This window comes from Sinosporangium siamense (genome assembly GCF_016863435.1).
GTDB lineage: Bacteria > Actinomycetota > Actinomycetes > Streptosporangiales > Streptosporangiaceae > Sinosporangium > Sinosporangium siamense.
Genome location: NZ_BOOW01000004.1, coordinates 57,672 through 115,342, shown reverse-complemented (window position 1 = coordinate 115,342; position 57,671 = coordinate 57,672). Strand labels below are relative to the sequence as shown.

Here is a 57,671-nt window from a genome sequence, read left to right as displayed (position 1 = left end):
GCTGGAGCGCCTGGCCGGCGAGTCCGACCCGGTGCGGATGACACGCGTGATTCAGGGACTCGGACCGGCCGCCGTCGTCGCCACCGCGGGCGCGCAAGGAGCGTTCGGCCTCGACGGCGACGGCGAGGTTTTCCATATGGCGAGCCATCGTTGTGCCGTCAGGGACACCACCGGCGCGGGAGACGCCTTCCACGCCGCCTATGTCATGGCGATGCTGAACGGGCACGACTTCAGATCCCGGCTCCGCTTCGCGGCACGGGTCGCCGCGGCCAAGTGCGGAGTGGACGGCCCCAGACTCACCCCCGACGCCGCGGCCCTCCTGTGACCACCACACCTGTAGCAGGCACCGAGCGTTGGCGTTCGGCATGTTGTTCGGCATGTTGTTCGCCCTGCTGGCGTTCAGCCCCGACAGGCGCATGCCGGCCGGCAGTGGCACCGACCGCACGGTCCGGCTGTGGAACATGGCCAAGGGCAAGGCTCTCGCCGTACGGATCGACCGTGCGGACTGCCGTGTCGATCGCGCGTGTTCAGCCCCGGCGGCCGCACGCCGACCGGCGGCAGCACGGTCGCCGAGCGGGCCATGAGGACGTGGAGCTACTAGCCGGAAGCACCGAAATGACCTTGTACTGGTACGGCATTTGCCATCTTGATCCACGACCGCGGTCAGGCGCCGATCGTCACCAGCTCCCGGACCCGGGGAGAGGCCAGATAGTTCCTGGCCTTGTGAAACTCGAACCGGGCGATCCTCAGCGGATCGGCCTGTTCCACATCGTCGAAGCGCATCCGCAGGTCAGCCGGAACCGCGATGAGATCCCCCACGTCCGCCAGATTGATCCACCGCCGCACCCCCGGCGGCCTGGCGCATCGGCTCCCCGCGGGTCCCGGCCGCAACCGCTGGAAGACGACCTGGTTCATTCCCAGCGGACTCCCTAATGTGACTAAAAGGTCGACCTTAAGCTCCGGATGTGCCCACAGGGCCTCATAGGTGACGACGCTTCCCAGCGAATGCGCCACCACGACGCCCCCTTCGCCGGACCGGATGCTCTCGGCCACCATGTCCCGGGCGGCGTCCCGGAAGCACTCGTCGGTCAGATGCAGATATGTGTTGACCTCGCGCACGAACATGACGGCAAGGCGCTTGGCGGCCCGCCCGTGGTTCTCGGTCAGCCACTCCCCCGCCTGCCGTACCCTCGCCGTGGCCCGCCCCTGGGCGGTCTGCGGCACCCCGGCGAGCAGATCGACCATCGCGACGAGAAGCTCCTGCTCCCCGGGCTCCAGCAGGGTCACGTCGTCGCTTCCCTGCGCGGTCCCCCGGTGCAGCAGGTGGGCGTAGTAGGCCACGTCCACGCTCGGAGCGGTGTCCCCGCGCGACAGCCATCCGCTCCAATCGGCGCTGATCGCCGCCGCCGCGGCAGCGGGGGTGCCGTGCTCGGACATGTAGGAGTAGTTGCCTATCCCGTGTACACCGATGATTCGCGTCACGTGAACTCCCCGGTTATCCACCAGTTTTCCGGACACCGATGCGAAGAGCCGGCCATCACTCCCTAATGGCACCCCACCGCCGCGCCCGCATATCTGTGTATTCAAACGTAGCGCGACCTCACGGTCCCAATGCGCGGAAACTGTTGTGGATCCTTCTTCGCAGATGAATCCTTATCACCATATGGGAAGCCCGCCGAGAGGATCCGCCTATGGCCCGCGACTTCTATGCCACCGCCGCACAAGTCCTGCCCGTGTTCTTACTCGCCCTCGTCTGGGACTCCGGCTACCTCGCCGGCCTCCGCGGCCAGCGCCGGATGCTCCGCAGACGCACCCCCACCGGCAACGTGCGCTTCTGGACCAAACCCCGCGTCCGCGTCTACGTCCTGACCGTGACCACCGCCATCGCCGTCGGCCTCACCTTGTGCATGCTGGTCCTCGCCCACGCGATCCCCGACGGCCCGGCCCTGCGCATCGCCGTGTCCGCCGTCCTCCTTCTGGCCCTCTTCACCCTGCTGACCAGGATCTGGATCGACATCCTGCACGCGACGAAGAGCACCCCCGACCCGCCGTCCGACTGAGGGATCCGGCTCAGGCCTCCACGCCGACCAGGCGCAGCGCGAACGTCGCGTAGGTGTCCGCGATGGTCTCCGGGTCGTAGTGCGAGGCCGCGCCGTACCAGTGGGCCACGCGCATTCCCATCCCCGCGATGGCCGTGAGGGCCAGATAGGGGTCGGGTACGTCGAAGGCCCCGTTGTCCATGCCCAGGTTGACGGTGTCGAGGATCATCTGCTGGGCGTCGGCCCGCAGCAGGAGTGACGGTGCGGCGAGCTCCCGTGACACGGCGTGCAGCTCGTTGTTGGCCACCATCGCCAGCAGCGGATAGCGGGCGAAGACCAGGACATGGGCGCGGACCAGGGCGGCGAGGCGGGCGGCGGAGCCGGGCGGGGTGCCGGGGAGGGCTGCCGACAGTGCGGAGTGGTGAACCTCGTGGCCAATACGCACTAGTTCCGCGAGAACGTGTTCTTTAGCGGGGTAATGCGCGTAAAGCGTGGCGGATCGGATGCCGCACGCTTCGGCGAGGTCTCTGATCGACGTGCCGTGGAACCCGTATTCCGCAAAGAGACGTATGGCTTCGTGGAGGATTCTGCCCGATCTGCCGTCGGGCAGGGCGTGAGGGGGGAGCCGGACCTCGTCGGCCGCGATCCTGCGGTGTTCGGCGGGAATTGACACGTATCTACCGATCGATCGTTACTAGAAGCCCTATATTGATGGACATATCCCCTAAAGGTCAATGAACCATCCACATAGTGGGCATGGTGATTTTCTAGGCCCTACCCCAATGCGATCACGAGGATCCCGCCGGGATAACGTGGCTTTGACGCCCAGACCATGGAAACCTCTCCGACGCCCCGGACGACAGCACGACGACGTGGGTCCCGGCTGATCAAGAGAGGTGGGAAAGGTTCAGCAGTGTGTCACGAGGGTCCTCAAGCTGACAGGATGAGGGGCGACGTGCGAACCATGGAGCGCCACCCTGGCGAGGGGGAGGTGAGCGGCGTGCCTCGCATGCAGTCGACCGCCGGCCGGCTTGCCCGCTTGGGATTCGCCGACGGGGCCCGCGCCGAGCGCCTGCTCGACGGGCTCGGGGCGGAGGCGGAGGCCGATGCCGGATTGCTTGACGCGCTGGTGGCGACGGCCGACCCGGACCTGGCGCTGACGTCGCTGAGCCGGCTCGCCGACCGCGACCCGGACATTCTGCCCGCCCTACGCGACGCCCCCGAGGCCAGGCAGCGGCTGCTGTCGGTGTTCGGGGTGAGTGCGGCGCTGGCCGAGCATGTGGTGAGGCATCCAGATCATTGGCGGATCCTGAGCGGCCCCGCCGTCCGCCCGATGTCGAGGGAGCTGCGGGCCGCCCTGTTGTCCGCGGTGGGAGCGCCGCCGGAGGTGGCCGAGCCGGTGGCGGCCTCGCGCGGGCAGGCCGCGCTGACGGCCCTGCGGGTGGCCTACCGCGACCGGCTGCTCCACCTGGCGGCACGCGATCTGTCGGGCGCTTCGTCGCTCAGCGAGGTGACGGCGGAGTTGTCCGATCTCGCCGGGGCCGCGCTTGAGGCGGGGCTGGCGCTCGCGCGGGCCGACGTGCCCGAGGCCGCCAAGGTGAGCCTCTCGGTGATCGGCATGGGCAAGTGCGGGGCGCGAGAGCTCAACTACATCAGCGACGTCGACGTGATCTTCGTGGCCGAGCCCCGCGACGGACTCGACGAGACCGAGGCGCTGCGCATCGCGACGAAGCTGGCGCAGGGCATGATGCGGGCGTGCAGCGCGAGCACCCCTGAGGGGGCGCTCTGGGAGGTCGACGCGGCGCTGCGCCCGGAGGGCAAGAACGGCCCGCTGGTGCGCACGCTCACCAGCCACCTCGCCTATTACCGGCGCTGGGCGAAGACGTGGGAGTTCCAGGCGCTGCTCAAGGCGAGACCCGTGGCGGGCGACCTGGAGCTCGGCGGACGCTACACCGAGGCGGTCAACGAGCTCGTGTGGCAGGCCGCCACCCGGGACAACTTCGTGGACGACGTGCAGGCGATGCGGCGAAGAGTCGAGTCGCACGTGCGCGGCGACGAGGCGGAGCGGCAGATCAAGCTGGGGCCCGGCGGGCTCCGCGACATCGAGTTCGCCGTGCAGCTTCTGCAGCTCGTGCACGGGCGGCACGATCCGCTGCTGCGCCGCCGGGCGACCCTCGCCGCCCTGGCGGCGTTGTCGCGAGGCGGCTATGTCGGACGGGACGACGCGAAAGCCCTGGCGGAGGCCTATTCCTTCCTCCGGGGCATCGAGCACCTCGTGCAACTTCACCGGCTCCGCCGTACTCATGTCGTGCCCGAGGACCCTCCCGATCTGCGGCGGATCGGACGGGCGCTCGGCATGGGCGTCGATCCGGTCGGGGAGTTCACGACACGGTGGAAGCGGCACGCGCGTGAGGCGCGCAGGCTACACGAGAAGCTCTTTTACCGGCCTTTGCTACAGGCGGTGGCACGTTTGCCCGAGCAGGAGGAGCGTCTTTCCCCGACGGCTGCGAAGGCGCGGCTGGAGGCGCTTGGCTATGCCGACCCGGAGGGGGCGTTGCGGCACATCGCGGCGCTGACCAGCGGGGTGTCGAGACGGGCCGCGATCCAGCGCACGCTGCTGCCGGTGATGCTGGGGTGGTTCGCCGACGCGCCCGACCCGGACGCGGGCCTGCTGGGATTCCGCCAGGTGAGCGACAAACTCGGCGCCACCCCCTGGTATCTCCGGCTGCTGCGCGACGAGACCGCGGCTGCCGAGCGCATGGCGAAGCTGCTCGGCACGAGCCGTTACGCGACGGGGCTGCTGCTCAACGCCCCCGAGGCGGTCACGATGCTCGGCAGCGGCGCCGAGCTCGCCACACGCCCCAAGGAGACGCTGCTCGCAGAGGTGACCGCGGGCGTGCAGCGCCACGGTGAGAACGGCGAAGCCGCCGTGGCCGGGGTGCGGGGGCTCCGGCGGCGCGAGTTGTTCCGTACGGCTGTCGCCGACCTCATGGGCGTGATCGACATCGAGCAGGTGGGCCTGGCGTTGTCGGAGCTGAACGACGTCACGATCCAGGCGGCGCTGGACGTGGCCGTCGGCAAAGTGTCGATGGAGCGGCGCGAGGACTTCCCGACCCGGTTCGCGGTGATCGCGATGGGGCGGCTGGGCGGCCTGGAGTGCTCCTACGGCAGCGACGCCGACGTGATGTTCGTGCACGATCCGCATCCGGGGGTGCCCGACCGGGCGGCGTCGGAGGCGGCGCACGCGGTGGCCAACGAGCTGCGCCGGCTGCTGGCGCTGCCGGCGCCCGACCCGCCGCTGCTCATCGACCCGGATCTGCGTCCCGAGGGGCGGCAGGGGCCGCTGGTGCGGTCGCTGGCGTCCTATGCGGCCTACTATCGGCGCTGGTCGGCGCCTTGGGAGTCGCAGGCGCTGCTGCGGGCGCGCTTCTCCGCGGGTGACGCGCAGCTGGGCAAGGAGTTCACCGAGCTGATCGCGCCGCTGCGTTATCCCGCGGGCGGTGTCAACGGTGACGCGCTGCGCGAGATCCGTAGGTTGAAGGCGCGCATGGAGGCCGAGCGGCTTCCGCGCGGAGCCGATCCCAGCCTGCACACCAAGCTCGGCCGGGGCGGTTTGTCGGATGTGGAGTGGGTGGCGCAGCTTCTCCAGTTGCGTCACGCGGCCACCGTGCCCGATCTGCGCACCCCCCGCACGCTCGCGGCGCTGCGGGCGGCGGCCGCGGCCGGGCTGATCGAGCAGGCGGACGTCGAGGTGCTGGCGGACGCCTGGTTGTTCGCCTCGCGGGTGCGGGACGCGATCATGCTGGTCCGGGGCCGGGCCGCCGACAGCATCCCGACCCTGGTGCGCGACCGGGCGCTCATCGCCCGCGCGCTCGGATATCCGCCCGGCGGGTCCGAGGACTTTGTGGACGACTACCGCCGGGCGACCCGCAGGGCCCGGCGGGTCATGGAGCGCGTCTTCTATCAGTGATCCGTGACCGTTGAGTGGATTGCGTCACTCGTGCCGGAGGTGTATCAACGGTGCGGGTGATCAATTTTGCTCTCTACTTACGTTGACTTGGCTGTCGGGCTAGTCCTCGCTTTCCTGTTCTTATCCCTGCTCGTCAGCGGGATCAACGAGGGACTCGTGCGGTTGTTGTCCATCCGCAGCAAGTTCCTCTGGGCGTTTCTGCGTGACACTCTGGACGGCCCCGACCGGCAGGGCCGCTCGTTCCTCCCCGCCGGCATGCGCGACGTCTTCACGGCTCTGCCGTTCTCCCGTGACGCGCGCCCTCGGCACAACTCCATGCCCTCCCCGGCGGTGCTCTCCCCCATCCCCGAGGGCGAGGCGGTCGCCGAGGGCGAGTTGACCGAGCGGCTCTACGAGCGTGTCCGCGAGATCGACCATCCCAAGGCCAAGCGCACCAGCATCGCGACGCTGCCGCCGGAACGGTTCGCCCTGGCGCTCATGGAGTTCGCGTCCGCCGAGCCGAACGGCGTGCAGGGGCTGCTCGACAAGCTCAAGGCCATGCGGAGCCCGTTGCACGGCCATCTGCAGGGCATCTGGGAGAGCTCGGCGGCCGACGTCAACCGGTTCAGGCAGCAGGTGGAGGTGTGGTTCGACGCCGAGATGCGCCGGCTCACGCTGCTCTACCGGCGTTATGTGCGGTGGGTGGTGGCCGTGCTGGGTCTCGTGCTGACCTTGGTGTTCAGCATGGACGCCCTGGAATACGGCAAGACCCTGCTGCGCGACCAGGCCTTCCGGGAGGGGGTGGCGGCCATCGCGGGCGGCGGCGACCAGGGGTTGACCGCGCTCAAGGACCGCTGCACGGCCACGGGTGACTCGGCCGACCCCTATCGCTGCGTCACTGAGGCGCTCAGCTCACCGGCGCTCGTCAAGATCTTCGACCACGCGCTCGTCGGCGTCGCCGTACCGCAGAACGGGGATCCGCAGGTGAAGTGGAACCTCGGGGCCTGGTGGGAGAGGCTGATCTCGCCGGGGCACTGGCCGGGGTTCGTGCTGACGTTCGCGGCATTGTTGTTCGGGGCGTCGTTCTGGTGGGACATTCTGCGCAGGCTCACCGGTATCCGGTCGAGGGCCGGTCGGTAGATAAGTCTTTGCGCTTGATATACGCGGGACCTGGGTAGCTAGATCGCGTCCCCCCATCAAGATCAAAGGGGGACTCATGAGAACGATCATCACCAGCACCGGACTCATCGTCCTGGCCGGCTGCGCCGCCTTCGGCACGGCGCTCACCGGGGGTGCCGCCGCACGCGCGCACACCCCGGTGCCGGGGGACTCACCCGCATACGCCGTCGTGCCGGCCAACCCGGCACCGCGGACCGCGCTGATCGCCAAGCCCGCGCAAACCCGTAAGAAGGTACGGCGGGTGCACACCCCGGATGACGGCACGCGCGAGCTGGCCTCGCAGCTGGGCAAGGAGCTCGGCACGGCGCGGAGCGGCCTGCGGAAGGCGGGATTCGTCAAGATCAAGGCGCACGACGCGCTCGGCCGGGGACGCGTCATCTTCAACCAGCGCCAATGGCGTGTCTGCGGGCAGAACCCGATGCCTGGGCGTGTCTCCCGGGACTCCACGGTCGACCTGGCCGTGGCCAAGCTCGACGAAAGCTGCCCCGTCGGCGGCGACACGCCCGCCCCCGCGGCGGCGGCGCCCGGCACCATGCCGAACCTCATCGGCACCAGCCTGCGCGTCGCCCGGGGCACCCTGCCGCGCGGCACCGAGATCAAGATCAAGGACGCGACGGGCGCGAACCGCATCGCGTTCCGCGACACCGGCTGGCAGGTCTGCAGCCAGACGCCCGCCGCGGGCGCCTCCCTCGCCGACCAGAGCGTCTCCTTCGCCGCGGTCAAGTACGGCGAGCGCTGCCCCGGAGCCTAGGCCGATCGCGTACGGCACAAGCCCCGGCCGGGCTTGTGCCGTACGCATGTCGTCACCGGGGCCGGCGTGTGTCCCTCGGACGCCACGCCGTGCGCGGCCGCATCACCTCGACGGCCACCGCCCTCGCCGCGGCGCGGCGGGCGCGGCGGCGGTCGGCGATGCTGGGGCCGCGCCTGCGCTCGCTCGGGTGGATCTGGTGCTCGGTGTGGAACAGGTCGAGCAGCCGGTCCAGGTGCACGAGCACCTCGGCGTGCAGCCGCCAGCGGGCCGACAGCGGTGAGGCGTCGGGGGTGAGCAGGTGGGCGAAGCCGTCACGCTGGTGCCTGCCCGAGGAGAGGTGGCGGCGCAGGGAGTTGCGCAGCGTCTCGTTGCCCTGATCCTGGACCAGCTTGCCGTATGCCCGCATCGCTCCGGCTATCTCCCGCAGCGCGGCGGCCAGGTGTTTGCGGCTGTCCTCGTCGTAGGTGAGGCTTTCGTCAGGTGGTTGGGCCGCCCGATCAGCCATCGAACGCGCCAATCCCCGCAACGTCAACGCCGAATATTCCAGCGCCTCCAGGCCGCCGCGCAACCCGAGGGTGGTCAGCTCGTAGACGGGCGCACGGGGGTTCAGGCGCAGGCTCTCCTCGGCGTGGTCGAGTTCGCGGCCGACACGCTGGATGTCCTTGGTCACCTCGCGGGTGTCCGCCGTCCAGCGTGACATCGACTCCCGGCCCGACTCGCCGGTCATCCCGCCCGCCATGCGGTCCACCATCTCGCTCATCCGGTCGGCCAGATCACCGACCGCCTCCCGCGCGGGCCGCATGTGCACGGGTGAGGCGATCACTCCGGCCAGCAGGCCCGTAGCGGCGCCGATGAGCGTCTCGAACGCGCGTCCCGTCGCTCCCGTCGTCGTGTGCGCCCCGAGAGCGAGGATCAGCATGGCGCTGATCGGCACCTCCAGGATCTGGTCTCCGAGCCGGAACACGTAGCCCACCACCAGGGCCGCCGCGATCGTCGCCCCCAGGCTCCACCACGTGAACCCGAGGACGGAGGCCACCCACACGGCGATCATCACCCCCGCCACCACACTCGCGATGCGCTGGAACGCCGCCCGGATCGTCTTGTAGAGCGTCACCTGCACGACGAGCAGCGCCGTCAGCGGCGCCAGCAGCGGCACCTCCGCGCCGGGGAGCCATGTCGCGATCAGGTAGGCGGCGGTCGCGGTGAGCGTCAGCCGCAGAATGAAGACCACCGTCGGCTGCGCGCGGCGGGTCGCCAGGCGCACCGGGGGCGCCAGGGCAGCCATGGTGCGTGCATGTGCTTTGAGCAGGTCGTTTGTCATGGACATGTGAGGTATGCACTGGATTCGTGGGTGGTCCGCCGGCGGTGGGGGCCGAGGGGCTTCCACCTGGCGGAAACCTCGACGATGGACCTACCGGACAAGCACTTGAATGCCCCCACCTAGCCGCCCATTCCCACCTTTGCTCACTCTTAGCACCCTATTTCGCACTATCGGCGTGATCCACCGCTCTCCCCGCATCCCGGCCCCTCTCCCCCACCCCACAGACCAGTGCCCCCACCATGGCCCCCAACGCCACCAACGCCCCCTCCGCCGCCCCGACCCCCATAAAAAGCCACGCTCCCACAGCACGCATGAGCAACAGCGTCCCGAAAACCAAAAACACCGCCCGCAGATAAGGCATTCCCCCACCCCGCACAAAGCGCCGCCGCACCGGCGAAACCCCAAAGACCAGCACCATGAAAACAATCGACGTCAGAACAAAAAACCCACTGTCCCCCAACGAGTGAATATAAACATATTCAACCGGCCGCTGAATATACTTCTCCACGATCTCCAGCATGTCCATGCCCAGGAGAATAACCACACCTCACCCCCCGCACCCTCGAAACCACACCTCCCGCCCCCCATCCACACGGACCGTGAGCCCAAACCGCCCAACCTCCGGGCGCCCTCGCTCCATCCACCACCGGAAAGCCCCCTCAACCTCATCCCACACCCGCCGCTTCCCACCCTGCAGCACCCGCTGCCGTCCCTCCTCCTGGAAAAAGACCACCGCCCAGGAACGGCATCGAAGCGAATAGAAGTAGACCACCCGCATCCCCTCACCCTCCGCGGTGGCCGAATGCACTACCTCAGGGACTCGCAGCCCCACGACGAACGCCGCCGTGCCGTACGGATCATCCAGGAGCTCGTCGTGACGAACCTCTGTCACCGACTCCACCGTGTCATCCGGCCACTCCACATCCGAGGGGAAGTATTCCCGGTGCACCGGCACACCCCCGCGCTGCGGCCGCGACATCATAAAACCCACAGTGCCGACGAAAGCCCCGCGCGCCAGACCATCCTCTTCCACCGTCAACCGCACCAATGCCTGCACATCGGTAAACCCCGTATCCCATGGCACAAGCAGCACACCCCCCACCCGCGTCTGCTCCACCCACGCTCCTGGCACCCGCCTTACCGCGAAGGTCACCTGCACCCTGTCGTACGGCGCTCCAGCCGCCCAGCCGCCATCCCCCGTGACCACCGGCGTCCCAAAGCCCGCCCGGCGCAACCTCCCCCGAGCCGCCTCCGCGACCTCGGGATCGATTTCCACCCCGACCACGTTCGCCGCCCCCACCCGAGCCGACAACAACGCCGTCGTCCACCCCGTCCCGACCCCGACGTCCAGCACTCGATGCCCCGGCCGCACATCGAGCTCCTGCAACATACGCACCACGAGCGACGGCTTCGAGCCGGACGACGTCGGCACCTCCCCCGGCTCACGCCCCTCATGCCGACCGTCATCCCACTGCGTCACCATCGCCGCATTGCGCCCCGCCTGCCGCTCCCACTCCACCGGATCCTCGGCCCGGTTCACCACCGAGTAACCCCCCGACCGCTCATCGAACGGCCACATGAGATCCGGCAGAAACTCCGCCCGCGGCACCCGCGCGAAGATCTCCTCCCACTCTGCGCCCACCCCCTCCACTCCCCACAAGCCCGTCACTTCGCCGGCCTCGGTAGCGGCCGGTCCCCATCCGGACTCGGCTTCGGCAACGGCACAGGCTTCGGCGGAGGCGGCGGCTTGGGATCGCGGTGCTTGTCCATCGTGAACTCCCTCGGTTGAGACCGTGCCGCGACGCTACGAGCGGGTGCATCACCCACTCAAGGAGATTGCTCCTCATTGCCGGTGACGAGCGCGCTCAGATCGTCGATCACACGAAGCAACACCTTCCGGGCCGCCTTGCCGTACACCGCGGACTCCCGCATCAAATCGAAGATTCTTCCGTACAGGCGGATCTCCTCCGGCTGTGTCAACGACAACTCCGCGGCGAAGGTCTCAACGGACACAAGCGCTTCATCCCTGATAACGAACCCATGTACAGGACTCTTGGCAAGCCGAGCACCGAAAGGGATCACGCCCAATGCGACGCTTGGCATCCCAGCCGACGCTATGAGGCCTTCAACTTGACTTTTCAGCACCTCCGGCGGACAGACCAAGTTCCTCAACGCCGCCTCTGTGACAAGGAAATGAAATCGTTGGCCGGGTTGCCGGAGAACACGCTGCCTGTCCATACGAGCGGTGACACCAGCCTCAAGATCGTCAGGCAACCCGTGCACCGCGATGACTTGAGCGAAGATCGCACGTGCGTACTGAGCTGTCTGCAGCAGTCCCGGCACCGTCGACGGCTCGAACCATCGCACCAGGCCGACCTTCGCCTCGATCTCTGAGAGCCGGCGCTGGCGAGCCGCCGTCCCCGCGCGTAGCTGCCGACGCCACGTGGCATAGGCCAACTCCAAGTTGCGGAGTTGAGCGCAAAGCGAGACGACCTCATCGTCGGCGCCGCAAACCCCCGCCCAGATACGCAGGTCCGCCTCGCTTGGCGTCTGCTTGCCATGCTCGATCTTGGAGACTTTTGTGGCCAGCCACCCCGCTCTCCGCGCGAACTCCCTGCCGTTCAGCCCGCTGCTCTGCCGCAACTCGCGTAGGCGGACGCCCAGGGCCTCACGCGCCTGACGAATGTTCGGCACCGACAGGCCATCTCCTGACATATTCCTCGTACGGCACTGCTCGCGACCACACAGCGTGTCGGCCGGCGACATAGTGCGCGACGATGTCCGGGTCATCGACCAACCCGATCGCCTTTAAGACGTCGTCACCGCCGAACCTCATGATCGCCACCTGCCGCGAATCGAACATCCAGTAGTCATCGGCCGGCAGATCCAATCCGGCCGCCAAGTCGCGGGCAAGGTAGCGGATGTCCTCTCCCGCCTCAGCGTTTCCAGAGTTCGACCGGAGTTCGAAGCGGACGTAGTCGGTCGGCGGTTCGGTGACGACCCGGACACGCTCGACGCTTCGACCCGCCGCCGCAACCGACCGCATGAGCTCCATCCAAGCTGCGCGCTGCACCCGATTGAGTGCGTCCAGGCGCGCCCAGTCAGCCTCCTGAAAGGCTTCCCACCGTTCACGCTCAGCGGGCACGTTGTAGTGGTCGCGCAGCTCGAGCCGAAAGGCTCCATGCCGCATTCGCCGGAAAAGGTCGAGGAACTCCTCTCTCGTGATATTCCGCATTAACTGCTCTCCCAGGCCAGGTGAAGCACATCTGCCGGGACCTCGACAAGCGCCTCGTTTGACGCGAGGTCCCGAGCGTCGGCGATCGCCTGCGGGTCGGTCACCTTCCACCCTTGCACGACGTAGGTGCCGCGATCGGTTTTGTAGAGCGCGGGACAGTCTCCCTCGTTGCTACCGGCGGTCTTGCCGACGAACGTCATCCGCATGCCGTCTCCTTGGAATCGGGGAGGGATTGCCGAACTACACTCGCAGCGATATTCAGTCGAAATCGTAGAGCAGTCAAGAGGGTGAGACATTCACTTCTCCCTGGAGGCATCGGGCCTTTTTTACCGCTCTCCGACCTCGGAGCAATCTTCGGCAATCAACTTGCGGCTCGCCGATAAATGGATCCACACTTGCACGCCGCGTGAAATCAGGGCTGATTTGCTGGAAAGGCGTCGATTCACACCTCACCTTGATTGCCGCGGGACGGCAGCGGGTGGCCTGTGCCGGGAGGCGCGGGTGTCGGCCGGGGATCATGGAACCGCGTCGACCGGGCAATGTGTGCGGTGCCGGAGTCCGTCAAAGCAGGTCGTTGAGGGAAACCGTGGCGTACCCCAGGGGGCACTTGACCGTCCACCGGTCGTAGCGCAACGTGTTTGGGAAGCGACGCCGTGCGCCGCCCTCGGCCCGGCGGGAGGGCGTAGGGAGGTTGTTGATTGTGAGGCCGGAGTTCCTCGGCAAGGAGTCGACCGGTGGCAAGTCCCCGACGTTGTACGCCACCGACCGGAATTCCTACGTCATTCAAGGCTGGATCGTGACCGATTTCCAAATTCTCGCGTCGGTCGACGTGCCCGACGACGAGACGTTGGTGGAGATCACGGCGAAGCTGATGACACACCTGGCAAAGGACGGGCTCCTCGGCAGGATCACACGGTTCACCCATCCGATCGTGCATGTGAAGCCGAACGGGAATCTCATCGTCCAGGGCGCCCGGGTGACGGACGCCGAGGCACTGGCGCAGATGGACATTCCCGATCACGAGACGTGCGTCGAGGTGTCGAAGGCGTCGATGGTGTCGCTGCTGTCGGAGGGGAGCGCATGGAACTGAGAGAGTTCCGGCCATCCCACCGCTGATCCGGCTCACGTTGGTCTGGCACATGTTGATCCGGCAGGGCGACCGGGTAGGTGGGGTCAGGGGCACAGCGTCCATTCCGGGGCCCAAGTTCGAAGCCCGGGGTTCAAGGCACCAGGACGACCTTGCCGACGGTGGCGCGGCCGATGAGGGCGCGGTGGGCCTCGGCTGCCTTCTCCAAGGGGAAGCGGGTCGTGAGCGGGGTGAGTTCGCCGGTGGCGGCTTTGGCGAGGGCGCGGGTTTCGAGTTCGCGCATGGCGCCGGGGCGGCGCAGGAGGGTGGGGCGCAGGGCCCAGGTGGCGGTGAGGCCGCGTTCGGCGAGGTCGGCGGAGGTGACGTCGGTGAGACGGCCGGAGGAATAGCCGAAGAGGATCAACCGGCCGCCGACGTCGAGTTGTTCCATGGCGGTGCGCCCGGCGCCGCCGCCGACGCTGTCCAGGACCACGGTGATGCCGCGGCCGTCGAGCGCCTCGGTGATGCGGCCGGGCCAGTCGGCGGCGAGGTAGTCGGCCGCGACGTCGGCGCCGAGGCGCAGGACACGTTCGGCCTTGTCGGCTCCGCCCGCGACACCGGCGACGGTGGCGCCGGCGGCTTTGGCTGCCTGGACGAGGAGCGCGCCGAGGCCGCCCGCGGCGGCGGTGACGAGCACGACGTCGGCCGGGGTGACGGCGGCGATGTCGAGCACGGCGACGGCGGTGCGGCCGGTGCCGATCATGGCCACGGCGGTGGCGGCGTCGAGGTGGTCGGGGATGACGTGGAGGGAGGTGGCGGCGGCGATGGCCTGTTCGGCGTAGCCGCCGCTGGCGGCGCCGAGGTGGGCGACGACGCGGCGGCCGCGCAGGGTCTCGTCGACGCCTTGGCCGACGGCGTCGACGACGCCGGCGACTTCGCGGCCGGGGGTCATCGGCAGGTCGGGCACCGGGAGGGGCCCGCCGGCGTTGCCCTCTCTGAGGTGCACGTCGATGAGATGCACGCCACTGGCCTCCACCCGGATGCGCACCTGGCCTCGTCGCGGCGCCGGGTCGGCGATCTCCTCGTAGAGGAGGTTCTCGGCCGGGCCGAAGGCGTGCAGGCGGATCGCGCGCATCGTGTGGACCTCCACGAGCTTGAGGAAAAAGGAGGGTGAGCCGGCCGATGGGAGCCGGCTCACCTGGAACCCTAAAAGCTCAAGTTAAGTTGAGGTCAAGTGCCGGCGTATCAGCTCTTGGGAACGATCCAAGTGGCGCGGGCCGCGGCCACCAGTGTGCCGTCCACCTCGTAGACGGCGCTCTCGCCGTACATCTTGCGGCCCTCGCGGCCGGTGGCACGGGCGACGACCGAATAGGTGCCGCCGGGGAAGACGCGGCGGTGCACCTGGGCGGTGAGGCGCCCGAGCAGGGCGGACTCGCCGGGCTGGAGGTGGGCCCAGCCGGTGACGCAGTCGAGTGCGGCCCACACGATCGGGGTCGGCACGCTGCCGCCCTCATCGGAGACGGTGAACGGCACGCGCCAGCCCGCCGCGAACAACGCGCCGTCGTCGTCGACCCGGCCGGGGAAGATGCGCAGGCCGTCGCCGGGCTCGCGCAGGCCGCAGGCGAAGCAGTCGGCGATGGCGTGGTCGATCAGGCCGGGGAACCGGGACTCGGCTTTGGCCGCCTCGTTGAAGGGCACGAAGCCGGGGCCGGTGAGTTCCTCGGCGACGGGGATGGCCTCGACGAGGAGGCGGTCACCCTCGGACAGGGTGACGGTGTTGACCATATGTTCTAGGCGGAGCTCGGTTTGGAGAGGCGTGGGGGCGTGCAACGTGACCTCGACGGCGGATTCACATCCGGCCTCTGTCAGTGTGTCTGCGAGAGTGCCCGCGATCCAGCCGCCGTTCGCCGATCCCTCGGGTCCGCGGAAGCGCGCCGGAACGGTCACTACGGTCTGCAGCCCTGCAGCCGTCGTCATACTCGACCTCCTGATTAACGCCGCACATGGCGATATGTCCTGAATCGCGTTTGAAGTAGGTCGCCGATTTTACCCGAGCTACCGGCAACAACAATGCACGCAGGGCACACGAGCCACTCGACACGTGTCTTTTTCCACGGACCACACACAGGCACGGCAAAGCCGGCCCGAAGGAGGTCCGGGATCACCCAGCGTCACGATCACCGGAGCAGATGTCACGATAAGGGGTTCCGGGCGCGTAGCGCTGCCATTCAGCCCTACTGAAACCCCCGCCGGCCTGTTCGCACACCGCACGCGCCGCCCGGGCGGGGTCGACGATGTGGGACGTGAGTGTGCCGTCCTTGGCGGCGACGTAGAGCACACCGTCCCCCGCCGCCAGCTCGTTGTCCCAGCCGGGCACCTTGATCGTGGCCAGCGGCTGCCCGGTGCGCACATCCCAGAGCATGACCTTGTTGCCGATCGACACCGCGAGTGTGGCGCCGCCGTCGGCGAACGCCGCCGCCTCGACCCCTTCGGTGCCCGGTTGCCCGATCGGGCGGTCCTGCGGCGTCCACGGCGCGGTGTGCCACAGGTCGACCCCCTTGCCCTCGGGCACGACCGCGATCCCGCCGCCGGGATCGAAGGCCACCGGGCCCTGACCCGTCATGTACGGCCGGCGGCCCGGCCACGGCAACACGCGGGCCGATCGGGTGTCCACCATCGCGGGATAAGGCAGAAACGCGGTGAGCAGACGTGAGCCGTCGGGGCTGAAGGCCATGGAGTCCCCGCCGCCGTTGTCGACCCCGCGCCCCCGGCCCGTGCGAAGGTCCCACAGTTCGAGCCAGGGTCGATGGCCGTGCGCGAAGTCTCCCACCGGGCTCTCGGACACCGCGAGCGTATTGCCGTCGGGTGAGAAGGCGAGGGCCGACAACCACTCCATCCGCTGGTTGAGCACCGGGAACGACTTGGTCACCCGCCCGCCTGCCGTGTCGATCAGCGCGATCGAGAGTTCGCCGCGCTCGCCGACGGTGAGGGCGCCGCCGACCGCCAGCACCCGCCCGTCGGGGCTGAAGGCCAGGGCCACCCGTGCCGCGGCGGACTCGGCCACTTTGATGGGAGGGCCAAGCTTTCCGCCGCCTGCCGTACGGAACATCTGGATCGTCCCTTTGCGCTCCAAGGCGAGCGTGGTGCCGTCGGCGGACAGGGCCACGGCCCCGGCGGCCTCACCTTTGCGCAGCAGGCGTTGTCCCTGCGGGATGCGCAGGGAGTAGACGGTGCCGCCCGGCCGGAGCACCCTGACGAACCGCCCGTCGTCGCTGAACCTCGGCTGGGTGTTCAAATCGCCGTCGATGTGCTCACGCATCACCTCGGACCCGTCGGCGGTGCCGATCACGGCGATCTGGTCCGCCGTGGCGATCGCGAGCAGGGTGCCGTCGTCGTTCAGGGCGATGTTCACGCCGTCGACCCGCAGCTCCAGGAGGCGCTCGGCGCCCTTCGGCATGTCCCAGATGCGGACGGCGTCGAGCTGCCCTTCCCTGTCCTCGGCGACCGCGTAGACACGGCCGTCTCCGCTGAACGCCGCGTGGTCGGTGACCTGAGTCGGCAGGGCGCCCGGCACACGCGCGCCGGTCGCGGGGTTCCACCAGTGGGTGACACCGCCGGAGGAGGCGAGGGCGAGCCGCCCGCCGGGGCTGACGGCGACCGTGGAGAGCCCGCCGCCGGTGACGAGTTTGGTGCGGTCGGCGACCCGCCACCACACGGGCCTGCTGCGCCCCTCCTCCATGATCGCGAGGTGGTCGCCTGTGCCGTCGAACTCGAACTGCTCGTCGAAGAGGGGGTTGACCGGCGGCCCGAACCTCGCCCCCACCGGCTTGCCCGTGCGCACGTCCCACAGCCGCACGCCGCTCTGGTCGTGCAGGGCGAGCGTCCTGCCGCCGCGCGAGAGGGCGGCGCGCAAGACGCCGTCGCCGACCCCGCCGAAGGAGGTGCGCTGCTCTCCGCTCACGACGTCCCACACCCGGACCGTCCCGCCGGCGACGCTCGCGAGCGTGGTGCCGTCGGTGCTCAGCGCGTGCACCCCCGCCGACGAGCCGGGGGCCTTGAACACGTCGGCGACGGTCTGCGCGAGGGAACCGTACAGCGCTCCCTTGATCTCCGGCACCGCCGGGTTCGGCGCGATCTCCCAGGCCGCGGCGCTCAGCCGCAGCGCCGCTGCGGGCTCCCGGTCGCGCAGGGTCTCGGCGCGCAACGCGAGGGTGCGGGCCACGGCGAGGTCGCGCTGGGCGGCGGAGTCGCGGCGCTGCACCTCGATGAACGCCCCCGCCGCGACCGTGATCACGAGCAGGGTGGCGAGGGTGGCCGTGAGCAGGCGGCGGACACGTGCCCGGCGGCGTACGGCGGAGGCCCCGGCGGCCAGGAACCGCGTCTCCAGGTCGCTGAGGTGCAGATGGCGCCGCCCGGTGGCGGCCCACTGTGTGGCCTGCTCCAGCGGGGTGCCCTGGTAGAGGTCGCCGGGTTTGCACCCGTGGTCGTGCCAGAGGCGGGCCGCCTCGGTGAGCCTCCGGTGGATCGGCAGGCCCTCGCGCTCGGCCTCCAGCCAGGTGACCAGCCTCGGCCAGGCGCGCAGCAGCGCCACACCGGCGGGGCGCACCCCGTCATCCTCGCGAACAAGCAGCCCCGCCCGGGTGAACTTGTCGATCACGCCGCCGACCGACGCGGCGTCGGCGACGTTCAGCTCGTCGGCGTCGGTACGGCGGATGCCGTCGGCGCCGCCGTCCCCGGGCGCGACCATGCGCAGCATGACGTCGGGCACGACCTCCTGCTCGCCGGGCGCGAGCGTGGCGTAGACGTTCTCGGCGACCACGCCGAGCTCGGGGTTGCGTTCCACCATGTCGCCTGGCGGCTGCAGCGCCGCCGCGGCGCGGGCGCCCGCACGCAGGAGTTCGGCCCGCCGCCCGGCGGTGTCCGCGTGGCCGCCCGACAGCAGCGCGAACAGCAGGTGCGCGGCCGTGGGCCGGCCCGCCGGGTCCTTGGTCAGGGCGGCGGCGGCGAGCGCGCGCAGCGGCTCGGGCAGCATGCCGAGGTCGGGCTCTGCGACCAGCACCTTGTGCAGCACCGCCCCCATGCTGGAGGCGTCGAACGGGCTGCTTCCCGTGGCGGCGTAGACGACCACCGCGCCCCAGGCGAAGACGTCCGCCGGCTGCCCCACCTCGGCGTCGGTGAGCGCCTCCGGGGCAAGGTAGGCCGGAGTGCCCGCCACCTGGGCGGGCAGCGTCACCGACATCTCCTTGGTGCGGGCGATGCCGAAATCGATCACCCGCGGCCCGTCGGGGCCGAGCAGCACGTTGTCGGGCTTGAAGTCGCGGTGCACGACGCCCGCCTCGTGGATGGCGGTGAGCGCGGTCGCGGTGGCGATGGCCAGCCGCAGCAGCGCGTCGCCGGCGAATGGCCCGCCCTCCTCGACGGCGCGGCGCAGGCTTGGCCCGTCGACGTATTCGCTCACGATGAAGGGCCGCTCGGCGGTCACGTCGGCGTCGATGAGACGCGCGGTGCAGAAGGAGGCGACCCGGCCCGCCGCGGTCACCTCCCGGGTCACGCGGGAGGCGACCTCGGAGTGCAGCACCTTGATCGCGACACGCCGCCCGGCCTCGTCATATGCCTCGTAGACGACGCCCTGGCCGCCCTCCCCCACCCGGGAGGCGAGCACATAACCACCCAGGCGCTCCGGATCACCGGGAACCAACGCGCCGCGCACCACGAGAATCCTCCAGCGATCCGTGAAAAGTCCCTGTGACTCCCTTTGACGCGCGGGAACACCGTGAAGTTCGAACCCGCTGCGGGATCACGGCGGAGGCGTCCGCCTAAGCGCCTCCGCCCGGTGCGACGCCCCCCGGGAGGCGAGCGGCCCTCCCGGCTTCGCCGTACCGAGGTGGCCTAGAGGACCGGCAGATAGCGTCCCAGCTCGTATTCGGTCACCTGGCGGCGGTATTCGCTCCACTCGGTGCGCTTGTTGCGCAGGAAGTAGTCGAATACGTGCTCGCCGAGGGTCTCGGCGACGAGCTCGCTGCGCTCCATCGCGCTGATGGCCTCGTCGAGGCTCTGCGGGAGCGGCTTGATGCCGAGGGCTCTGCGCTCGGCGCTCGTGAGGGCCCACACGTCGTCCTCGGCGCCGGGGGGCATCTCGTAGCCCTCCTCGATGCCCTTGAGGCCGGCCGCGAGGATGACCGCGAAGGCGAGGTAGGGGTTGCACGAGGAGTCGAGGGACCGGAACTCGATGCGGGTCGAGCCGCCCTTGTGCGGTTTGTACATCGGCACGCGGACGAGGGCGGAGCGGTTGTTGTGGCCCCACGAGATGTAGGCGGGCGCCTCTCCCCCGGCCCCGGCGATGGCCTCGGCCCCGCCCCACAGGCGCTTGTAGGAGTTGACCCACTGGTTGCACACGGCGGTGATCTCGGCGGCGTGCTTGAGCAGGCCGCCGATGAAGGAGCGGCCGATCTTGGAGAGCTGGTATTCGGCGCCGGGCTCGTAGAAGGCGTTGCGGTCGCCCTCGAAGAGCGACATGTGGGTGTGCATGCCCGAGCCGGGGTGCTCGGTGAAGGGCTTGGGCATGAACGACGCCCAGATGCCCTGCTCAAGGGCCACTTCCTTCATCACCAGGCGGAAGGTCATGATGTTGTCTGCCGTGGTGAGGGCGTCGGCGTAGCGCAGGTCGATCTCCTGCTGGCCGGGGCCGCCCTCGTGGTGGCTGAACTCGACCGAGATGCCCATGGACTCGAGCATCATGATGGCGTTGCGCCGGAAGTCGTGGCCGGAGCTGTGCGGGGTGTGGTCGAAGTAGCCGCCGTGGTCGATCGGCTCGGGCCGCCCGGTGCCGTCGGGGCGCGACTTGAGGAGGAAGAACTCGATCTCGGGGTGGGTGTAGAACGTGAACCCCATGTCGGCCGCCCTGGCCAGGGTGCGCTTGAGCACCCAGCGGGGGTCGGCGTGCGACGGTGAGCCGTCGGGCATCAAGATGTCGCAGAAGATGCGGGCCGCCCCCGGCGTCTCGCTGCGCCACGGGAGCACCTGGAAAGTCGAGGGATCAGGTTTGGCCAGCATGTCCGACTCATAGACGCGGGCGAATCCTTCGATCGCCGACCCGTCAAAGCCGATGCCTTCGGCGAATGCGCCCTCCAGCTCCGCTGGTGCGATGGCCACCGACTTCAGGAAGCCCAGAACGTCGGTGAACCACAGCCGGATGAACCGGATGTCGCGCTCTTCGAGAGTGCGCAGCACGAACTCCTGCTGGCGGTCCAAGGCAACTCCTCTACTTACTGCCGCGTCAGATCGACGCCAATGTCGCCCTCGGCCTGCGGCAGACATTTCTGGCCACTTTCCAGTCTGCCGGAACCTTGTTTCGCTCACGTTACGGGTGACCGGGCACGCTCCACGCGTACGAATGCGGAGACTCACCCTCACCTATGGCCACATGTGCACAATCTGCGTGTCGGCCCACGTCCAGGGTATCCGGTCGGCCGGAATCTCAGGACGCGCAGACCAGCGCATCTCCCATGGGTGTGCGCCGGTAGACGACCACGCGCCCCACCCGCCGCCGCGCCACCAGGCCGCCGTCGACCAGCACCGCCAGATGCTGGCTGACCGCCCCCGGCGTGAGGGAGAACCGCCGGGCCAGAGACGTGGTGGACGCCGGCTCCGCCAGCGCCGTCAGCACCATCGCGCGGGTGCGCCCGAGCAGCGCCGCCAGCGCCTCGGGCGCCGGCGGCGGCTGATCGACCCACAGGGTGCCGATGCCGCGCGCCGGATAGGCCAGCATCGGCTGGTACGGATAGACAATGGTGGCCACATCCGGCCACCGGAAGGCGGTCGGCACCAGCAGCAGCCCCTCGCCGCTCAGCGCGCGGGAGTGGCGCCAGTGGCGCAGCACCCAGAGCCGGTCGCCGTCCCAGCGCACCGCCGGGTTGAGGTCGGCGAACAGCTCCCGCGCTCCCCCGCTGGCCAGCCGCCGCGACCGCCACAGCACGTCGCTCTCCAAAAGCCCGTAGACGCGGGGCCAGTAGTCGGCGAACACCTCGTCCCAGTAGCGCCGTAGCCCCGCGACGACCCGGTCGATGCACCCTTCCGGGTCGGCGCGGAACCGCTCGGTCACGGCGGGCCCGATCTGCTCGGCCTCGGCCACCTCTTCGGCGGCGAGGCCGGGGGGCGCACGCCGGATCAGGTCGAGGTCGGCTTCGAAGTCGGGCACCGGGCTGGCGGGGGGCGGGGTGATGAAGTCGGGCACATAGCCCTCGGCCGGGATGAGGTCGAAGACATCGCTCAGCCCCAGCGCGGCGATGCGTGGGCGCACGGCCCGGACGAAGGGCAGGTGCACCGAGTGCCGCGCCGGGTCGCGCAGCGCACGCAGGCTGAAGACAACCTCCCAGAGCGGCGAGAACGCGAAGCGAATGCGCGCGACGTCCTCGGTCCCGAAGATCCACTCGACGGCCAAACCTCACCCCCGGTGGCCATTTAGCCACAGTTCACTGACTCACCCTCCACCGGGGCCGTCTCAGCCTCATTGCGCCCAGGGCAGCGGAATCCCGCTCTCACCGCCCGGCACGGCCGCCGTGCCGCCGACGCCCATGGCCACGAGCGCCTCGGCCGCCCCGCCGACGGCGACCACCCGCCGGACCGCCCCCGCGGGCAGGATGGCCGCCTGCCCGGCCCCGACCCGCTCGGCCCGGTCGCCGACCAAGACCTCGAACACGCCGGACAGCGGCATCCACACCTGCTCGCGGTCGATGGAGTGCACGGGGGTTGCGGATCCCGCGCCGATCTCGACCCGCCAGGTGGCGATCTCCACGCTGCCCTGGCTCGGCGCGGCCAAGGCGAACACATCGGCGGCCGGTGTCCTGGTCGTGCGCTGCTCGGTCTCGCTGACGACATACATGGCGATTCTCCTTAGTAAAGCCGCTTTACTTGATGTCGAGTAAAGTGGCTTTATATGGCTATGTCAAGATGAGCAGGTGTCCGATGACGCCCTTGAGCACTCCGAGCTGACCTTCCTGCTCGGCATGGCCTTCCAACTGCTGCTCGCCGAGTTCGCCCGCCGCCTCAACGCGACCGGTCACGCCGACCTGCGGCCGGTGCACGGCATGACCTTCCAGGCCCTGCGCGGGCCGGGCGCGACGAGCAGCGAGCTGGCCGAACGCCTCGGCGTCACCAAGCAGGCGGCCGGGCAGATAGTCGACGACCTCGAACGCCGCGGCTACGTCGAACGCACCCCGCACCCCGCGGGCGGGCGCCGCAAACTGGTCGTGCTCACCGGGAAGGCCCATGAGCACCTGCTGGCCGCCGGGCGGACGCTGCACGAGCTGGAGGCGCAACTGACCGAGCGGCTCCACGAGGCGGGCCTGCACGTGCCGCGGGCCGAACTCGCGGCGATCATCCGCGTGCTCGCGGGCGACGACATCCCCCCGCTGCGCCCTGTTTGGTGAGGGTTTAGCCAGGGCTAAAACGTTCGCTCCCACCCGGGGTGATGCCGGAACCTGAGCCTGTGGCCCAGACGATCACCCCCAAACCCTCCTTTCTCGCGTCTCGAATCGGTGGCTTTCCCCGCACCTTCTGGGTGTTGTGGACCGGCAGCCTGCTCAACCGGCTCGGCACGATGGTCGAGCCGTTCATCGGCGTCTACCTGACCCAGGCCCGCGGCCACTCGCTCGCCGTCGCCGGGCTCGTCATGGCGGTATACGGCGCGGGGGCGCTGTTGTCACAGCTCATCGCGGGCTGGCTGACCGACAGGATCGGGCGGCGCGCGACCCTGACCGGGGGCATGCTCGTGGCGGCGGCGGGCATGCTGGCGCTCGGCTACAGCACGTCGCTCCCGTGGATCGTGGCCGCGATGTTCGTCGTGGGACTCGCGCTCGACGCCTACCGCCCGGCGTCGCAGGCCCTCGTGGCCGACCTCATCCCGGCGGCGGACCGGCCCCGGGCCTACGGGCTGCTGTTCTGGGCCTTCAACGTGGGTTTCTCCGTGGCGATGTCGGTGGGCGGGCTGCTCGCGCAGAGCGGCATCATCTGGCTCTTCTGGATCAACGCCGTCTCCGCCGTCGCCTTCGGAGCGCTGGTGTGGGTGGCCGTGCCCGAGACGAAGACCGCCTCGCAGAAGAAGGGCGGCGGCTTCCGCGACGTACTGCGCGACCGGCTCATGCTGGCCTTCGTGCTGCTCTCCCTGGCCTACACGATGATCTACAGCCAGGCGTTCAGCACCCTGCCGCTAGCCATGATCGGCTCCGGCCTCACCACCGTCCAGTACGGCGTGGCCATGGCCACCAACGGCATCCTCATCGTGATCGTGCAGCCGCTCATCAACGCCTGGCTGGCCCGCCGCGACCACAGCACCGTGCTCGCGGTCGGCGTCGCGATCGTGGGCGTGGGTTTCGCGTTCCACGCCCTGGCGACGTCGATGACGGGCTTCATGGTCGCGCTGCTGATCTGGACGACCGGCGAGGTGATCACGGCTGGCATCGGCGGAGCCGTCGTCGCCGGGCTCGCCCCGCCGCACCTGCGGGGCCGCTACATGGGGGTCTACGGTTTCGCGTGGTCGGGCGCGGCCCTGCTCGCGCCGCCGCTCGGCACCTGGTTGCTGTCGATCGGCCCCGTGGCGTTGTGGTGCACGATGGGCGTGCTCGGCCTGGCCGCCGCGGCCGGCCACATGGCGATCGCCCCCGCGATCCGCCGCCGCGCGGTCCAGCCGGCGCTGTAATCGGGCGGCACCCCGATCGCGCGGGCCGAGGAGGGATCAAGGCCACGTCCAACGCACGTCAATCGGATGGTGGTCCGGCCGCGATACCGTCCAACCCGGCAGGGTGATCAAGACGGTGGCTGGGGTGGTCTGCAAGTGCGGGCGCGGGCTCAGGTGGTGGCCAGGATCGGGGCGGTCGCTGTGGCCGTCGTCTCCACGGCGCTCGTGGTCGCCCACCTGTGGGTGGGCAGCGGGTTGCCGGACAACGAGGCGACTCCTCTGCCGTTCACGGCCGAGGACGTGGCGGGGGTCACCTTCCCCGCCTTCGGGGCGCTGCTGATCCACCACCGGCCGGCGTTGTGGATCGGCTGGCTGCTCAGCCTGGGCGGCCTCGCCTCGGCCGCCAACATCCTGCTGACCGGCCTCGCCCACCTGACCGCCCTCCAGGGCGGGCCCACCCGCACCCTCTGGCTCGGGGTGTCGGTGACGTGGAACATCGCCACGCTGCTGCTCGCCGTGCTCCTGCCGCTGCTATATCCCACGGGGAGGCTGGTGTCGCCGCGGTGGCGGTGGGCCGCCGTGGCCACCGCCGCCGTGCTGGCCCTCGACACGCTGCGCGAGCTGGTGCGCCCGCCCCGCGCCCCGCACGACACCAATCCGTTCGCGATCGAGGGCTTCGCGCCCTACCACCTGACGTCCCGCACGCTCCTCGGCTGGCTGATCGCCCTCGCGATGATCGTGGCGTTCGCCTCCCTCGCGGTCCGTTTCCGCCGCGCCGACGCCGGCGAACGCCGTCAGATCCTCTGGCCGCTGCTCGCCATCGGCGCCGTGGTCGTGCCGTGGGCGGTGGGCAACCCCCTGTGGTGGGCCGCCGCGCTCACTCTGCCGCTCGTGCCGGCGGCGATCGCCAGTGCCGTGCTCCGCTACCGGCTGTTCGGCATCGACACGCTCATCACGCGCGCCCTGGTGGGCGCCGGGCTGCTCGCGGTGGTGGCGGTGGTCTACTTCGCGGTCACCGCCGCGGCCGGCATCGTCCTGTCCGGCCTCGACCGCGTCGCGGGACTCGCCGCCGCGCTGTTCGCCGGGGTGTTCTTCCATCCCATCCGCAAGATGTTCCGGCGAGGAGCCGACCGGCTCCTGTACGGCACGGCGGGCGACCCCGTCACCCTCGCCGAGGAACTCCGCCTGCGGCTCCAGCGGGCCGATCCCGCCGAGGGACTGGCCGCCACGACCGCCGCCCTGCGCGCCGGGCTCGGGGCCACCTGGACCGGCATCGACGTGGGCGGCACCGTCACGGTCTCCGGCGAGCGCGGCGCGGCCGTCCGCGAACTCCCGCTCGTCTGGCACGGCGAACCCGTCGGGACCCTGCTGCTCGGCCCGCCCAGCCCGCGCGCCTTCCCCGTCGCGCACGACGAACGGGTGCTGGCGGCCCTCGTTCCCTACGCCGCCGACGCGGCTCATGCCGTACGCCTCGCCGCCGAGCTGCGCGACTCGCGGCGGCGCATCCTCGCCGCGCGGGAGGAGGAGCGGCGGCGGCTCCGGCGCGACCTGCACGACGGGCTCGGCCAGTCGCTCAGCGGCATGGCGATGAGCCTCAACGCGGCCCGCGTGTCGCTGCGCAACTCGCCGGCGCGGGCCGAGGAACTCCTCGACGGGCTGCGCACCGGCATGAGCGCCGTGACGAGCGACATCCGGGAACTCGTGTACGGCTTGCGCCCGCCCAAACTCGACGAACTCGGCCTGGCTGACGCCGTGCGCGGCCTGACCGGCGACGGCGCCGTCGTGGAGGCCGGCGACCTCGGCCCCCTGCCGGCCGCGGCGGAGGTGGCGGCCTATCGCATCGTGCAGGAGGCCCTCACCAACGCCCGCAGGCACGCGGGCCCGGCCCGGGTGACCGTACGGCTGGCGCGGGAGGAGTCGCCGCACGTCGCCGTCATGGGCTCGGGCGCGCGGCGGCGGCGCGAGGTGCTGCGTGTGGTGGTCGAGGACGACGGCCTCGGGGTGCGTGAGCAGGCGCCCCGCGGCGTCGGCATGTCGTCCATGCGCGAGCGCGCCGCCGAACTGGGCGGCGTGTGCACCGTGTCGCCCCGGCCTGGCGGCGGCACGCTGGTCGAGGCGGCGTTGCCGCTGTGAGGCCGCCGACGTGCGGGACGATCACGTGGCGATGGGATCGGGGAGTCGATTACGGCGGTAGTTGCCGTCTCCCCGATCGTTCATTCCCTCTACGCTTACGCCTGCCATGCTGACATTTCTCACTCTCGGGCCATTTCAGGTTTTCGCCGGGGACACACCACTTGACGTGGGGGGTCAGCGGCAGATGGCGGTGCTCGCCCGGCTGATCGTCGCCGGGGGGCGGGCCGTGCCGGTGACCACGCTCATCGACGACATCTGGGACGGACGCCCACCCGCACAGGCGTTGTCGACGATTCAGGGCTATGTGTCGCGGCTGCGCCGTTCGCTGGAGCCCGATCGGGCGCCTCGGGAGGAGGCGGGGGTGCTGGTGTCGGCGCCGCCGGGCTACGCGCTGAAGGCCTCGGCCGAGCAGGTGGACGCCTGGCGGTTCGAGGAGCTGGTGAAGACCGGCGGTGGTCCCGCCGACGTGTGGGCCGGCATGGAGGGGGCGCTCGCGCTCTGGCGGGGGCCGGCGCTGGCGGAGTTCGCCGACTCGCCGTGGGCCTCGACCGAGGCCGCCCGCCTGGCCGAACTGCGTCTCACCGCGATCGAGCGGCGGGCGGACGCCGGGCTCTCGCTCGGACGGGCCGCCGCGCTGGTCGCGGACCTGGAGGCGCACGCCGCCGCGCAGCCGCTGCGAGAGGAGGCCTGGCGGCTGCTGTCGCTCGCGCTCTACCAGGCCGGGCGGCAGGGCGACGCGCTCGCCGCACTGCGCCGGGCCCGCGACATCTGGCGCGACGAGCTGGGCCTGGACCTGTCGGCGGCGCTGCGCCGCCTTGAGGGCGACATGCTCTCCCAGGCGCCCCACCTGGAGGGGCCGCGGTGGCTGACCACACTGCCCGAGGGCAAGCCCGGCAACGTGCGGGTGGTCGTGGTCGACGACCAGGCCCTCGTGCGGGCCGGCCTGCGGGTCGTCGTCGACGATCAGCCGGGGTTCGAGATCGCCGGGGAGGCCGAGGACGGCGAGCGGGCGATCGCCGTCGTGCGCGAGACGCGGCCCGATCTGGTGCTCATGGACATTCAGATGCCCGGCCTGGACGGCCTGGCCGCCGCCCGCCGCATCCTGGCCGACCCGAACCCGCCCAAGGTCATCATGATGACGACCTTCGGCACCGACGAGAACCTCTACGCGGCATTGCGTGCGGGTGTCAGCGGGTTCGTGCTCAAGACGTCCTCCCCCCGGCGGTTCCTCGTCGCGATGCGGGCCGCCTGCGCCGGCGACGCGCTCATCGATCCGGCGGTCACCACCCAGCTCATCGCGGGCTTCGCCGGGCGCTCCGCGCCCGATGCCCCGGCGGCTCTCGCCGGGGTGTCCGACGCCGAGCTCGACATCGTGAAGCTCGTCGCCCGCGGGCTGACCAACGAGCAGATCGCGCAGACCCTGGCCGTCCCGGAACCGGCGGTCGCCACGACGGTCGCCGCCGTCCTCAACCGGCTCGACCTGGTCGACCGCGCGCAACTCGTCGTCCTCGCCTACGAATGCGGCCTGATCACACCGGGCGCGGGATGACCGGCGCCACCGGTCAGAGCGCCGAGGGCAGCCCGCTACGCGCGGGGGCGGCGGTGTGCGCCGTGCTGGGGCCGGTCCTCGCGCTGACGGGACTCGTGGTGGGGGTGAACCTGCCCGAGGGGTGGACACCACCCGTGCCGGCGACGCCCAACTTCGGGGCGGCGCTGACGTTTCCCGTGGTGGGATGGCTCCTGCTCGTGCAGCGGCCGCGGCTCGGCCTGGCGCGGGTGATGTGCTGGGGCGGGCTGCTCAGCGGGTTCCACGTGGCGGCCAACGCTGTCATGTTGCGTTTCGCCGCCGACGGCGACCTGGCGGTGGCGGGTTTGATCCGGCCGGTGTCGCAGACGGCGATGACGGTGAGCAGCGCGTTGCTCGCGCTCTTCATGCCGCTGTTGTCGCCGGACGACAGCCTGCCGTCGCGGCGGTGGCGGCCGGTGGCGGTGCTCTCCACAGCTCTCATCGTCTACGAGGTGGCCCGCACAGTGGTCCGGCCCGATCCGCCCCCCGGTGCGCACTATGCCTGGCCCCAAGTGATTCCCAACCCGCTGGGACTGCAGATCCTCATGCCGTATCGGGAGGTGCTGGCGGCGATCACGCCCGTGGCCTTCACCACGCTCGTCACGGTGAGTCTCGCCTCGCTGATCTGGAAGTTCCGCCGGGCGACACCCGAGGGCCGGCGGCGCATCGGCTGGCCTCTCGTGGCCTTCGCGCTCTATGTGGTGTTCTTCCTGCTCGGTGAGGACTTCTGGTTCCTCGCGACGCTCTGGACGGCGCTGATCCCGGTGGCGATCGCGTTCGCCGCGATGCGCCACGGGTTGTTCGACATCGACACCCTCGCCGGGCGGGCGCTGGTCGGCGCGGGGCTGCTGGCCGTGGTGAGCGCGGTGTACTTCGGGGTGAGCTCCGCCTCCAGCTTCGTTCTCGCCGGTTATCACCAGGTGGGCGGGCTGGCCGCCGCCCTGGCCACCGGAGTGTTCCTCCAGCCGCTGCGCGCCCTGCTGAGCCGGGGCATCGACCGGATGATGTTCGGCCCGCAGGGTGATCCGCGCACACTGGCCGCCGCCCTGGCAGAGCGGGTGCGCGACACCGACCCGGCGCCCGCCCTGGGCGCGCTCGCCGGAGTCGTGCGCGATCACCTGGGCGTCGCCGGGGTGGCCGTGCAGGTCACGGTCCCCGGCGGCGACACCCGGGTGGAGGTGGGGCGGCTCGGCGCCGCTCCCCGGGAGATCACGTTGATCTGGTACGGCGAGCCGGTCGGCCTGCTGCTCATCGGCCCTCCTGGTGAGCGCAGGTTCTCCCGCGCCCACCACGATCGGCTGGTCGCCGCGGCCACGCCGTACCTCGCGGACGTGGCGCACGCGATCCGCATGACCGCCGCGCTGCGGCACTCGCGTGAGCAGGCGCTGGCAGCGCGTGAGGAGGAGCGGCGGCGGCTCGGCAAGCACCTGTCCGAAGGGCTCTGCCGTACCCTCGCGGGGATGGCGGACGCGCTCGGCGAGGCCAGGAGGGACGTGCGCGGCGCGCCGCTCGCGGCCGATCTGGTGCTGGCCGGCCTGCGCGGGGAGATGGACTCGGTGAGCAGCGAGGTGCGGCTGATCGCCCACGGTCTCAACGATCCCGGACGCGAGCCGATCGGCACCTCCTGCCCGTCCGGGCCGGGCCCGTCTGCGGCCGGCTGAGCCGGATTCGAGCGATCTTTCCCGGGCACGGCGGGCTCGATGATCGCCCGCCTCCCGGTGGTCCATGCGATCACCCGGGCGGTCGGCACTGAACATGCCGGGCTAATGTGAATGCCGTGGCACAATTGCGCATCGCCCTGGCCCAGACCAATCCCGCCGTCGGCGACCTGACGGCCAACGCCGACAAACTTCTCGACTGGACCCGCCGTGCCGCCGATCGCGGCGCCCATCTGGTGGCCTTCACCGAGATGTTCCTCACCGGATATCCGGTGGAGGACCTCGTGCTACGCACGTCGTTCGTGGATGCGTCGATCGCGGCGCTGGACGAGGCCGCGGCGCGGCTGGCCGCGGAAGGGCTCGGGGATCTTCCCGTCGTGGTCGGCTATGTCGACCGGGCCGGGCTCGCGCCGCGTGTCGGCCAGCCGAAGGGTGCGCCGCTCGACGCCGCCGCCGTCCTGCACGGCGGCAGGGTCGTGGTGCGCACCGCCAAGCACCACCTGCCCAACTACGGCGTGTTCGATGAATACCGCTATTTCGTGCGGGGTGATCGGCTGCCGGTCTTCCGGCTGCACGGCGTCGACGTGGCCGTGGCCGTCTGCGAGGACCTCTGGCAGGACGGCGGCCCGGTCGCGGTCGCGCGGCAGGCGGGGGCGGGGCTGCTGGTGGTGCCCAACGCCTCCCCCTACGAGCGGGAGAAGGACGACGTACGGCTGGCGCTCGTGTCGCGCAGGGCCCGGGAGGCGGGCTGCGCCCTGGCCTACGTCAACCAGGTCGGCGGGCAGGACGAGCTCGTGTTCGACGGGGATTCGATCGTGGTCGGCGCGGACGGCGAGCTGATCGCGCGGGCGGCGCAGTTCAGCGAGGAACTGCTGATCGCCGACCTTTCGCTGCCGCTCGCCGGCCCTGTGCCCGGCACCGGGACCGAGCCGGTCGACGCGGGCGACGGCACCACGATCACCGTGGAGCGTGTGACGTTGTCCACCGAGCCGGTGGCGGCCTACGCCGCCGAGCCCGGCACGGTGGCGCCCCGGTTGTCCCACCCGGCGGAGGTCTACACCGCGCTGGTGCTGGGAGTGCGCGACTATGTGGGCAAGAACGGCTTCAGCTCGGTGATCCTCGGCCTGTCGGGCGGCATCGACTCGGCGCTCACGGCCACGATCGCGGCCGACGCGATCGGGCCTGAGCGGGTTTACGGGGTCATGATGCCTTCGGCGTACTCCTCGGAGCACTCGGTGGGCGACGCCAAGGATCTGGTGGAGCGGCAGGGGCTGAACGCGCGGGTCGTGCCCATCGAGGGGATGGTCGCGGCGTTCGAGAAGGAGATCGCGCTGTCGGGACTGGCGGCGGAGAACCTCCAGGCGCGGGTGCGTGGCATGATCTTGATGAGCCTGTCCAACGAGCACGGCCATCTGGTGCTGACCACGGGCAACAAGAGCGAGGTCGCGACGGGCTACTCCACGTTGTACGGCGATTCCGCGGGGGGTTACGCCCCGATCAAGGATGTGCCGAAGACGATGGTGTGGGAGCTGTCGAAGTGGCGCAACGCCCAGGCCGGGGTGGAGTCGGAGTTCTTGCACGGCTTCGCCGTACCTCCGGTGCCGGAGAACTCCATCGTGAAGGAGCCCAGCGCGGAGCTGCGGCCCGACCAGCGCGACACCGACTCGCTGCCGCCCTATGAGGTGCTCGACCGCCTGCTCGACGACTATGTGGAGCGGGACATGGGCAAGGGGGAGCTCATCGCGGCGGGGCACGATCCGGATCTTGTGATGCGGGTGATCCGGCTGGTGGACGTCGCGGAGTACAAGCGGCGGCAATATCCGCCGGGGCCGAAGATCACGCCCAAGAACTTCGGGCGGGACCGGCGGCTGCCCATCACCAACCGGTGGCGCGAGAGCTGACGGGCCGCCCGGCCCCCCGCTAGGAGCGGGGGGCCAGACCGGTCAGCACCATGTCGACGATGCGGGCCGGCAGCTCCTCGTCCACCGGCTCCCCGTCTGTGACCGGCCAGCGGGTCATCCACATCATCGTGCCGCTGAGCATGCTCATCGCGAGCTCGACGTCGGCGTCGGGGCGCAGCTCGCCGGACTCGATGCCGCGCTGGAGCAACGCGCGCACCGCGGCCCGGCGCGGCTCGATGGCGATCTGCCGGAACCTCGCCGCCATCTCGGGATAACGCGGCGCCTCGCCCATCGCCATGGTCACGATGCAGCGGGTGCGGCCCTCCGTGGACTCGCGCATGGTCGCGGTGAGGTAGGTGATGAGGTCGTCGCGCACCGACACGCCCGCGAGGGGCGGCATGGGGGCCTTGAGGGAGGCGAGGGCGTCGACGATCAGATCCTCCTTGCCCGCCCAGCGGCGGTAGATCGTCGTCTTGCCGACGCCTGCCCGGGCGGCGACGGCCTCGATGGACAGGTCGGAGACGCTCAGCCCCTCACCCATCATGTCCAGCGTGGCCTCGATGATGGCCCGCTCGGCCTTCATGCTGCGAGGTCTGCCCGCCGGGCGGGCCGCGCTGCTCACAACGGCCTCCTCAACGGTTGTCCAGGCGCTGCACCAAAGGATCACACTCTAGCCGGTTCGCCGCCGGTCGCCTCCGGCTGTGCCTGCGGCGTGAGAGCCTCCGCCGCCGCTTTCCCCGGCAACCACCGCCCCACGATGACGGTCGCCGCCAGTGACACGGCGGAGGCGACGATCAGCGCCAGGCGCAGGCCGTCCATGAAGGCGCTGTTGGCCGCCTCCATGAGGGCGCCGGCCTGGGGACCCGCCCGCTCGGCGAGCACGTAGGTCGCGGTGATCGACTCGCCCGCCGTCTCCCGCACGGCGGCGGGGAAGCCCGCGAGCGCCGGCGCTATCTCGTCGCGGTAGACCGCGGCGAGCACCGAGCCGAGGATCGCGACGCCGAGCGCCCCGCCCACCTGGCGGATCGTGTTGCTCATGGCCGACCCCACGCCCGCCTTGTGCCTGGGCAGCGCCTGCAGGATCGCGGTGGTCGCCGGCGGCATGATGTTGGCCATCGCCGCCCCTTGCACGAACGAGATCAGCAGGACCAGCCACACGGGGGTGTCGGCCTGCAGGAAGGCCAGTGCCAGGAGCGTGCCGGTGACGACGATCAGGCTGACCGTGGCGAGGACGCGGGGGCCGAAACGCTGCACCATGCCGGCCGAGAGCGGGCCGAAGATCAGTTGCGCCACCGCGAACGGCAGCATCATCAGACCGGCCTCCAGCGGGCCGTATCCCCTGACGACCTGAAAGTAGAACGCCAGGAGGAACATCACCCCCATCATGCCGAAGAAGGCCAGGGCCAAGGTGGTGACTGCGGTCGAGAACATCGGCAGGCGGAAGTAGCGCACGTCGAAGGCGGGGTGGTCGCTGCGGCTCTCGTACACCACGAAGATGATCAGCACCAGCAGGCCGATCAGGGTCGGCCCCCACACCCCGGCCTCCAGCACGGTGCCGCGCTCGCCGCCGTGGATGATGCCGTAGACCAGAGCGATCATGCCGACGATGGACAGCAGCACGCCCGCCGGGTCGAGCCTCGCCGGGTTGGGGTCGCGCGACTCCGGCACCATCAGCGCGATGAGCACCACGCTGATCGCCACCACCGGCACGTTGACGAGGAAGACCGACCCCCACCAGAAGTGTTCCAGCAGCAGGCCGCCGGCGACCGGGCCGATCGCCACGGCGAGGCCGACGCCGCCCGCCCAGATGCCGATCGCCTGGCCGCGCTCGCGGGGCGGGAAGACGTTGGAGATGATCGCCAGCGTCGCGGGCATGATGGCGGCCCCGCCGATGCCCATGAAGGCCCGCGCGACGATCAACTGTCCCGGGTCCTGGGCATAGGCGCTGGCCAGGGAGGACAGGCCGAAGATCACCATCCCGAGCATCATGATGCGCTTACGGCCGTTCCTGTCGCCGAGCACGCCGAAGGTGAACAGCAGGCCGGCGAAGACCAGCGAGTAGGAGTTGATCGCCCACTCGAGCTCGCCCTGGGTGGCGCCGAGGCCGTGGACCGGGTCGGCGATCGTTCTCAGCGCGACGTTGAGGATCGTGTTGTCGAGGACGACGGCCAGGAGGCTGAACACCATCACGGCCAGGATGGCCCAGCGCCGTGGGTGGCCGGCCTCCTGCTCCGCCGGCACCGGCGACTCTGCGGCTTTGTCTGATGCCAAGGGAACCTGATCTCCTTCGCGAATGCGGACCCGGGACTTCGGGGGGAGGTCGCCCGCCGGGGCGTGTCCGCCGCCGGAACCCGGACGGCCGCGCACCCAGCGTGCGGGGGACGGGATGGGAGAGAACGCCGGACGTGTCATGAAGCGTGGCGCTAAGGGAGCGTATCGCCGGACTTTACGATACGCAACAGTACCGTTTCGTTATAGTGGCGTGACCGGCCCCGCGGTTCGGGCGCTCTCCTGCCGCAGAACAACCTTCCGGAAGATCCCGCCGAGGCACCCGCCGGAGAGCACTCTGGAATGACGGTGGCACTGTGGGGTGTTCACCCCTTTTGCGGCGTGCAATCATCGAAAGCGTCCGGGGACGCCACAGGGGCGCCTCGAGGCTTGGAGGAATCTGCAATGACCTCTGCTTTTACCCCCGCTGTCGCAACTCCACCGGAAACCCTGTACGGAGGACAAGGCGGGCGAAGGGTCACCGTACGCGACGTGTCTGCTGCCAAGGTGCGCGGCGAGAAATGGCCCATGGTCACCGCCTACGACGCCATGACAGCCAGGGTGTTCGACGAGGCCGGCATCCCCGTGATGCTCGTCGGGGACTCCGCCGCCATGGTGGTGTACGGCTACGACTCCACGCTTCCCGTCTCCGTCGACGATCTCATCCCCCTGTCCGCCGCCGTCGTCCGCGGCTCCCGTCGCGCCATGGTCGTCGCCGACCTCCCCTTCGGCTCCTACCAGTCCTCGGCCGAGCAGGCCCTCACGTCGGCGACCCGCTTCATGAAGGAAGCCGGCGTCCACGCCGTCAAGCTGGAGGGCGGGCACCGTGTGCTCCGCCAGGTCGAGGCCCTCGTCTCGGCAGGCATCCCCGTCATGGCCCACCTGGGCCTCACGCCGCAGTCGGTCAACGCCTTCGGCGGCTACAGAGTGCAGGGGCGCGGCCAGGCGGGCGACGAGCTCATGGCCGACGCCAAGGCCCTCGAACACGCCGGCGCCTTCGCCGTCGTGCTGGAGTGTGTGCCCGCCGATCTCGCCGAGCGCATCACCACCTCGCTGACGATCCCCACCATCGGCATCGGCGCCGGCCCGTCGTGCGACGCCCAGGTGCTGGTGTGGCAGGACCTCATGGGGCTCACTCCCCGGCCCGCGAAGTTCGTCAAGCAATACTCGAACCTCGCGTCGCAGATGACCGACGCCGTGCAGAACTTCGCCGCGGAGGTCGCCTCGGGCGCCTTCCCTGCCCCTGAGCACGTCTACCAGTGACCCGCTGAGGGGCGGGTGGCCCCGTGGTGCTCACAGGGCCACCCGCCCGTTCGGAGACCGTCAGAAGAACCTCGGGGTGAGGTCGGTCGTCGGCCACCTGGTGACCGCGCCGACGGCACGGCCGAGGACCGGGTCGATCGACTCGAACTCCGGTGTGCCCTCCTCGGCACGCCGGTTGAAGAGGGCGCAGTAGCTCACGCCGTTCTGCACCCGGGCGACGAACGTGTAGGTGCCGGGCATCGAGCCGTTGTGCCACGTGTTCAGGCCCGTGCCGTTCGACCGCACCCACCAGCCGCCGCCGTACCACGAGCCGCTGGCGGTGACCCCGGTCTCGGGCTTGGCGAGGAGCCGGCCGATGGACGTGGCGTTGAGCACGGGCCCCGGGCCGTCGAAGACCATGCCGAACTTCACGAGGTCCACCGCACTGCCCACCCATCCGCCGTTGGCGTCCTGGTTGGGCATGTTGAATCCGCCATAGGGGAACGGCACGACCTTGCCGGAGGCGTCGACCACGGTCTTGGTGGTGTAGCCCGACTGGTAGTCGACCTCACGGGACGAGATCTCCGTCTGGAGGCTGCGGCCGAGGCGCATGCGCGTGATGCCCACCGGGGCGAGCAGCTTCCGCTGGACATATGCCTCGTAGCTCATGCCGGAGACACGCGCGATGATGCGTCCCAGCAGCATGTAGCCGTAGTTGCTGTAAACCATCTTGGAGCCAGGGGCGAAGTCCAGCGGCCGGGCCGTGACATAGCGGATGATGGCGTCGTGGCCGATCGGCAGCGGCACCTTCAGCGTCGAGGCGATGGTGTGGTCGAGCCACAGCGGGTCCTTGGACACCTCCCTGTCCCACCCGCCGAGGTTCTGCATCAGGCGCAGCACCGTCACCTGCTTCAGCCTCGGGTCGGCGGTCGCCGACAGGCCCAGCAGGGTGGTGACCGGGTCGCTCAGCTTGAGTTTGCCGTCCTGCACGAGCCGCATGACGGCGGCCGAGGTGATGTGTTTGCTGAGGCTCGCGATCCGGAACAACGTCGTCGGCCGCACCGGCATCTGCCCCAGCGCCGCGCCGGTGTCCGGGTTGACGACGGCATACCTGCCGTAGCCGACCGCCATCAGGATCTTGCCGCGGCGGGCGACCGCGATCTGGGCGCTCTTGATGCCGCGTTCGGCGATGTACTTCCGCATCGCGGTGTCGATCACCTTCAGCTCCGGTGGGACGGAGTTGAGGGTCGGCAGCGATGCCGCCGTCGCCGTCGCCGGGAGGGCTCCCACTGCCAGCGCGGGGACGGCCCCTGCCCCCATCTGCAGTAGGCGGCGGCGTGTAACGCCGTTCGTACGATTTACCACGAGTACCCCCGTAGGTACGGAACTTCAGTTAAAGATCCGTATCTTACGGATTCCGCTACGTGACCGGAGGTTGGGGGTTTGCCCAAGGTCTTTGGCGGGAACACGACAGTGCTCCTTTGAGGCCGCTCGCCACCCATGCCGCCGGCGCCGTTGGCGGCGGCACGACGGACCCTGGTGTCCGGGGTCAGGGACCTTTGATCCGCCAGGTCAGGGGCCTTGCCACCCAGGGCCGGAGGCCTCGGATCCCGACGTCGGATGCCTTGTCGCCCGGGGCGGGGAGCTCGGATCCCGGCTTCAGTAGTCGAGGGCGTCGAGGGCCTGGGCGAAGTCCGCCCACAGGTCTTCGACATGTTCGATCCCGGTCGCGACGCGTACGGTGCCCGGGGCGATGCCGGCGCGAGTGAGCTCCTCGTCCGACATGCCGCGGTGCGAGGCGGCGGTCGGCATGGAGAGCAGGGTCTCCACACCGCCGAGGGAGGCCGCGACGAGCGCCAGCCGCACCTTCGAGAGGAAGGCCGAGGCGGCGGCGGACCCGCCGGCCAGGTCGAAGCCGAGCACACCACCGAAGCCCGAGAGCACCCGGTCCGCGATCTCGCGTGACGGGTGCCCCGGCAGGCCGGGCCAGTGCACGGCGGCGACGGCGGGATGGGCGGCGAGGCGTTCGGCGAGGACGGCCGCGTTGGCGCACGAGCGCTCCACGCGCAGCGCGAGGGTGCGCATGCCGCGCAGCACCAGCCAGGCGGCGAACGGGTCGGGGGTCGCGCCGAGTTCCTGACCGAAGGCCCAGACACGCCGGTAGACGTCGCCGTCGGCGAAGACGGCGATGCCGCCGATGACGTCGGTGTGGCCGCCGAGGTACTTCGAGGTGGAGTGCAGGGAGATGTCGGCGCCGTGCTCCAGCGGGCGGCACAGGACGGGCGAGGCGAAAGTGTTGTCGACGACTGTGAGCAGACCGTGTTCGCGCGCCGCGGCGCTCATGGCGGGCAGGTCGGCCACCTGGGTCATGGGGTTGGCGATGGTCTCCAGGTAGAGGAGCCGGGTCGCGGGGGTGACGGCGGCGCGCACGGCATCGGGATCGTTCTCCGGCACATAGGTCACCGAGACGCCGAACCTCTTGGTGAGGTCGGCCAGGAGCGTGGCGGTGCCGCCGTAAAGGGTCGACTGGGCGATCATGTGGTCGCCGGCGCCGAGGAGCCCGAGCAGGACGGTGCTGACGGCGCCCATGCCGGAGGCGGTGGCGTGGCCCGCCACGCCGCCTTCGAGGCGGGCGACGGCGTCCTCAAGCGCGCGGACCGTGGGGTTGCCCAGCCTGCTGTAGACGTAGGCGCCGTCGGGCTCGGTCATGCCCACCGCGAACTCGTCGGGGTCGGCGAAGACGAAGCTGGCGGTCTGGTAGAGGGGCGTCACGACCGGGTGGCTCTGGTCGAGGACGGGCCGGGGGTGGTGAACCGAACGGGTCTCAGGACGCAAATCGGACATGTAAGTGATTTTGCGGGACGACGGGTCCGTTCTCCTAATGGCAGGGCCGGCCACAGAGTGCCTCACCGGCAGGGCCATTCCCTCATGGCCCTGCCGGTAGGGGCGGTTAGACGTCCGTGATGCGCAGACCCGCGTGCGCCTTGTAGCGGCGGTTGATGGAGATCAGGTTCGCCGTGAACGCCTCCACCTGGTGGGCGTTGCGCAGGCGTCCGCCGTATACCCCCCGCATGCCGGGGATGCGCTCGGCGAGGGCCCGCACGATGTCGGTGGCCTCACGGTCGTCGCCGAGCACGAGCACGTCGAGCTCCATCTCCCCCACCGTCGGGTCGAGCAGCAGCACCGCCGACACGTGGTGGAAGGCGCCGACGACCCTGCTTTCCGGGAGTACGGCGGCGGCCTGCTGGGCCGCGCTCCCCTCCTCGACGGGCAGCGCGTAGGCACCCTGCTTGTCGAACCCGAGGGGGTTCACGCAGTCGATCACGATCTTTCCGGCGAGCTCGCTCGCGAGCGACTCCAGGGTGGCCTTGTGGCCGTCCCACGGCACCGCGACGATCACTACGTCGGCCTCGGTGGCGACTTGCGCGTTCGCGTCGCCCCGCACGGTGAGTTCAAGGGAAGCCGCGGCCTCGCGGGCCCGCTCGGCGTTGCGTGAGCCGATCAGCACGTCGTGTCCGGCCAAGGCGAACCGCCTGGCCAGGCCCTTGCCCTGGTCGCCGGTGCCGCCGAGGATCCCGATGGACAGACCGCTTACGTCTGGAAGGTCAGGCTGCGTCATCGCACACCACTCCTGCTAGATTCCTCGAGGCTCACTGTGTCCAGATCATGCCAGGCTGCATTTCACGGGACAGTACCGGGGGTGCTGAGGCACGATAGTGCGCATGGACGCGGCGTCGGTGGATTTCCTGCGTGAAGTTCTCGAATCGACTGGTCTGGTGGAGCGCACCCGCGAGCTCGGGCTCGCGCTGCGGGCCACCCGCTCCCCCGGTGGCCTTCTCGTCGTCGGCACCCCCTGCGACGAGCCCTGGCACCTCACCGCTCACCTGTCCGACGAGGCCCGGCTCTCCGGCCTCCCCCAGCTCACCCCGACACTTGTGCGCTGGGCCCCGCCCGAGGACGCGCCTGCGCACCTGCGGGTCGGCCTTTCCCGCATCGAGGAGGCGCGCAGAGGCGAGACGCTGTTCGTGGTGGCCGAGGACAAGGCACCCGATCCGCTGCTCGAGCGGCTCGACGACGCGCGGCGCACCGGCACCACCATCCTCGCGCTCGACGGCGGCGACCCCGAGCTCGCCGGCCTCGCGCACGACTCGCTGGTGCTGCGCTCCGACGGCCCGCTCTCCTTCGACGGCGCTCAACACCTCGTGAGCGCAGCGGCGGGCGAGCCCCCCGGCCGCGCCGGGTTGCGCGGGCGTCTGGCCCGCCTCCTCGACCTGGTCAGCGGGCCACGCATCGCCGACTGAGCCGCTCGGGGTCCACGCGGCTTCGCCGTACCTCACAGGCGGGCCGACGGCTTCGCCGTACCTCACACGCCGACCGGCGGTGAAGATGCCGGCTCCCGGCACCGCGCGGCTTCGCCGTACCTCACGTCGGTCGGCGGGGCCGGTCGGCTTCGCCGTACCTCACAGGCGTTCCCGCACCTGGTCGGCGATGAGGTCGGCGGCCGCGCGGAGGGCGTCGATGACGACGGCCTGCACGGGGTCGGGTTCGCCGGAGCGTGTGCGGCTGACGCGGGTCAACGCGCCGAGGCGCCTGGCGCCGACGCCCGTAACGGCGGTGACGGTGACCTCGCCCGGCGGCACGTTGAGCAGGGCCAGGGCGGGCACGATGGCGACGCCGTGGCCGGCGGACACGAGGTCGAGCACGGCGGGGAACTCCTCGATGACGTGCACCTTGCGCGGGGTGAAGCCGTGCAGTGCGGCGAGCCGTTCGAGGGCCTGGCCGCAGGCCTGGTCGGGCAGGCCCGCCACCCACGGCGCGCCGGCCAGGGCCGCCACCTCGCTCGGGGCGTCGGGCCAGTCGGGAGGCGCCACAATGCGATATTCGTCGAGGTAGAGGGGGTGGTGGGTCATGGTCTTCTGGCGCACGACCGGGCGGCTCATGTCCTGCTCGGTGATCATCAGGTCGACCCCGCCGAGGCGCAGTTCACGCAGCGCGGGCGTGCCGTACAACTCCCTGATGGAAGGCACGATCTTGGGATGGCGCTCGGTCAGGATGCGCAAAGCGGGCACCAGGAGGTAGCGGATCACCGTGGGGAACGCCGCGATCGTCACCGGGCCCGCCAGGCGGTCGGTGAAGCCGGTGAGCTCGCGTTTGGCCTCCGCCAGCTCCGATTCCACCCGCTCGGCATAGCCCGCCAGCACACGTCCCGCGGGAGTGAGCGACACACGCCGCTGGGACCGGTCGATCAGGGCCAGCCCCACCTCGCGTTCGAGCTGGGCGAGTTGCTGGGACACCGCCGACGGCGTGAGGTGCATGGCCTCGGCGGCACGCATGACCCCGCCTCTGCGGGCGACCTCGTACAACACGCGCAGACGCCGCGGGTCAATATCCATGTAGCTCAGCTTACGTAGCGGTTCAGAGAAGCTTAATTGTGCTCAAGTCACTTCATTCTTAATCATGAGTGCATGCGATTGTCACTCCCCACGACACCGGACGTGTGACCGGTGGATTTGCTCATCGACATCATCGGCTGGGTGGGCGCCGGACTCATGCTGATCGCCTACGGCCTGGTGTCCGCGTCGAAACTGCGTGGCGACGGCCTCACCTACCAGACCATGAACCTGATCGGCGCCGTAGCCTTGATGATCAACACGGCTTATCTGTCGGCGTGGCCGTCCGCCACCCTCAACCTCGTATGGATGGGCATCGGGGCCGTCACCGTCGGCAAGCTTGTGGCCGCCCGCGGCAAGAACATCCACGACACGACATTGGAGCGCGTGTGACCCGGAGACTGGTGGAGCTGAGCCACCGCATCGAGGAGGGCATGACCACCTATCCCGGCATTCCGGGACCCGTGCTCGGGGTTCATCTGAGCCGGGAGGAGTCCAAAAAGCACTACGCCCCCGGCACCGAGTTCCACATCGGCACGATCACCCTCGCCGCCAACACGGGGACCTATCTGGACAGCCCCTTCCACCGCTACCCCGACGGGGCCGACCTTTCCGGGTTGCCGCTCGACTGCCTCGCCGATCTGCCGGGGCTGGTGGTGCCCTGCACCGGCACCCCCGTCATCGGCCTCGATCACCTCCGGGGGCTGGATGTGCGGGGCCGTGCCGTACTCCTCCACACCGGATGGGACCGGTACTTCGGCACCGAGCAGTATTTCCACGGCCACCCCTACCTGAGCGGCGACGCCGCCGCCTGGCTCGCCGCCGAGGGGGCCGCGCTGGTCGGCATCGACTCTCTCAACATCGACGCGACCCCGCCTCAGGGCGAGCGTCCCGCCCACAGCACTCTGCTCGCCGCCCGCATCCCGCTCGTCGAGCACCTCACCGGGCTCGCCGCCCTGCCGCCGAGCGGATTCCGCTTCCACGCCGCCCCGCCCCTCATCGGCGGCCTCGGGACCTTCCCCGTGCGGGCCTACGCGGTGATCGACGGCTGAGGGCACATCCCCTCCACCTGGGCGGATGGATTGTCCAGGCGACCTTTGGACAATGTCTGTCCATTGTCCGGGGGGACAACGCTTGTGCTGTCTCGACGGGCGTCGGCATAGTCGTGGCATGCCTCGCGGCGCCGCCACTCCGGCGGCAGAGCGCGAAACACCATTCGCGACGGGGATGAGCGAGGCATGAATGTCCGGCCGCTGTAATCGTGCGGCCGACGGGGATCCGTTTGCCGGCAGAGACGCGGGGTGCTTCACGTGCCCTGGGTTACTCCGCCATGGCCTTCATGCGACGAAAGAGAGAGACATGCGTTTCAACAAGCTCGCTCCCATGGCCGCCACCGCGGGCGTCGCGCTCGCCCTCCTCGCCCCTCCGGCGGCCTCGGCGACCCAGACCTCCGCCGGCGGCGCCACCACCGCCTCCGCGTCCGCCGCTTCGACCGCCACGTCCGCCACGGCGGCGGTCAACCGGGCCAGCGTGGCCTGCTCCTCCCCGCGCGGCAAGAGGGCGAACTACTCGTGGGGCAACGGCAACACCTCCACGACGATCTACTTCAACAACCACTGCTCGCACAAGGTGAGCGTGACCATCACGTTCCAGTCGTACATGGCGCCGATCCGCAAGTGCATGACCGTCAACCCCAAGACCCAGGGCAAGAAGAAGTGGCAGTTCGGCAAGGTCCTCCGCTTCGCGAAGGGCTGCTGACCTCCGGTCACGGTGGCGGGAGGCCACAGTCTCCCGCCACCGCCGGGTGCTTTAGCTCCCGTACGGCCGGAGCCTGCTTTAAGGGCGTTCGTAACGTGTGCCGGTGGCGTCCCTGCGCAGCAGCCCCTCGTCCACCAGCACGCGGCGCAGACCGGCCCAATCGTCGAACCACTCGCCGCACAGGGCGTTGACCTGAGGCTCGGAATAGGTCTCTCCGGGCTGGAAGGTGTCGGCGACGACCCGGAGCACCCGTGAGCGCACCGCCGCGTCCCCGGGGATGGCGCGCAGCCTGCCGCGGCGGAAGTAGGCTCCGGAGCCGTCGCCGCCCGCCCGGCCGGCCACCCCCACCTCGGCGATGATCGCACGCCGGAAAGTGTCCTCGACCAGACTGTAGGTGCCCGCCTCCGGGCCGGTGGCGATCACCCGGCCTTCGGCGAGTTTGCGCAGGGCGTTGGCGGCGGCGGGAGGGCGCAACCCGGTCAGCTCGACGACCTGGCCCCGTGTGGTCGCCCCGAGAACGACGGCGGCGAAGGCGGAGCGGCGGTCGGGCTGGGCCAGAAGACCGACGAGGTCGGCACAGGAGGGCGGGTGGTCCTCCGGGCCCTTCGCCTTGGGCGGGGTAGTGCTCACCGGGCCGAGTCTATCGGTGGAGATCACGACCGTGCCGCCCCGGCTTCGCCGTACATCGCGGGCGCGCGACATCGCCGCGTGGGCGCGACGTCACTCCGAGGGCGTGTGACGTCGCGCCCAAGATCACTCGCGGCACGTCGGTCACCGCCGGCGTCCAGGCTTCTCGCAGGGGGCGAGTCGCCTGGGGGGCGGTTGTCCGGGGTCAGTCGTCGTCCCAGTCTCTGTCGGCTTGTTCCCACTCCTCGTTGCGCTGGGCGGAGCGCTGGAGTGCTCCGCGGGCTTCGTCCTGGGATTCGTAGGGACCCATACGGTCCTTGTTGGGGCAGCCCTCGTCGGGCTCCACACGCATGTGTTTGAGGCAAAACCACCACTGATTGGCCATATCGGCAATCTTGCCCAGTCGGCCGCACAACTAGACTTGGCTGCATGACGACACTGCTCCAGCCCGGGCGGATCTCGCCCATGCGCAAGGTTCCCGCCCACATCGAGCGGCCGGAGTACGTCGGGAAGAAGACGCCGCGCACCGGCGAGTCCGACGTGAAGAGCCCCGAGATCATCGAGCGCATGCGCGTGGCCGGCCGGATCGCCGCACAGGCGCTGGAGGAGGTCGGCCGGCACGTCGCGCCGGGGATCACGACCGACGAGCTCGACCGGATCGGGCACGAGTTCCTGATCGACCACGGCGCATATCCGAGCACCCTCGGCTATCGGGGTTATCCGAAGTCGCTGTGCACCTCGATCAACGAGGTCATCTGCCACGGCATCCCCGACGACACGGTGCTCCGCGACGGTGACATCGTCAACGTCGACATCACCGCCTATATCGGCGGCGTGCATGGCGACACCGACGCGACCTACTTCGTGGGGAACGTCGACGAGGAGTCCCGGCTCCTGGTCGACCGCACCCGGGAGTCGCTCAACCGGGCGATCAAGGCGGTGATTCCGGGGCGTCAGCTCAACGTGGTGGGCCGGGTGATCGAGGCATATGCCAAGCGCTTCAACTACGGGGTGGTGCGCGACTTCACCGGGCACGGGATCGGCACGACGTTCCACTCCGGGCTGATGGTGCCCCACTATGACGACCCGTCGCTCGCGGTGGAGCTGGTGCCGGGGATGACCTTCACGATCGAGCCGATGTTGACGCTCGGCACGATCGACTACGACATCTGGCCCGACAAGTGGACCGCCGTGACCAAGGATCGCAAGCGCACTGCGCAGTTCGAGCACACGATCCTGGTCACCGACTCCGGCAGCGAGATCCTGACCCTGCCGTAGGCCGTTTCAGGGCACCCTCGATCGGCGGGGTTCACCTGGCCGATGGGGGGATGACGCCGCTGATCGTGGTGCCCTCGCCCGACACGCTGTTGACGGCGAGGGCGCCGCCGAGGTCGGTGAAGCGGCGGCGCATGCCGATCACGCCCGGTCCTGGCTCCGCGGCGTCGAAGCCGATGCCGTCGTCGCTGACGGTGAGGCGTAGCCCCTGCTCACCGTAGGTCACCGCGATGGAGACGGTCAGAGCGTGGCTGTGGCGCTCGACGTTGGCAAGGGCCTCCTCGACGACCGCCAGCACCGCGGCGGTGATCGGGGCGGGCACTCGCGGCTTGGGGAGCGCCCAGGTCTCGACGGTGATCCCGGTGCGGCCGGACCACTCGGTGAGACGCTCGGTCAGAGCCTCGGCGAGGCTCACCTCCCAACGCATGCGAATTTCCTCGAACACATCCCGGCCTTCCGTGCGGCCCGTCCGAGCGTCGGCTCCACTACGCGCCGCCTGGGCTGCCCCGAAACGTATGGATTTCGGTAGTTAGACGTCTATGCGGCGTGCGGGGAGGACGACCCTCGGCACCCCCTCGTTCCAGGCTACCGAGACGAATGAGCAGGTGGCGTGGACAAACAGGGCCGTATCCCGAGAGTCACCACCTGGAACGTTACGGAGCGGCGCGGCGAGGGATTCGCCGCCGCGCCGCCCGATCAGAGGAAAGGGATCAGTCCTTGGCCTGCTGCTTGTTGAGCCGGGTCAGATAGTCGTTGTAGGCGTCGAGTTCGGCGTCGCCGGTGCCCCCGGTGCGGGCAGCCACGGCGTCGGCGCGGCGGTCGGCGCGGCGCGCCTTGCGCTCGTCGTCCTGCCACCACTGGATGGCGAGGGCGATCAGCACGATGAGCGTCGGGATCTCACCGAAGCCCCAGGCGATGGCCCCGCCGTTCTGCTGGTCGACGACGGCGCTGTTACCCCAGGTGCGGCCGAGCTGGTCATACCACTCAGGGGCGATCACCTTGCCCATGGACATGAGGGCGATGCCGAAGAACGCGTGGAACGGCATGGTGACGAAGAGCACGAGCAGCCGCCCGATATAGGGCAACTTATGGGGCGCGGGGTCGACGCCGATGACCACCCAGAAGAACAGGCAGCCGCTTGCCAGGAAGTGGAGCGTCATGGCGATGTGCCCGAGGTGCTCCTCCATGGCGGCGGCGAACAGCGGCGTGAAGTACAAAGCGTAGGTCGAGGCGATGAAGATCGACGTTGCGACCAGGGGATGGCCGAAGAACTTGACGACCCTGCTGTGCAGGATGGTCGTGAGCCACTCGCGGGGCCCTCGGTCGCCGCGCCGCGCGGCGGGTTTGAGTGCGCGCAGGGCGAGGGTCACGGGGCCGCCGAGCACCAGGAAGATCGGCACGATCATCGACAGCGTCATGTGCTCGATCATGTGCACGCTGAACAGGACCTGGGCGTAACGCGCCACCCCGCTCTGGGTGGCGATCACCAGGATGACCACGCCGGTGAACCACGCGAGGGTGCGGCCGAGGGGCCAGGCGTCGCCGCGGCGGCGCAGTCTGAGCAGGCCCGCGGCGTACAGCCCGGCGAGCAGGGCGGCGATGATCGCGAAGAACAGGTCGAGCCACCACAGGGAGACCATGTTGCCCAAGGTCATCGGCGGCGGCATGGAGAAGCCGAGCAGCTCGGTGGTGCGGTCGGGGGGCAGGAACGGCGGCGGCTCGGTGCGGGCGAGACCCACCGCGAGGCCCACCGCGGTCAGCATGATCAGGACCTCGCCGACGGCGAGGCGGAGGAACGCCCCCGGGCGCCCCTGGGCGATCTGCGGCACGGTGCGGCCCCTGTGCCACCAGCCGATGACGCCGAGAACCACGAAAAGCACGGTCTTGGCGATCAGCAGCCATCCATAGGACGACGTGAACAGATCACCGAGGGACGTCAACCGGGCGAGCGCCGCGAACAGCCCGGAAAGGCCGAGCGCGATGAAACACCACAGCGCCATGCGGGAGAAACGCGCCGCGGCGATGTCGAGGTGCGGCTGCTTGCGCATCGCGTGGACGGCGACGACGACGAGGCCGCCCACCCACAGCGCCATCGAGATCACGTGTACGGCGACGCCGGTCGTGGCGAGGTCGTGATTGGGCGACGAGCTGGCGTGGCCGGTGAGCGCGGGCGGGAGCAGGGTGGCCAGGGCGAGCAGCAGCAGCCCGCCCGCCGACCCCGCGGTGATCGCGCCGCGTGAGAACAGCGCGATGGCGACGGCGAACAGCACGACCAGCGTGAGGCCGACCCCCTGGGAGACCTGGCTGGCGTAGCTCGTCAGCTCGTTGCCCGCGAACACGTCGAGGACCGGGATGGCGAGCGTGGACGACAGCGAGAAGATCAGGGTGGAGGCCGCGGCACCGGCCCAGGCGAGCGCCGCCCACGACGACGCGTGCACATAGCGGAGGGCGGGTTTGCCGAGCAGCCCCTTGTCGACCGGCAGGAACGCGGCGGCGGCGAGCAGGGTGCCGACGGTGACGAGCCCCGCGACGTCCATCGCCAGTTTGGACACCGGCAGGCCCCAGCGGGTGAGCGTGCCCTCGTCGGGCAGCCCGGGGATGATGCGCGGGAAGGCCGCCCCTCCGGCGATCATGGCGATCGCCAGGGCCAGGAAGGCCGCCACCGCCCCGGCCAGCGCGAAACGCGCGGTCTTGGTCACCGCTTCTTGTTCCGCATGCTGAAGAGCAGGCCGATGCCGATGCCGACGAGTCCGCCGATGACGATCACCAGCCACACGGGGAAGGTGGTCCCGGTGGAGCTGGAGGCGGTGTCCACGGCCTGCGAGGACGCCGGCGCCGCGGCCGGGGGCTCGGCGGACCGGGCGGACTGGGTGGTCACCGCCGCCGGGGTCTCCGAGGCAGCGGGGGTGGGCTCGCCCTTGACCTTGAAGGGGATCTCCCCGTCGATCGGGTGGCCGTCGGAGGACACGACGCGGAAGGCGATCGTGTAGTCACCCGGCGGCAGAGTGCCCTTGAGTGCCTGGGTCACCTCCGTGCCGTCGGCCTCCGGCCTGCCCTGCTGATGGGTGGTGCCGTCGGCGCCGCGCACCACGACGACCTGGTGCGACGTCGTGGCCGTGAACTCCAGCGTGACCTTGTCGACCCCGGACACGACGGCGTCTTTGGCCGGATCGCTGCTCTTGAGCCGGTCGTGCGCCGCCGCCGGCTGGGCGAGGAGCGTGACCAGGAACAGCGCGGAGATGAGCGCGGCGAGCACCGCGCGCGGGGAAGTCTTCATGGCACCACCCAGGCTACCGACGCCCACGTGCGGTCCTGACGTCGCCGCTGACATCCTTTAGGTTCGATTCCACACCGGCGCGGGGGATCACGTCCTCCCCCGCGCGGGGGACCGGGCTAGACGCCCACGCAGGCCAGAGCCTGCTGATAGGCGTCGACGCTGGCGCGGTAGTCGCCCATCGACTCAAGGGTCTCGGCCGCGGCATACCAGGTGGCCGCGGTCTTGCGCGACTGCGGAAGCTGGGCGAGCAGCTCACGCATGTCACGCAGCTCGCCCTCTGCCTCGCCGGGCCGGCCCATCGCCCTGTAGGCCCGCCCGAGCAGCAGGTGGCAGTCGACCCGCATGCTGCGGTTGGCCTCGCTGAGCAGGCCCTGGGCGGCACGGGCGTGATCGCCGGCCTTCTCCGCCTGGCCCATGCGAAGCTCGACGGAGGCCAGCTCGACGGCGCACCGTGCCCGGTCGAGCGTGCTGGCCGAGGTCTGCGCCAGCTCTCGCTCGGCCCGGAGCATCAGAGTGTGCACATCCTCGACGTTTTGCGAGGGCACACGAGCGCGCAGCGAGGCGTAGGCCATGCGCATGCGGGCGAGATTGCGCGGCTCGCCGTTCTCGGACTGTACGGCGAGAGCCCGCTCGGCCAGCGCCAGCGAATCGTCGCCCCGGCCGACCAGCTCGGCGGCCACGGCGGCGTTCCACGAGGCCGCCACGATGGCCCGGGGGCTGCCGAGGGTCTCGGCGACCGACAGCAGCTCGGCGGAGAACTGGCGGGCACGCAGCAGATCGCCGCGGGTGATGTAGACCGACAGGAGCGTCGCGCCCAGCTCGACCAGGTCGTCGGTCCAGGCCGGGCGCACCGCGCCCAGCAGGATGCGCTCGCCGATCTCGACCGCCTCGGCGAAGTCGCCCCGGTCGCGGTGGCAGCGGCACAGGGCGATGGCCACGCCGACGTGCCGCTCAGGCGGAAGATCGTCGTTGCGGAGCCGCTCAAGCACCGCGATCGCCCCGGCCTGGTCGCCGCAGGCCTCGATGGCGAGGGCCAGGCCGTATTCGGCCTCCTGGCGCAGGCGGGCGAGGCCGGCGAGGGATCCGCCGGCCAGGAGCTCGGCGAAACGGTTGCGGGCTTCGACGATCTCGCCGTTCTCCAGGGCGAGGCGCGCGTAGCCGAGGCCGAGCTCGATCTCCTGCATCTGCTCGGCCGTCACGCCGTTGACCAGGTAGGTCAGTGAGCAGTCGAGCTTCTGCGCGAGAAGCTCGAGCACAGCGGGGGTCGGGGTGCGCTTGCCGCTCTCGATGAGGGAGACGTAGCTGTCCGACAACTCGGGGTGCGCGAGTTGCGCCTGGGAGAGACCACGCTGGCGGCGGATTGTCTTGATTCGCTGCCCTACAAGTTCTTGACCGGTCACCGGCACCCCTCGAAGATGTAGTCCGACAATCGATCCAGCGATGGGAGTTCCCGATGCGCCGACGTCTTGCCCTGTCTGCCCTGGCCATATTCATCGCGGCCGTGACGACCGCAGGAAGCAATGTTACGACTTTGGGGGCTGGTTCGTCTCCCTCTCAGGCCTTTGAGGTCATCCTGTGCTGCTAATTCCCGCCCGCGTGCGTTGAAAGAACCGATTGCGTTACCGGTCGACTACAGTCGCCCGGACCGCCTGCTCCGCTCGCTCGGCGGAGGCGGCACCGGCCCTCCTCATAGCACGCGCATTCGTCCGGCGCACTCGCTCCACGGCCCGGCAGGGCCGGGGGAGAGACATCCCGGTGAGCCGGACGGAGGCCAGGTCGGCGATGGTGGAAAGGCGCTAAGACCATTGCCGGCCACACCCGGCCCCCGCCGCTCACTTCAACGATCGGCCCGCCCAGGGCCTCGCCTCCAGGCGGCGGTATAAAGCCTGAAATGCTCGTCGAGTGCCGCGAGAAAACAGGCTGTGCGAACACCCGCCGGCATTACGGCGCTCCGGTGATTTCGCCCGCCGAACCACCGCACGGAAATCCCGCTCCACCGAGGCGGGGAGAAGTGAAATGATTTTTCATCCGTTCGCTTTCCCATCGACACCGCACTTCATCGGGATCGCCATTGCGAACAGCCCGCCGTTTCCCCTTTAGTTCACGACCGTTTCGACGGGCGCCGCTCCTTTGCCGCGCAGGCGCCTGGCGCATGCCCGGCTGAACGACGGCCGCCGCCGGCACCTGGCGGTCGCGGGTGCCGGCGGCGGGGTGAGGTCTGTCAGCGCATGTCGGGTGAGTCGCAGGCGACGCCGTTGTTGTTGAGGTCCCTGTAGTACGCGTATTCGGGGTGGGTGTCCTTGTAATACGGCCCGTAGCCGGCGGCTACGGCCTCCTTGCAGGACGCATACCTGCGGTCACGCGGGCGCGCGTTCCCCGTCGCACGCGTGGTGGGGTTGCCCGCGGTCGAGGTGTTGCGCGTGGTGACGCCGCTGCCCGTGGTTCCCGTCGTCGTGCCGGTGGTGGGCTGCTGGGTGACACCGGCTTGTCCGGTGCCACCGCCCTGCCCGGTGCCGCCCGGCCCTGTCTGTCCCTGTCCGGGCGTGGTCAGTCCCGGCGTGGTCTGCCCGGGGACAGACTGGTTGAGCGGTGGTTGGTTGGGCGCGGGCTGGTTGGGCGCCGGCTGGTTCGGTGCGGGTTGGCTGGTGGCCGGCCGGCTGGGGGCGGGCTGGCCCGCAGGACCGCCGGAGAGGCGGAGGACCAGGGCGTCGGCCTGCTCCTTGGTGAAGGCGCCGTCGATGGTCAGGCTGTCCTCGGTGATCGCCTGGGTGACCTTGGGGGCGGCCACGACCTTCTGCGCGACGATGATCACGATCTGCTGATCGACCGTGTCCTTCGTGAGATCGGCGATCTGGCGGCGGGACGCGGGCCCGACGGCGATGCGCACCGCGTAGGTGCCGTCCGACTCCGCCACCGTCTCGATCTTGTGGACGGCGTTGACGTCGACCCCGTTGTCGATCTGGTAGCAGTTCTGCGACTGGTCGTCCATGACCGCCTCCGCCCCGGGGCAGGGGGCACGCTGCTTGGCGGTCACGGGTGCGAAATGGATGGGGACGGCCAGCGGCTTGGGAGCCGCTCCGCCGAGGGGAAGGTCGGGATTGTTCGTCATCAGAACGGCGATCGTCCCGAGCACACCCGCGCTCACCACGACGAGGATCAGCGCGACGACCAGGATGATCGTGGTGGCCTTGCTGGCCCGCGGATCGGCGGCCTCGTCCTCCTCGTCCTCGGGCGCCCCGCCGTGTGCCCCGCCGTGGCCCCCCGGCGGTCCTCCCGGGCCGGGCGGCCCCCCCGCGTCAGACGGCCCCTGCCCCGCAGAGCCAGTCGATCCCGGCGATCCCGGCGGCCCCGGCGCTCCCGCAGACCCTGGCGAACCAGCGGACCCCGGTGGGCCGCCAGGCCCAAACGGCGCGGACCCCGGCGGTCCTCCGGCCCCCTGCTGCCCGGACGGCCCCGCGGGCCCCGGGCGTGGCACTCCGGAACCCGGTGGACCGGATCCGGACGGCCCCCGGCCTGCGAGCGGCGGCGAGCCGGGCGCCCCCGGCATCCCGGCCCCGGGCGACATGGAGCCGGGCGGGCCACCGAACGGCATGCGTGCGCCGATATCCGCACCCCCGGCCCCACGGGGAACGGCGTGCGGGCCACCCATGGGGGTGGTCGTATCGAACCGCGGTTCAGGCGGCCCGACCGGATCGGACTGCTTATCCATCTCGTGACCCCAAAATCACCGACGTGGCTCGCGCGTGAGCCTACCGAGGAGCGGGGCGAGCGAGTAAATCAACGACAAAGGCTCGCCCCGCCTCCGTGGACTGCCTGCCGTACACATCATCACAACGTCCCGCACTTCCGGGCCGGTTCAGTCAGACCTTGTCAATGGAGAAGCCACCCCACACCGCTTTACCGAAAAGTGCCGCAAGTAGCCGGACGCGTAACTGGGGGCGTCCCTCAGCCCGCGCCGTACCCCCGTCTCGCCGCGCCATGACGGCAGTATGGGAAGTCTCACCCGTCGCCTGATGCTCACGCTCAAGGAGGAGCAATGAGAATCGGAGTGCCCCGAGAGGTCAAGAATCACGAATATCGCGTCGCCCTTACCCCCGCCGGCGCCCACGAGTTGGTACGGCAGGGCCACCATGTCGTGGTCGAACGTGGAGCCGGGATAGGTTCGGCGATCCCCGACTCCTACTTCCAGGCAGCGGGCGCGGCCATCCTCCCCTCGGCCGACGACGTCTGGACCGAGGCCGACCTGATCCTCAAGGTCAAGGAGCCCGTCACCGAGGAATACCACCGCATGCGCAAGGGGCAGGTGCTCTTCACCTATCTGCATCTGGCCGCCTCCGCCGCCTGCACACGCGCGATGCTCGACTCGGGCATCACCGGCATCGCCTATGAGACCGTGCAGACGGCCGGCGGCGCACTGCCGCTGCTCGCCCCCATGTCGGAGGTGGCCGGGCGGCTCGCCCCGCAGGTCGGCGCCTACCATCTCATGCGCCAGGGCGGCGGCAGGGGCGTCTTGATGGGCGGGGTGTCCGGCGTGCACGCCGCCCGGGTCGTGGTGATCGGGGCGGGCGTCTCCGGCATGAACGCCGCGGTGATCGCCTTGGGCATGCAGGCCGAGGTGCTGCTGCTCGACAAGAACATCGACCGGCTGCGGCAGGCCGACGTGATCTACCAAGGGCACTGCCAGACGATCGCGTCCAACGCCTTTGAGATCGAGGCCGCCGTCCTCCAGGCCGACCTGGTCATCGGCGCGGTGCTGGTGCCGGGCGCCAAGGCGCCAAGGCTGGTGAGCAACGAGTTGGTGGCGCGCATGAAGCCGGGGTCGGTGCTTGTGGACATCTCGATCGACCAAGGCGGCTGCTTTGAGGACTCACGGCCGACGACGCACGCCGATCCGACCTACGAGGTGCACGACTCGCTGTTCTACTGCGTGGCCAACATGCCCGGCGCGGTGCCGCACACCTCGACCTACGCCCTCACCAACGTCACCTTGCCCTATGTGACGGCGATCGCCGGGCAGGGGTGGCGGGCGGCGCTGAAGGACGACCCGGCGCTGGCCCTGGGGTTGAACGTTCACGAGGGCTATGTGACGAACCAGGGAGTGGCCGAGGCCCACGATCTGACCGCGGTCCCCATCGAGCGTGTGCTCCTCGGTTAAAGCGCCCGGATCCCCCCACATCGGAAGCGGCAGACCGCCCGCCGACGCACGGGCGGTCCCGGTCATGAAGGACGGCTCCCCTCCCCCCGCGCCGCACGGCTGCCCCTGTCCTGCTCGGCAGGGGTCCGATTCCTCCCCCGCCTGACGGCCGGGATCTCCTCGGAGGTGTCTGATGAACGAGAAACCCGGCCGGTCGGATTCCTCCGTACCGGCCGGGTCCGCCGATGTGCCGCCGAAGCGGATGGGTGCCCGGAAGGCGGATCTTACGAGATGGGGGTGCCCACGCCGCCGGTGCAGAGAGCGCCGGGCTCGGGGGCGTCCGACCCGTTCTTGTACTTCGCGATGAAGCGCGGCAGACGCGGGTCGTCGGCCTTGTCCAGCGTGAGCTGGTTGCCCCAGGCCGTGGCCACGATCTTGGCGGGCAGGCCCTCGTAGGGGCTCAGCAGCATGTAGTCGCCGGAGCTTTTCGCCACCGAGCGCAGCTTCTCCACCTGGTCGGCGGGGAGGTTGGGCTGGTAGGTGATCCAGATGGTGCCGTGCTCAAGCGAGTGCACCGCGTTCTCGTTGGCCACAGGCTTGTCGTAGATGCCGCAGTTCTGCCACTCGGGCGCCGGGCGGTGGGGGCCACCGACAGGGGGGTTCTCCTTATAGGTGACCTTCTCGGAAGTGTGCTCGTTTCCGATGTATTTGAAGGTCTTCACCGCATCTAGGGAAGTCGCGGAGCGCTCGGCGATGAGGTACCACCCCACCAGGCCGACAACCAGGACGATGACGAGACCACCGACGCCCCACATGAGAAGTGCGCCCCGGCGTTCTTTGCGTTTTTGCTCGGCCCGTAGCCGGGCGAGCTGCTCACGCCTCGCCTGGGTCTTCTCCTTCGTCATCTTTCCTCCATCAGCGCATCAACCTTGGCTAACCCTATGCCCTCCCCCCCTATGCCGAGAATAAGGAGGAGACCACACAGGATGTCTTTGAGCATGACGATCACGGGTACTCTGGACGAACGATGGAAACACCCGCAACTGGCGCACGAAACTCTTTTCGCCGACTCGCCCCGATTGTGCTGTTCGCCGCTGTGGCCATCGCCGTCGCAGCCGTGTGGTTCATGGGGAGATCGAGCGCTCCGAGTGACTCGTCGGCAGAGGCGGGCTTCGCCCGGGACATGGCCACGCATCATGCGCAAGCGGTGGAAATGTCGTTCGTTGTACGTGACGCCACGTCGGCCGCGGCCATCAGAGGGCTTGCCGACGACATCATCGTCTCGCAGGCCACCCAGCGCGGGATGTTCATGGGGTGGCTCCAGGAGTGGGGGCTCAACCAGGGCTCCGTCCAGCCCCGGATGGCCTGGATGGCGGGCCACGGCCACGGAGGGAAGCCCTCCTCGGCACCGGCCGGGACCGCGGTGGGCGGCGAGCCGCTCATGCCGGGCCTGCTCACCGCCGAAGAGATGAAGCGGCTCCGCGAGGCCAAGGGCAAGGACGCGGAGATCCTCTATCTTCAGCTCATGATCCGCCACCACGAGGGCGGCGTGGAGATGGCCGAGGCGCTCATGCGCCTCAGCGACGACGAAACGGTCACCACGCTCGCCAAGCACATCGTCAACGGACAGACCGGCGAGATCAATCTGATGACCACCATGCTCAAGGAACGCGGCGCGCAGCCGCTCCCGTCCAGCCTCTGACCGATTGATACGCGCCAGGCGTGGACCCCCGCTCGGCCGAGCGGGAGCATGGATGAAGAAGCCTGGCCTGAGGGGGAAACCGTGAACGACTCGCCGGAGAGCCGGCTTGAGCTGAGCATCTCCGAACAGGTGGAAGCCGGGCTATATGCGAACTTCGCCTCCGTTTGGCACACCGAGGATGGGTTCGTCCTGGACTTCGCGGTGATCACCCGCCCACCGCAACTGGCCAACGACCCGTCGTCGGGCCAGCACTTCGTCAGTGTGCCCACACGCATCGTCAGCCGCATCCGGCTCCCTCCCAACCAGGTGTTCGAGTTGATGAAGGCGCTGGAGCAGCAGCTCACCGCCTACGAGAAGGAGACGGGCCGCAAGGTCTGACCGGCCGGCCGGCGTGAAACGCGGTCCGGCGGAAGGCCCGGCCTGTCCGCCGGGCTTTCCGCGTCGACCTCGCGTCTCAGCTCTCGACGGGCGGCCGGATCAGCACCCGGTCGTCGAGATAGCAGTCACATTGGCCACAACCTGGAAGCATCGCGCCCTCCAAATCCACCGATGCCTCGACCGTACGCCGCTTCCCGCCCCGCAGATCCCTGCCCGCAAGGCCAGACTCACGTTCTTGACCCGCCTCACAACGCGGGCAACACGTTCTGCACCAAGAGGAACCCCGCAAGCCCGGTGAAGAGTACGGCGGAGAGCCCGGTGAGCGCGGCCTGCCCCTTGGCCCCCACCCGCCGGCCCGACCTGGCCACGCCGTACGCGATCAGCGCCTCCAGCCCGGAGGCCACCACGAACCACGTGACTGTGAAGAGCAGCAGCCCGGCGGCTCCTCCGATCTGAAGGGCGCGCACCATGGCAGGTGTGCCGGTCGCCAGCCAGAACGTCCAGGTCAGCGGGTTGGCGAGGTTGCTGAGCACACCTTTCAGGAAGGCCCAGCCGGCCGCGGCCGTGACGGGCGCCCGCGTCACCCACAGCCGTCTGGCGTCGCGGGCGGCCTCAAACGCCAGGTAGAAGAGGAAGGCCGCGCCGGCCAGCCCCACCCAGAAGGCCGCCTGCGTCATCGCGGTGATGAGCCACGCGAAGGCCAGAGCGGGCAGCAGCACGACCAGATCGGCGGTGGCCGAGCCCAGGATCACCCGCAGGCTCGCCCCGAAGCCGCGGGTGGCGGCCTCCTGCAGCACCGTCACGAAGATCGGCCCGACGGCGAGCGCGGCCCCGCCGCCGAGCAGCACACCAAGCCAGAGGATCTCCTGCGCCGCCGCCGTGTCCACCGTGCACTCCGCTCAAGTCATGACCAACAACCCGAACGGTAGTGAACACATGTTTCACCGAGATTTCCCCCGACCGCTAATCGGGTAAATCAGCCGATCCACCCGACAGTACGGCAAAGCACACATAAGGCGCGCAACAGAGTAAACATGACCAACGTATGTGGTCAGCCCGCAGCCATCTCCTCGGCCACGGCGGCGGCGAACTCCTCCACATCCGCCTCGGTGGTGTCGAAGGCGCACATCCAGCGCACCTCACCGGTCGCCTGGTCCCAGGTGTAGAACCGGAACCGCTTCTGCAACCGCTCGGTGACCCCCGCCGGAAGCACCGCGAAGACCGCGTTGGCCTGGACCGGCCGCGGGATCTCCACCCCGGGCACGGTGCCGACCCGCTCGGCCAGGAGGGCGGCCATCCGGTTGGCCTGCCGGGCGTTCCGCAACCACAGGTCCCCGGCGAGCAGCGCCTCGAACTGCGCCGAGACGAACCTCATCTTGGACGAGAGCTGCATGGACGTCTTGCGGATGTAGTCGACCCCGCGCACCGCGGCCGGGTTGAGGGCCACGACGGCTTCGCCGTAGAGCAGGCCGGCCTTGGTGCCGCCGAAGGACAACACGTCGACCCCGGCGTCGGTGGTGATCGCGGCGAGAGGCACGCCGAGGGCGGCGGCGGCGTTGGTGACACGTGCGCCGTCCACGTGGACGAGCATGCCGAGGTCGTGCGCGTGGGCGCAGATCGCGGCCACCTCGCCTGGACTGTAGAGCGTTCCAAGCTCGGTGGTGTTGGAGATCGACACCACCCGGGGCTGCGCCCGGTGGGGGTCGCCGAAGCCCCACGCCTGCCGGTCGATCAGGCCGGGGGTGAGCTTGCCGTCGGGGGTGGGCACGGTGTGGAGCTTCATGCCGCCCACGACCTCGGGCGCGCCGCCCTCGTCGACGTTGATGTGCGCGGACTCCGCACAGATCACCGACTCCCACGGCGCGCACATGGCGCGCAGCGAGACGACGTTGGCGCCGGTGCCGTTGAACACCGGCCATACCTGGGCCGACGGGCCGAAGTGCCGCGCGAAGATCTCGCGCAGCGCCTCGGTGTAGACGTCGTCGCCGTAGGACACCTGGTGCCCCCCGTTGGCGAGGGTGATCGCCTCAAGGATCTCCGGATGGACTCCGGCGTAGTTGTCGCTGGCGAACCCCTTGGTGGCGGGGTCGTGCCTGCGCATGGCGTCGGTCACTGGGTGAGGTCCCATCTCTTTCCGTTGATCTCGCCGGCGGGCCGGTCGAACAGACTCGCATACGCTTCTGCCAACCTATGCACGTCGGTGAAGCCGGCGAACTTCGCCTCCGGCTTCTCGGCCCGCATGGCCTCGTGCACCAGTGCCTTGACCACGAGGATCGTCGCCGCCGCGTTCGTCTCCTTGAGCGCGTCGGCGAAGGCCAGCGTCCATGCCTCGGAGGCCGCCTTGGCCGCGCCGTACGCCGCGTTGCCCTGAGTGGGGGCTTCCGCGGCCTTGGCGGAGACGATGGCGAACCGCCCGTGGTCCGCGGCCCGCAGGAGCGGCTCGAAGGCCAGCGTGACGTTCTGCAGGGTGTGGATCAGCAGGTCGCACAGGAGCGACCAGTCCGGCAGCCTGGTCTCGGCGAAGGTCTTGCCGCCGCGCCACCCGCCGACGACGTGGAAGACGCCGTCGACCTTGCCGTGCTCGGCCTGGATCTCGGCCGCGAGGGCGCGGACGGCGGCCTCGTCGAGCAGGTCGATGACGCGCCCGCCGGGCACGGGACGGGCGTCCAGCGCGATGACGGTGTCCCCGCGCTTGCTGAAGTGCTCCACGGCGGCCTGTCCCGCGGGGCCACCGGCCCCGGCAACGACGATGATCATGCGCGAATCCCCTTCGTCGAGTCGATCACGTCGGTGAGCTTACGACGCAGCGCCTCGAAGAACATGCTCAGGGGGAACTCATCGGACAGCACGGCGTCCACCACGGCCTTGGGGAAGCCCTCGACCGGCAGGGCCTCGACGCCCTTGTTCCACACCGAGGCCGGGTGCGGCTCGACATAAGCGGACACGAGCTCGTAGGCGGCGAGCCAGTGGGCCAGTTTGGACCGGTCGATGCCGTCGCGGTAGAGCTTCTCGACCTCGGCGCGCAGGTCGGCGACGCCGTCGGCGAGCCGGGACCAGTCGACGGTGAGCCGGTTGTCGGTCCAGCGCACGATGTCGACCTTGTGGAGGTAGGCGAACATGAGCTGCCCGCCGAGCCCGTCGTAGTT

Annotated in this window: 54 protein-coding genes (2 of these 54 cut by a window edge); 22 read left to right on the top strand and 32 right to left on the bottom strand. The window is 70.0% G+C overall.

The features are described 5' to 3' along the window. Positions 1-325: the end of a carbohydrate kinase family protein gene (locus Ssi02_RS01730; protein ID WP_204020309.1), read on the top strand. The gene continues 581 nt to the left of window position 1, outside the view; 325 of the gene's 906 nt are visible here — the last part of the coding sequence; its start codon lies off the left edge, out of view; its stop codon occupies positions 323-325. Positions 326-353: 28 nt separating this feature from the next. Continuing rightward, positions 354-584, top strand: coding sequence for a hypothetical protein (locus Ssi02_RS01725; protein WP_204020307.1), 231 nt, complete (start codon positions 354-356; stop codon positions 582-584). Positions 585-663: 79 nt separating this feature from the next. On the opposite strand, the gene Ssi02_RS01720 is transcribed toward Ssi02_RS01725, so the two are convergent. After that, on the bottom strand, positions 664-1,482 hold the full coding sequence (locus Ssi02_RS01720; protein ID WP_204020305.1) for a hypothetical protein: 819 nt from the start codon (positions 1,480-1,482) through the stop codon (positions 664-666). Positions 1,483-1,691: 209 nt separating this feature from the next. Here Ssi02_RS01720 and Ssi02_RS01715 point away from each other — a divergent pair, with 209 nt between their 5' ends. After that, positions 1,692-2,060 (top strand): hypothetical protein, encoded by a 369-nt coding sequence (locus tag Ssi02_RS01715; protein WP_204020303.1) that lies wholly within the window; start codon positions 1,692-1,694, stop codon positions 2,058-2,060. 10 nt (positions 2,061-2,070) lie between these two features. Here Ssi02_RS01715 and Ssi02_RS01710 read toward each other — a convergent pair whose 3' ends face one another. Continuing rightward, positions 2,071-2,712: a TetR/AcrR family transcriptional regulator gene (locus Ssi02_RS01710; RefSeq protein WP_239128513.1), complete on the bottom strand. Its 642-nt coding sequence runs from the start codon at positions 2,710-2,712 to the stop codon at positions 2,071-2,073. A 291-nt stretch (positions 2,713-3,003) separates the two neighbouring features. On the opposite strand from Ssi02_RS01710, the gene Ssi02_RS01705 reads away from it, so the two are divergent. The 3 genes from Ssi02_RS01705 to Ssi02_RS01695 all read left to right on the top strand — a co-directional run bounded on the left by Ssi02_RS01705 (position 3,004) and on the right by Ssi02_RS01695 (position 7,918). Continuing rightward, complete coding sequence (locus Ssi02_RS01705) at positions 3,004-6,009, top strand: bifunctional [glutamine synthetase] adenylyltransferase/[glutamine synthetase]-adenylyl-L-tyrosine phosphorylase (protein WP_239128512.1); 3,006 nt, start codon at positions 3,004-3,006, stop codon at positions 6,007-6,009. An 87-nt stretch (positions 6,010-6,096) separates the two neighbouring features. Further along, the gene (locus tag Ssi02_RS01700) at positions 6,097-7,128 is read left to right on the top strand and encodes a hypothetical protein (protein ID WP_239128511.1); all 1,032 of its coding nucleotides are present in this window, start codon (positions 6,097-6,099) and stop codon (positions 7,126-7,128) included. Between the two features lie 76 nt (positions 7,129-7,204). Beyond that, positions 7,205-7,918, top strand: coding sequence for a hypothetical protein (locus tag Ssi02_RS01695; protein ID WP_204020299.1), 714 nt, complete (start codon positions 7,205-7,207; stop codon positions 7,916-7,918). Between the two features lie 52 nt (positions 7,919-7,970). Here Ssi02_RS01695 and Ssi02_RS01690 read toward each other — a convergent pair whose 3' ends face one another. From Ssi02_RS01690 to Ssi02_RS01665, 6 genes are all read right to left on the bottom strand, one after another. Further along, entirely contained in the window at positions 7,971-9,245 is a 1,275-nt protein-coding gene (locus tag Ssi02_RS01690; RefSeq protein ID WP_204020297.1) for an FUSC family protein, read from the bottom strand. Between the two features lie 151 nt (positions 9,246-9,396). Further along, positions 9,397-9,783, bottom strand: a complete 387-nt coding sequence (locus Ssi02_RS01685; protein WP_204020295.1) for a hypothetical protein — start codon at positions 9,781-9,783, stop codon at positions 9,397-9,399. Positions 9,784-9,786: 3 nt separating this feature from the next. Continuing rightward, positions 9,787-10,881, bottom strand: coding sequence for a methyltransferase domain-containing protein (locus Ssi02_RS01680; RefSeq protein ID WP_204020293.1), 1,095 nt, complete (start codon positions 10,879-10,881; stop codon positions 9,787-9,789). 185 nt (positions 10,882-11,066) lie between these two features. Further along, positions 11,067-11,933, bottom strand: a complete 867-nt coding sequence (locus tag Ssi02_RS01675) for a helix-turn-helix domain-containing protein (protein ID WP_204020291.1) — start codon at positions 11,931-11,933, stop codon at positions 11,067-11,069. After that, on the bottom strand, positions 11,908-12,474 hold the full coding sequence (locus Ssi02_RS01670; protein WP_204020289.1) for a DUF6879 family protein: 567 nt from the start codon (positions 12,472-12,474) through the stop codon (positions 11,908-11,910). Before Ssi02_RS01670 ends, Ssi02_RS01675 begins: the two co-directional genes overlap by 26 nt. Beyond that, the gene (locus Ssi02_RS01665) at positions 12,474-12,680 is read right to left on the bottom strand and encodes a hypothetical protein (RefSeq protein WP_204020287.1); all 207 of its coding nucleotides are present in this window, start codon (positions 12,678-12,680) and stop codon (positions 12,474-12,476) included. The genes Ssi02_RS01670 and Ssi02_RS01665 overlap by 1 nt, the downstream gene beginning before the upstream one ends. 494 nt (positions 12,681-13,174) lie before the next feature. Between Ssi02_RS01665 and Ssi02_RS01660 the strand changes: the two genes are divergently transcribed. Further along, positions 13,175-13,564, top strand: coding sequence for a hypothetical protein (locus tag Ssi02_RS01660; RefSeq protein ID WP_204020285.1), 390 nt, complete (start codon positions 13,175-13,177; stop codon positions 13,562-13,564). Between the two features lie 130 nt (positions 13,565-13,694). Here Ssi02_RS01660 and Ssi02_RS01655 read toward each other — a convergent pair whose 3' ends face one another. The 6 genes from Ssi02_RS01655 to Ssi02_RS01630 all read right to left on the bottom strand — a co-directional run bounded on the left by Ssi02_RS01655 (position 13,695) and on the right by Ssi02_RS01630 (position 22,421). After that, complete coding sequence (locus Ssi02_RS01655) at positions 13,695-14,738, bottom strand: zinc-binding dehydrogenase (protein WP_239128510.1); 1,044 nt, start codon at positions 14,736-14,738, stop codon at positions 13,695-13,697. Between the two features lie 47 nt (positions 14,739-14,785). Beyond that, entirely contained in the window at positions 14,786-15,517 is a 732-nt protein-coding gene (locus tag Ssi02_RS01650) for a PaaI family thioesterase (RefSeq protein ID WP_204020283.1), read from the bottom strand. Positions 15,518-15,701: 184 nt separating this feature from the next. After that, a complete protein-coding gene (locus Ssi02_RS01645; RefSeq protein WP_204020281.1) occupies positions 15,702-19,250 on the bottom strand; it encodes a WD40 repeat domain-containing serine/threonine protein kinase in 3,549 nt (1,182 codons plus the stop codon). A 179-nt stretch (positions 19,251-19,429) separates the two neighbouring features. Then, complete coding sequence (gene glnA2, locus Ssi02_RS01640) at positions 19,430-20,791, bottom strand: gamma-glutamylpolyamine synthetase GlnA2 (RefSeq protein ID WP_204020279.1); 1,362 nt, start codon at positions 20,789-20,791, stop codon at positions 19,430-19,432. A gap of 226 nt (positions 20,792-21,017) precedes the next feature. Further along, positions 21,018-21,980 (bottom strand): ArsR/SmtB family transcription factor, encoded by a 963-nt coding sequence (locus tag Ssi02_RS01635; RefSeq protein ID WP_204020277.1) that lies wholly within the window; start codon positions 21,978-21,980, stop codon positions 21,018-21,020. A gap of 66 nt (positions 21,981-22,046) precedes the next feature. Beyond that, positions 22,047-22,421 carry a cupin domain-containing protein gene (locus Ssi02_RS01630; RefSeq protein WP_204020275.1) on the bottom strand — a complete coding sequence of 125 codons (375 nt, stop codon included), beginning with the start codon at positions 22,419-22,421 and terminating at the stop codon, positions 22,047-22,049. Between the two features lie 76 nt (positions 22,422-22,497). Here Ssi02_RS01630 and Ssi02_RS01625 point away from each other — a divergent pair, with 76 nt between their 5' ends. The 6 genes from Ssi02_RS01625 to Ssi02_RS01600 all read left to right on the top strand — a co-directional run bounded on the left by Ssi02_RS01625 (position 22,498) and on the right by Ssi02_RS01600 (position 31,474). Beyond that, a complete protein-coding gene (locus Ssi02_RS01625; RefSeq protein ID WP_204020273.1) occupies positions 22,498-22,968 on the top strand; it encodes a MarR family winged helix-turn-helix transcriptional regulator in 471 nt (156 codons plus the stop codon). Between the two features lie 59 nt (positions 22,969-23,027). Further along, positions 23,028-24,236, top strand: coding sequence for an MDR family MFS transporter (locus Ssi02_RS01620; RefSeq protein ID WP_239128509.1), 1,209 nt, complete (start codon positions 23,028-23,030; stop codon positions 24,234-24,236). Between the two features lie 135 nt (positions 24,237-24,371). Continuing rightward, a complete protein-coding gene (locus Ssi02_RS01615) occupies positions 24,372-26,348 on the top strand; it encodes a sensor histidine kinase (RefSeq protein ID WP_239128508.1) in 1,977 nt (658 codons plus the stop codon). Positions 26,349-26,532: 184 nt separating this feature from the next. Then, complete coding sequence (locus Ssi02_RS01610) at positions 26,533-27,897, top strand: BTAD domain-containing putative transcriptional regulator (RefSeq protein WP_239128507.1); 1,365 nt, start codon at positions 26,533-26,535, stop codon at positions 27,895-27,897. Continuing rightward, positions 27,894-29,576: a sensor histidine kinase gene (locus Ssi02_RS01605; RefSeq protein ID WP_204020264.1), complete on the top strand. Its 1,683-nt coding sequence runs from the start codon at positions 27,894-27,896 to the stop codon at positions 29,574-29,576. Before Ssi02_RS01610 ends, Ssi02_RS01605 begins: the two co-directional genes overlap by 4 nt. Before the next feature lie 116 nt (positions 29,577-29,692). Then, entirely contained in the window at positions 29,693-31,474 is a 1,782-nt protein-coding gene (locus Ssi02_RS01600; protein ID WP_204020262.1) for an NAD+ synthase, read from the top strand. 19 nt (positions 31,475-31,493) lie between these two features. Here Ssi02_RS01600 and Ssi02_RS01595 read toward each other — a convergent pair whose 3' ends face one another. Together Ssi02_RS01595 and Ssi02_RS01590 are read right to left on the bottom strand one after the other, a co-directional pair. Next, positions 31,494-32,096, bottom strand: a complete 603-nt coding sequence (locus Ssi02_RS01595; protein ID WP_239128506.1) for a TetR/AcrR family transcriptional regulator — start codon at positions 32,094-32,096, stop codon at positions 31,494-31,496. 41 nt (positions 32,097-32,137) lie between these two features. Beyond that, complete coding sequence (locus Ssi02_RS01590; RefSeq protein ID WP_239128505.1) at positions 32,138-33,745, bottom strand: DHA2 family efflux MFS transporter permease subunit; 1,608 nt, start codon at positions 33,743-33,745, stop codon at positions 32,138-32,140. Between the two features lie 402 nt (positions 33,746-34,147). On the opposite strand from Ssi02_RS01590, the gene panB reads away from it, so the two are divergent. Then, a complete protein-coding gene (panB, locus tag Ssi02_RS01585; RefSeq protein WP_204020260.1) occupies positions 34,148-35,005 on the top strand; it encodes a 3-methyl-2-oxobutanoate hydroxymethyltransferase in 858 nt (285 codons plus the stop codon). A gap of 60 nt (positions 35,006-35,065) precedes the next feature. Here the strand turns inward: panB and Ssi02_RS01580 are convergent, their stop codons facing one another. The 3 genes from Ssi02_RS01580 to npdG form a co-directional block, all read right to left on the bottom strand. Continuing rightward, a complete protein-coding gene (locus Ssi02_RS01580; protein ID WP_239128504.1) occupies positions 35,066-36,349 on the bottom strand; it encodes a serine hydrolase domain-containing protein in 1,284 nt (427 codons plus the stop codon). A gap of 294 nt (positions 36,350-36,643) precedes the next feature. Continuing rightward, positions 36,644-37,828 (bottom strand): trans-sulfuration enzyme family protein, encoded by a 1,185-nt coding sequence (locus tag Ssi02_RS01575; RefSeq protein ID WP_204020258.1) that lies wholly within the window; start codon positions 37,826-37,828, stop codon positions 36,644-36,646. A 106-nt stretch (positions 37,829-37,934) separates the two neighbouring features. Beyond that, positions 37,935-38,603, bottom strand: a complete 669-nt coding sequence (gene npdG, locus Ssi02_RS01570; protein ID WP_204020256.1) for an NADPH-dependent F420 reductase — start codon at positions 38,601-38,603, stop codon at positions 37,935-37,937. Positions 38,604-38,706: 103 nt separating this feature from the next. Between npdG and Ssi02_RS01565 the strand changes: the two genes are divergently transcribed. Beyond that, a complete protein-coding gene (locus tag Ssi02_RS01565) occupies positions 38,707-39,285 on the top strand; it encodes a hypothetical protein (RefSeq protein WP_204020254.1) in 579 nt (192 codons plus the stop codon). 159 nt (positions 39,286-39,444) lie between these two features. On the opposite strand, the gene Ssi02_RS01560 is transcribed toward Ssi02_RS01565, so the two are convergent. Continuing rightward, positions 39,445-40,377: a LysR family transcriptional regulator gene (locus Ssi02_RS01560; protein ID WP_204020252.1), complete on the bottom strand. Its 933-nt coding sequence runs from the start codon at positions 40,375-40,377 to the stop codon at positions 39,445-39,447. Between the two features lie 111 nt (positions 40,378-40,488). On the opposite strand from Ssi02_RS01560, the gene Ssi02_RS01555 reads away from it, so the two are divergent. From Ssi02_RS01555 to Ssi02_RS01545, 3 genes are all read left to right on the top strand, one after another. After that, positions 40,489-40,767, top strand: a complete 279-nt coding sequence (locus Ssi02_RS01555; RefSeq protein ID WP_204020250.1) for a CBU_0592 family membrane protein — start codon at positions 40,489-40,491, stop codon at positions 40,765-40,767. Continuing rightward, entirely contained in the window at positions 40,764-41,426 is a 663-nt protein-coding gene (locus Ssi02_RS01550; RefSeq protein ID WP_275410567.1) for a cyclase family protein, read from the top strand. Before Ssi02_RS01555 ends, Ssi02_RS01550 begins: the two co-directional genes overlap by 4 nt. Before the next feature lie 307 nt (positions 41,427-41,733). Then, entirely contained in the window at positions 41,734-42,132 is a 399-nt protein-coding gene (locus tag Ssi02_RS01545; protein ID WP_204020246.1) for a hypothetical protein, read from the top strand. A 78-nt stretch (positions 42,133-42,210) separates the two neighbouring features. Here the strand turns inward: Ssi02_RS01545 and Ssi02_RS01540 are convergent, their stop codons facing one another. Both Ssi02_RS01540 and Ssi02_RS01535 read right to left on the bottom strand, forming a co-directional pair. After that, a complete protein-coding gene (locus Ssi02_RS01540; RefSeq protein ID WP_204020244.1) occupies positions 42,211-42,762 on the bottom strand; it encodes a DUF2087 domain-containing protein in 552 nt (183 codons plus the stop codon). A gap of 202 nt (positions 42,763-42,964) precedes the next feature. After that, positions 42,965-43,144, bottom strand: coding sequence for a hypothetical protein (locus Ssi02_RS01535; RefSeq protein WP_204020242.1), 180 nt, complete (start codon positions 43,142-43,144; stop codon positions 42,965-42,967). Positions 43,145-43,188: 44 nt separating this feature from the next. On the opposite strand from Ssi02_RS01535, the gene map reads away from it, so the two are divergent. Continuing rightward, a complete protein-coding gene (map, locus tag Ssi02_RS01530) occupies positions 43,189-44,037 on the top strand; it encodes a type I methionyl aminopeptidase (RefSeq protein ID WP_204020240.1) in 849 nt (282 codons plus the stop codon). A 31-nt stretch (positions 44,038-44,068) separates the two neighbouring features. Here map and Ssi02_RS01525 read toward each other — a convergent pair whose 3' ends face one another. From Ssi02_RS01525 to Ssi02_RS01505, 5 genes are all read right to left on the bottom strand, one after another. Continuing rightward, positions 44,069-44,461, bottom strand: a complete 393-nt coding sequence (locus tag Ssi02_RS01525; RefSeq protein WP_204020238.1) for a sensor histidine kinase — start codon at positions 44,459-44,461, stop codon at positions 44,069-44,071. A 283-nt stretch (positions 44,462-44,744) separates the two neighbouring features. Continuing rightward, positions 44,745-46,733, bottom strand: coding sequence for a bifunctional copper resistance protein CopD/cytochrome c oxidase assembly protein (locus Ssi02_RS01520; RefSeq protein ID WP_239128503.1), 1,989 nt, complete (start codon positions 46,731-46,733; stop codon positions 44,745-44,747). After that, entirely contained in the window at positions 46,730-47,311 is a 582-nt protein-coding gene (locus Ssi02_RS01515; RefSeq protein WP_204020236.1) for a copper resistance CopC family protein, read from the bottom strand. The genes Ssi02_RS01520 and Ssi02_RS01515 overlap by 4 nt, the downstream gene beginning before the upstream one ends. 116 nt (positions 47,312-47,427) lie before the next feature. Beyond that, entirely contained in the window at positions 47,428-48,711 is a 1,284-nt protein-coding gene (locus Ssi02_RS01510) for a helix-turn-helix domain-containing protein (protein WP_204020234.1), read from the bottom strand. An 821-nt stretch (positions 48,712-49,532) separates the two neighbouring features. Beyond that, a complete protein-coding gene (locus tag Ssi02_RS01505) occupies positions 49,533-50,420 on the bottom strand; it encodes an excalibur calcium-binding domain-containing protein (protein WP_204020232.1) in 888 nt (295 codons plus the stop codon). A gap of 927 nt (positions 50,421-51,347) precedes the next feature. On the opposite strand from Ssi02_RS01505, the gene ald reads away from it, so the two are divergent. Further along, positions 51,348-52,466 (top strand): alanine dehydrogenase, encoded by a 1,119-nt coding sequence (gene ald, locus Ssi02_RS01500; protein WP_204020230.1) that lies wholly within the window; start codon positions 51,348-51,350, stop codon positions 52,464-52,466. A gap of 263 nt (positions 52,467-52,729) precedes the next feature. Here the strand turns inward: ald and Ssi02_RS01495 are convergent, their stop codons facing one another. After that, positions 52,730-53,350 carry a thioredoxin-like domain-containing protein gene (locus Ssi02_RS01495; protein ID WP_204020228.1) on the bottom strand — a complete coding sequence of 207 codons (621 nt, stop codon included), beginning with the start codon at positions 53,348-53,350 and terminating at the stop codon, positions 52,730-52,732. A 221-nt stretch (positions 53,351-53,571) separates the two neighbouring features. On the opposite strand from Ssi02_RS01495, the gene Ssi02_RS01490 reads away from it, so the two are divergent. Further along, on the top strand, positions 53,572-54,147 hold the full coding sequence (locus Ssi02_RS01490) for a DUF305 domain-containing protein (RefSeq protein ID WP_275410569.1): 576 nt from the start codon (positions 53,572-53,574) through the stop codon (positions 54,145-54,147). An 81-nt stretch (positions 54,148-54,228) separates the two neighbouring features. Continuing rightward, the gene (locus Ssi02_RS01485) at positions 54,229-54,525 is read left to right on the top strand and encodes a DUF3467 domain-containing protein (RefSeq protein WP_204020224.1); all 297 of its coding nucleotides are present in this window, start codon (positions 54,229-54,231) and stop codon (positions 54,523-54,525) included. Positions 54,526-54,770: 245 nt separating this feature from the next. Here Ssi02_RS01485 and Ssi02_RS01480 read toward each other — a convergent pair whose 3' ends face one another. From Ssi02_RS01480 to Ssi02_RS01465, 4 genes are all read right to left on the bottom strand, one after another. Further along, the gene (locus Ssi02_RS01480; protein WP_204020222.1) at positions 54,771-55,412 is read right to left on the bottom strand and encodes a LysE family transporter; all 642 of its coding nucleotides are present in this window, start codon (positions 55,410-55,412) and stop codon (positions 54,771-54,773) included. A gap of 164 nt (positions 55,413-55,576) precedes the next feature. Continuing rightward, positions 55,577-56,638 carry a threonine aldolase family protein gene (locus tag Ssi02_RS01475; RefSeq protein ID WP_239128501.1) on the bottom strand — a complete coding sequence of 354 codons (1,062 nt, stop codon included), beginning with the start codon at positions 56,636-56,638 and terminating at the stop codon, positions 55,577-55,579. Continuing rightward, positions 56,635-57,282, bottom strand: coding sequence for an SDR family NAD(P)-dependent oxidoreductase (locus tag Ssi02_RS01470; protein ID WP_204020219.1), 648 nt, complete (start codon positions 57,280-57,282; stop codon positions 56,635-56,637). The genes Ssi02_RS01475 and Ssi02_RS01470 overlap by 4 nt, the downstream gene beginning before the upstream one ends. Continuing rightward, positions 57,279-57,671, bottom strand: partial view of a DUF6421 family protein gene (locus Ssi02_RS01465; protein ID WP_239128500.1) — the 3' end only. Its footprint extends 1,677 nt past the window's final position; 393 of the gene's 2,070 nt are visible here — the last part of the coding sequence; its start codon lies beyond the right edge, outside the window; the stop codon is at positions 57,279-57,281. Before Ssi02_RS01465 ends, Ssi02_RS01470 begins: the two co-directional genes overlap by 4 nt.

Bases quoted from the DNA above. Each gene is read 5' to 3' on its own strand.
- Ssi02_RS01715 (WP_204020303.1), top strand. From the start codon at position 1,692: ATGGCCCGCGACTTCTATGCCACCGCCGCACAAGTCCTGCCCGTGTTC.
- Ssi02_RS01705 (WP_239128512.1), top strand. From the start codon at position 3,004: ATGGAGCGCCACCCTGGCGAGGGGGAGGTGAGCGGCGTGCCTCGCATG.
- Ssi02_RS01695 (WP_204020299.1), top strand. From the start codon at position 7,205: ATGAGAACGATCATCACCAGCACCGGACTCATCGTCCTGGCCGGCTGC.
- Ssi02_RS01690 (WP_204020297.1), bottom strand. From the start codon at position 9,245: ATGTCCATGACAAACGACCTGCTCAAAGCACATGCACGCACCATGGCT.
- Ssi02_RS01670 (WP_204020289.1), bottom strand. From the start codon at position 12,474: ATGCGGAATATCACGAGAGAGGAGTTCCTCGACCTTTTCCGGCGAATG.
- Ssi02_RS01665 (WP_204020287.1), bottom strand. From the start codon at position 12,680: ATGCGGATGACGTTCGTCGGCAAGACCGCCGGTAGCAACGAGGGAGAC.
- Ssi02_RS01650 (WP_204020283.1), bottom strand. From the start codon at position 15,517: ATGACGACGGCTGCAGGGCTGCAGACCGTAGTGACCGTTCCGGCGCGC.
- Ssi02_RS01630 (WP_204020275.1), bottom strand. From the start codon at position 22,421: ATGTATGTCGTCAGCGAGACCGAGCAGCGCACGACCAGGACACCGGCC.
- Ssi02_RS01610 (WP_239128507.1), top strand. From the start codon at position 26,533: ATGGCGGTGCTCGCCCGGCTGATCGTCGCCGGGGGGCGGGCCGTGCCG.
- Ssi02_RS01605 (WP_204020264.1), top strand. From the start codon at position 27,894: ATGACCGGCGCCACCGGTCAGAGCGCCGAGGGCAGCCCGCTACGCGCG.
- panB (WP_204020260.1), top strand. From the start codon at position 34,148: ATGACCTCTGCTTTTACCCCCGCTGTCGCAACTCCACCGGAAACCCTG.
- Ssi02_RS01575 (WP_204020258.1), bottom strand. From the start codon at position 37,828: ATGTCCGATTTGCGTCCTGAGACCCGTTCGGTTCACCACCCCCGGCCC.
- npdG (WP_204020256.1), bottom strand. From the start codon at position 38,603: ATGACGCAGCCTGACCTTCCAGACGTAAGCGGTCTGTCCATCGGGATC.
- Ssi02_RS01565 (WP_204020254.1), top strand. From the start codon at position 38,707: ATGGACGCGGCGTCGGTGGATTTCCTGCGTGAAGTTCTCGAATCGACT.
- Ssi02_RS01560 (WP_204020252.1), bottom strand. From the start codon at position 40,377: ATGGATATTGACCCGCGGCGTCTGCGCGTGTTGTACGAGGTCGCCCGC.
- Ssi02_RS01545 (WP_204020246.1), top strand. From the start codon at position 41,734: ATGCGTTTCAACAAGCTCGCTCCCATGGCCGCCACCGCGGGCGTCGCG.
- Ssi02_RS01535 (WP_204020242.1), bottom strand. From the start codon at position 43,144: ATGGCCAATCAGTGGTGGTTTTGCCTCAAACACATGCGTGTGGAGCCC.
- map (WP_204020240.1), top strand. From the start codon at position 43,189: ATGACGACACTGCTCCAGCCCGGGCGGATCTCGCCCATGCGCAAGGTT.
- Ssi02_RS01525 (WP_204020238.1), bottom strand. From the start codon at position 44,461: ATGCGTTGGGAGGTGAGCCTCGCCGAGGCTCTGACCGAGCGTCTCACC.
- Ssi02_RS01515 (WP_204020236.1), bottom strand. From the start codon at position 47,311: ATGAAGACTTCCCCGCGCGCGGTGCTCGCCGCGCTCATCTCCGCGCTG.
- Ssi02_RS01505 (WP_204020232.1), bottom strand. From the start codon at position 50,420: ATGACGAACAATCCCGACCTTCCCCTCGGCGGAGCGGCTCCCAAGCCG.
- ald (WP_204020230.1), top strand. From the start codon at position 51,348: ATGAGAATCGGAGTGCCCCGAGAGGTCAAGAATCACGAATATCGCGTC.
- Ssi02_RS01495 (WP_204020228.1), bottom strand. From the start codon at position 53,350: ATGACGAAGGAGAAGACCCAGGCGAGGCGTGAGCAGCTCGCCCGGCTA.
- Ssi02_RS01490 (WP_275410569.1), top strand. From the start codon at position 53,572: ATGGGGAGATCGAGCGCTCCGAGTGACTCGTCGGCAGAGGCGGGCTTC.
- Ssi02_RS01470 (WP_204020219.1), bottom strand. From the start codon at position 57,282: ATGATCATCGTCGTTGCCGGGGCCGGTGGCCCCGCGGGACAGGCCGCC.